The 54,488-nt window shown below is 62.4% G+C and carries 58 protein-coding genes and 2 pseudogenes (1 of these 60 running past the window's edge); 21 read left to right on the top strand and 39 right to left on the bottom strand.

Features of this window, described 5'->3' with window-relative positions; translation table 11 throughout:
- Positions 1–348 carry the 5' end (the start) of an aldo/keto reductase gene (locus K6M89_RS17275; RefSeq protein ID WP_222140280.1) on the bottom strand. It extends 648 nt beyond the left edge of the window, so 348 of the gene's 996 nt are visible here — the first part of the coding sequence; its start codon is at positions 346–348; its stop codon lies off the left edge, out of view.
- A 130-nt stretch (positions 349–478) separates the two neighbouring features.
- Here K6M89_RS17275 and K6M89_RS17270 point away from each other — a divergent pair, with 130 nt between their 5' ends.
- A complete protein-coding gene (locus K6M89_RS17270) occupies positions 479–1,387 on the top strand; it encodes a LysR family transcriptional regulator (RefSeq protein WP_222140279.1) in 909 nt (302 codons plus the stop codon).
- A gap of 27 nt (positions 1,388–1,414) precedes the next feature.
- On the opposite strand, the gene K6M89_RS17265 is transcribed toward K6M89_RS17270, so the two are convergent.
- Positions 1,415–1,912: a YciE/YciF ferroxidase family protein gene (locus K6M89_RS17265; protein WP_222140278.1), complete on the bottom strand. Its 498-nt coding sequence runs from the start codon at positions 1,910–1,912 to the stop codon at positions 1,415–1,417.
- A 147-nt stretch (positions 1,913–2,059) separates the two neighbouring features.
- Between K6M89_RS17265 and K6M89_RS17260 the strand changes: the two genes are divergently transcribed.
- A complete protein-coding gene (locus K6M89_RS17260; RefSeq protein WP_222140407.1) occupies positions 2,060–2,677 on the top strand; it encodes a hypothetical protein in 618 nt (205 codons plus the stop codon).
- Here the strand turns inward: K6M89_RS17260 and K6M89_RS17255 are convergent.
- The gene (locus K6M89_RS17255; RefSeq protein ID WP_222140277.1) at positions 2,667–3,110 is read right to left on the bottom strand and encodes a GNAT family N-acetyltransferase; all 444 of its coding nucleotides are present in this window, start codon (positions 3,108–3,110) and stop codon (positions 2,667–2,669) included. The genes K6M89_RS17260 and K6M89_RS17255 overlap by 11 nt on opposite strands.
- A gap of 12 nt (positions 3,111–3,122) precedes the next feature.
- On the bottom strand, positions 3,123–4,070 hold the full coding sequence (locus K6M89_RS17250) for an aldo/keto reductase (protein WP_222140276.1): 948 nt from the start codon (positions 4,068–4,070) through the stop codon (positions 3,123–3,125).
- A gap of 178 nt (positions 4,071–4,248) precedes the next feature.
- Here K6M89_RS17250 and K6M89_RS17245 point away from each other — a divergent pair, with 178 nt between their 5' ends.
- Complete coding sequence (locus K6M89_RS17245; protein WP_222140275.1) at positions 4,249–5,235, top strand: Gfo/Idh/MocA family protein; 987 nt, start codon at positions 4,249–4,251, stop codon at positions 5,233–5,235.
- Positions 5,236–5,238: 3 nt separating this feature from the next.
- Here K6M89_RS17245 and K6M89_RS17240 read toward each other — a convergent pair whose 3' ends face one another.
- Entirely contained in the window at positions 5,239–5,613 is a 375-nt protein-coding gene (locus tag K6M89_RS17240; RefSeq protein WP_222140274.1) for a GtrA family protein, read from the bottom strand.
- Positions 5,610–6,617, bottom strand: a complete 1,008-nt coding sequence (locus K6M89_RS17235; RefSeq protein ID WP_097579428.1) for a glycosyltransferase — start codon at positions 6,615–6,617, stop codon at positions 5,610–5,612. Before K6M89_RS17235 ends, K6M89_RS17240 begins: the two co-directional genes overlap by 4 nt.
- A gap of 161 nt (positions 6,618–6,778) precedes the next feature.
- Here K6M89_RS17235 and K6M89_RS17230 point away from each other — a divergent pair, with 161 nt between their 5' ends.
- A complete protein-coding gene (locus K6M89_RS17230) occupies positions 6,779–8,626 on the top strand; it encodes a hypothetical protein (protein ID WP_222140273.1) in 1,848 nt (615 codons plus the stop codon).
- Positions 8,627–8,645: 19 nt separating this feature from the next.
- On the opposite strand, the gene K6M89_RS17225 is transcribed toward K6M89_RS17230, so the two are convergent.
- Entirely contained in the window at positions 8,646–8,888 is a 243-nt protein-coding gene (locus tag K6M89_RS17225; RefSeq protein WP_038686303.1) for a hypothetical protein, read from the bottom strand.
- A 326-nt stretch (positions 8,889–9,214) separates the two neighbouring features.
- Here K6M89_RS17225 and xseA point away from each other — a divergent pair, with 326 nt between their 5' ends.
- Together xseA and K6M89_RS17215 are read left to right on the top strand one after the other, a co-directional pair.
- Positions 9,215–10,795: an exodeoxyribonuclease VII large subunit gene (gene xseA / locus K6M89_RS17220; protein ID WP_222140272.1), complete on the top strand. Its 1,581-nt coding sequence runs from the start codon at positions 9,215–9,217 to the stop codon at positions 10,793–10,795.
- Positions 10,796–10,797: 2 nt separating this feature from the next.
- Positions 10,798–11,388 (top strand): NAD(P)H-dependent oxidoreductase, encoded by a 591-nt coding sequence (locus K6M89_RS17215; RefSeq protein ID WP_222140271.1) that lies wholly within the window; start codon positions 10,798–10,800, stop codon positions 11,386–11,388.
- On the opposite strand, the gene K6M89_RS17210 is transcribed toward K6M89_RS17215, so the two are convergent.
- Positions 11,389–11,886, bottom strand: coding sequence for a MarR family winged helix-turn-helix transcriptional regulator (locus K6M89_RS17210; protein ID WP_222140270.1), 498 nt, complete (start codon positions 11,884–11,886; stop codon positions 11,389–11,391).
- An 81-nt stretch (positions 11,887–11,967) separates the two neighbouring features.
- On the opposite strand from K6M89_RS17210, the gene K6M89_RS17205 reads away from it, so the two are divergent.
- On the top strand, positions 11,968–12,879 hold the full coding sequence (locus K6M89_RS17205; protein WP_222140269.1) for an EamA family transporter: 912 nt from the start codon (positions 11,968–11,970) through the stop codon (positions 12,877–12,879).
- Here K6M89_RS17205 and K6M89_RS17200 read toward each other — a convergent pair.
- A complete protein-coding gene (locus K6M89_RS17200; protein ID WP_222140268.1) occupies positions 12,827–14,080 on the bottom strand; it encodes an aminopeptidase in 1,254 nt (417 codons plus the stop codon). The two genes, K6M89_RS17205 and K6M89_RS17200, sit on opposite strands and share 53 nt — an antisense overlap.
- Positions 14,081–14,202: 122 nt before the next feature.
- Positions 14,203–14,886, bottom strand: a complete 684-nt coding sequence (locus K6M89_RS17195) for a glutathione S-transferase family protein (protein ID WP_222140267.1) — start codon at positions 14,884–14,886, stop codon at positions 14,203–14,205.
- Between the two features lie 79 nt (positions 14,887–14,965).
- Between K6M89_RS17195 and K6M89_RS17190 the strand changes: the two genes are divergently transcribed.
- Positions 14,966–15,409 (top strand): MarR family winged helix-turn-helix transcriptional regulator, encoded by a 444-nt coding sequence (locus K6M89_RS17190; protein WP_222140266.1) that lies wholly within the window; start codon positions 14,966–14,968, stop codon positions 15,407–15,409.
- On the opposite strand, the gene ybaK is transcribed toward K6M89_RS17190, so the two are convergent.
- From ybaK to K6M89_RS17175, 3 genes are all read right to left on the bottom strand, one after another.
- Entirely contained in the window at positions 15,406–15,879 is a 474-nt protein-coding gene (gene ybaK, locus K6M89_RS17185; protein WP_222140265.1) for a Cys-tRNA(Pro) deacylase, read from the bottom strand. The two genes, K6M89_RS17190 and ybaK, sit on opposite strands and share 4 nt — an antisense overlap.
- Positions 15,880–15,889: 10 nt before the next feature.
- Positions 15,890–16,240 carry an ArsC family reductase gene (locus K6M89_RS17180; protein WP_222140264.1) on the bottom strand — a complete coding sequence of 117 codons (351 nt, stop codon included), beginning with the start codon at positions 16,238–16,240 and terminating at the stop codon, positions 15,890–15,892.
- A 90-nt stretch (positions 16,241–16,330) separates the two neighbouring features.
- Positions 16,331–17,392 carry a M14 family metallopeptidase gene (locus tag K6M89_RS17175; RefSeq protein WP_222140263.1) on the bottom strand — a complete coding sequence of 354 codons (1,062 nt, stop codon included), beginning with the start codon at positions 17,390–17,392 and terminating at the stop codon, positions 16,331–16,333.
- A 338-nt stretch (positions 17,393–17,730) separates the two neighbouring features.
- Between K6M89_RS17175 and K6M89_RS17170 the strand changes: the two genes are divergently transcribed.
- On the top strand, positions 17,731–18,294 hold the full coding sequence (locus tag K6M89_RS17170; protein ID WP_010034372.1) for a methylated-DNA--[protein]-cysteine S-methyltransferase: 564 nt from the start codon (positions 17,731–17,733) through the stop codon (positions 18,292–18,294).
- Between the two features lie 33 nt (positions 18,295–18,327).
- Here K6M89_RS17170 and K6M89_RS17165 read toward each other — a convergent pair whose 3' ends face one another.
- Genes K6M89_RS17165 through K6M89_RS17155 form a run of 3 tightly spaced genes read right to left on the bottom strand, consistent with a single transcriptional unit; the run spans position 18,328 to position 20,368 of the window.
- Entirely contained in the window at positions 18,328–19,062 is a 735-nt protein-coding gene (locus K6M89_RS17165; protein ID WP_222140262.1) for an SDR family oxidoreductase, read from the bottom strand.
- A 42-nt stretch (positions 19,063–19,104) separates the two neighbouring features.
- Positions 19,105–19,956 carry an oxidoreductase gene (locus K6M89_RS17160; protein WP_222140261.1) on the bottom strand — a complete coding sequence of 284 codons (852 nt, stop codon included), beginning with the start codon at positions 19,954–19,956 and terminating at the stop codon, positions 19,105–19,107.
- Between the two features lie 37 nt (positions 19,957–19,993).
- Positions 19,994–20,368: an Atu4866 domain-containing protein gene (locus tag K6M89_RS17155; RefSeq protein WP_222140260.1), complete on the bottom strand. Its 375-nt coding sequence runs from the start codon at positions 20,366–20,368 to the stop codon at positions 19,994–19,996.
- A gap of 116 nt (positions 20,369–20,484) precedes the next feature.
- On the opposite strand from K6M89_RS17155, the gene K6M89_RS17150 reads away from it, so the two are divergent.
- The 3 genes from K6M89_RS17150 to K6M89_RS17140 all read left to right on the top strand — a co-directional run bounded on the left by K6M89_RS17150 (position 20,485) and on the right by K6M89_RS17140 (position 23,002).
- A complete protein-coding gene (locus K6M89_RS17150) occupies positions 20,485–21,381 on the top strand; it encodes a LysR family transcriptional regulator (protein ID WP_222140259.1) in 897 nt (298 codons plus the stop codon).
- 183 nt (positions 21,382–21,564) lie between these two features.
- Positions 21,565–22,416: a helix-turn-helix domain-containing protein gene (locus K6M89_RS17145; protein ID WP_222140258.1), complete on the top strand. Its 852-nt coding sequence runs from the start codon at positions 21,565–21,567 to the stop codon at positions 22,414–22,416.
- 40 nt (positions 22,417–22,456) lie between these two features.
- Positions 22,457–23,002, top strand: a complete 546-nt coding sequence (locus K6M89_RS17140; protein WP_097606780.1) for a YbhB/YbcL family Raf kinase inhibitor-like protein — start codon at positions 22,457–22,459, stop codon at positions 23,000–23,002.
- A gap of 77 nt (positions 23,003–23,079) precedes the next feature.
- On the opposite strand, the gene K6M89_RS17135 is transcribed toward K6M89_RS17140, so the two are convergent.
- From K6M89_RS17135 to K6M89_RS17120, 5 genes and pseudogenes are all read right to left on the bottom strand, one after another.
- Entirely contained in the window at positions 23,080–23,610 is a 531-nt protein-coding gene (locus K6M89_RS17135) for a dihydrofolate reductase family protein (protein ID WP_222140257.1), read from the bottom strand.
- Between the two features lie 140 nt (positions 23,611–23,750).
- Positions 23,751–23,912: pseudogene (locus K6M89_RS31100) on the bottom strand (VOC family protein); the annotation flags it as partial.
- 110 nt (positions 23,913–24,022) lie between these two features.
- Positions 24,023–25,585, bottom strand: a complete 1,563-nt coding sequence (guaA, locus tag K6M89_RS17130; RefSeq protein ID WP_222140256.1) for a glutamine-hydrolyzing GMP synthase — start codon at positions 25,583–25,585, stop codon at positions 24,023–24,025.
- A gap of 112 nt (positions 25,586–25,697) precedes the next feature.
- Positions 25,698–26,336: a 5'-methylthioadenosine/S-adenosylhomocysteine nucleosidase gene (locus tag K6M89_RS17125; RefSeq protein WP_222140255.1), complete on the bottom strand. Its 639-nt coding sequence runs from the start codon at positions 26,334–26,336 to the stop codon at positions 25,698–25,700.
- Entirely contained in the window at positions 26,333–26,782 is a 450-nt protein-coding gene (locus tag K6M89_RS17120) for a PaaI family thioesterase (protein WP_010028223.1), read from the bottom strand. Before K6M89_RS17120 ends, K6M89_RS17125 begins: the two co-directional genes overlap by 4 nt.
- 220 nt (positions 26,783–27,002) lie before the next feature.
- On the opposite strand from K6M89_RS17120, the gene K6M89_RS17115 reads away from it, so the two are divergent.
- Positions 27,003–28,079 carry a DUF2252 family protein gene (locus tag K6M89_RS17115; protein WP_222140254.1) on the top strand — a complete coding sequence of 359 codons (1,077 nt, stop codon included), beginning with the start codon at positions 27,003–27,005 and terminating at the stop codon, positions 28,077–28,079.
- On the opposite strand, the gene K6M89_RS17110 is transcribed toward K6M89_RS17115, so the two are convergent.
- The 9 genes from K6M89_RS17110 to K6M89_RS17070 all read right to left on the bottom strand — a co-directional run bounded on the left by K6M89_RS17110 (position 28,061) and on the right by K6M89_RS17070 (position 38,539).
- A complete protein-coding gene (locus K6M89_RS17110; RefSeq protein WP_222140253.1) occupies positions 28,061–29,158 on the bottom strand; it encodes a DUF1513 domain-containing protein in 1,098 nt (365 codons plus the stop codon). The two genes, K6M89_RS17115 and K6M89_RS17110, sit on opposite strands and share 19 nt — an antisense overlap.
- Before the next feature lie 4 nt (positions 29,159–29,162).
- Positions 29,163–30,263 carry an imelysin family protein gene (locus K6M89_RS17105; RefSeq protein WP_222140252.1) on the bottom strand — a complete coding sequence of 367 codons (1,101 nt, stop codon included), beginning with the start codon at positions 30,261–30,263 and terminating at the stop codon, positions 29,163–29,165.
- Complete coding sequence (locus K6M89_RS17100; RefSeq protein ID WP_222140251.1) at positions 30,263–31,996, bottom strand: di-heme oxidoreductase family protein; 1,734 nt, start codon at positions 31,994–31,996, stop codon at positions 30,263–30,265. Before K6M89_RS17100 ends, K6M89_RS17105 begins: the two co-directional genes overlap by 1 nt.
- A gap of 47 nt (positions 31,997–32,043) precedes the next feature.
- A complete protein-coding gene (locus K6M89_RS17095) occupies positions 32,044–33,318 on the bottom strand; it encodes an imelysin family protein (RefSeq protein WP_222140250.1) in 1,275 nt (424 codons plus the stop codon).
- Positions 33,319–33,591: 273 nt separating this feature from the next.
- Entirely contained in the window at positions 33,592–34,881 is a 1,290-nt protein-coding gene (locus K6M89_RS17090) for an RsmB/NOP family class I SAM-dependent RNA methyltransferase (RefSeq protein WP_222140249.1), read from the bottom strand.
- Between the two features lie 172 nt (positions 34,882–35,053).
- A complete protein-coding gene (locus K6M89_RS17085) occupies positions 35,054–35,416 on the bottom strand; it encodes a septal ring lytic transglycosylase RlpA family protein (RefSeq protein ID WP_097579449.1) in 363 nt (120 codons plus the stop codon).
- A 397-nt stretch (positions 35,417–35,813) separates the two neighbouring features.
- On the bottom strand, positions 35,814–36,683 hold the full coding sequence (locus K6M89_RS17080) for an SDR family oxidoreductase (RefSeq protein WP_222140248.1): 870 nt from the start codon (positions 36,681–36,683) through the stop codon (positions 35,814–35,816).
- Entirely contained in the window at positions 36,674–37,834 is a 1,161-nt protein-coding gene (gene queG / locus K6M89_RS17075; protein WP_222140247.1) for a tRNA epoxyqueuosine(34) reductase QueG, read from the bottom strand. Before queG ends, K6M89_RS17080 begins: the two co-directional genes overlap by 10 nt.
- Before the next feature lie 12 nt (positions 37,835–37,846).
- Positions 37,847–38,539 (bottom strand): glutathione S-transferase family protein, encoded by a 693-nt coding sequence (locus K6M89_RS17070; protein ID WP_097579452.1) that lies wholly within the window; start codon positions 38,537–38,539, stop codon positions 37,847–37,849.
- 235 nt (positions 38,540–38,774) lie between these two features.
- Between K6M89_RS17070 and K6M89_RS17065 the strand changes: the two genes are divergently transcribed.
- On the top strand, positions 38,775–39,572 hold the full coding sequence (locus K6M89_RS17065; RefSeq protein WP_222140246.1) for an undecaprenyl-diphosphate phosphatase: 798 nt from the start codon (positions 38,775–38,777) through the stop codon (positions 39,570–39,572).
- Positions 39,573–39,805: 233 nt separating this feature from the next.
- On the opposite strand, the gene K6M89_RS17060 is transcribed toward K6M89_RS17065, so the two are convergent.
- The 8 genes from K6M89_RS17060 to dnaN all read right to left on the bottom strand — a co-directional run bounded on the left by K6M89_RS17060 (position 39,806) and on the right by dnaN (position 45,718).
- A complete protein-coding gene (locus K6M89_RS17060) occupies positions 39,806–39,958 on the bottom strand; it encodes a hypothetical protein (RefSeq protein WP_096771293.1) in 153 nt (50 codons plus the stop codon).
- A 281-nt stretch (positions 39,959–40,239) separates the two neighbouring features.
- Positions 40,240–41,220: a complex I NDUFA9 subunit family protein gene (locus tag K6M89_RS17055; RefSeq protein WP_097579456.1), complete on the bottom strand. Its 981-nt coding sequence runs from the start codon at positions 41,218–41,220 to the stop codon at positions 40,240–40,242.
- Positions 41,221–41,331: 111 nt separating this feature from the next.
- Complete coding sequence (locus K6M89_RS17050) at positions 41,332–41,619, bottom strand: DUF1330 domain-containing protein (protein WP_222140245.1); 288 nt, start codon at positions 41,617–41,619, stop codon at positions 41,332–41,334.
- A gap of 22 nt (positions 41,620–41,641) precedes the next feature.
- On the bottom strand, positions 41,642–42,349 hold the full coding sequence (pyrF, locus tag K6M89_RS17045; RefSeq protein WP_222140244.1) for an orotidine-5'-phosphate decarboxylase: 708 nt from the start codon (positions 42,347–42,349) through the stop codon (positions 41,642–41,644).
- Between the two features lie 6 nt (positions 42,350–42,355).
- Positions 42,356–42,937 carry a histidine phosphatase family protein gene (locus K6M89_RS17040; protein WP_222140243.1) on the bottom strand — a complete coding sequence of 194 codons (582 nt, stop codon included), beginning with the start codon at positions 42,935–42,937 and terminating at the stop codon, positions 42,356–42,358.
- Position 42,938: 1 nt separating this feature from the next.
- Positions 42,939–43,538 carry a phospholipid N-methyltransferase PmtA gene (gene pmtA / locus K6M89_RS17035; protein WP_097579460.1) on the bottom strand — a complete coding sequence of 200 codons (600 nt, stop codon included), beginning with the start codon at positions 43,536–43,538 and terminating at the stop codon, positions 42,939–42,941.
- A 95-nt stretch (positions 43,539–43,633) separates the two neighbouring features.
- Positions 43,634–44,545, bottom strand: coding sequence for a DUF72 domain-containing protein (locus K6M89_RS17030; RefSeq protein ID WP_222140406.1), 912 nt, complete (start codon positions 44,543–44,545; stop codon positions 43,634–43,636).
- A 54-nt stretch (positions 44,546–44,599) separates the two neighbouring features.
- Positions 44,600–45,718, bottom strand: a complete 1,119-nt coding sequence (dnaN, locus tag K6M89_RS17025) for a DNA polymerase III subunit beta (RefSeq protein ID WP_222140242.1) — start codon at positions 45,716–45,718, stop codon at positions 44,600–44,602.
- A 262-nt stretch (positions 45,719–45,980) separates the two neighbouring features.
- Here dnaN and rsmI point away from each other — a divergent pair, with 262 nt between their 5' ends.
- The 5 genes from rsmI (at position 45,981) to K6M89_RS17000 (ending at position 51,002) form a co-directional block, all read left to right on the top strand.
- A complete protein-coding gene (gene rsmI, locus K6M89_RS17020; RefSeq protein ID WP_222140241.1) occupies positions 45,981–46,898 on the top strand; it encodes a 16S rRNA (cytidine(1402)-2'-O)-methyltransferase in 918 nt (305 codons plus the stop codon).
- A complete protein-coding gene (locus K6M89_RS17015; RefSeq protein WP_097579465.1) occupies positions 46,888–47,256 on the top strand; it encodes a YraN family protein in 369 nt (122 codons plus the stop codon). Before rsmI ends, K6M89_RS17015 begins: the two co-directional genes overlap by 11 nt.
- A gap of 117 nt (positions 47,257–47,373) precedes the next feature.
- Positions 47,374–47,877: a cupin domain-containing protein gene (locus K6M89_RS17010; protein ID WP_097579466.1), complete on the top strand. Its 504-nt coding sequence runs from the start codon at positions 47,374–47,376 to the stop codon at positions 47,875–47,877.
- An 88-nt stretch (positions 47,878–47,965) separates the two neighbouring features.
- Positions 47,966–48,913: a glutathione synthase gene (gshB, locus tag K6M89_RS17005; protein WP_097579467.1), complete on the top strand. Its 948-nt coding sequence runs from the start codon at positions 47,966–47,968 to the stop codon at positions 48,911–48,913.
- Between the two features lie 265 nt (positions 48,914–49,178).
- Entirely contained in the window at positions 49,179–51,002 is a 1,824-nt protein-coding gene (locus K6M89_RS17000; protein ID WP_222140240.1) for a HAMP domain-containing methyl-accepting chemotaxis protein, read from the top strand.
- Between the two features lie 66 nt (positions 51,003–51,068).
- Here the strand turns inward: K6M89_RS17000 and K6M89_RS16995 are convergent.
- Positions 51,069–51,433: pseudogene (locus tag K6M89_RS16995) on the bottom strand (integrase); the annotation flags it as partial.
- A 347-nt stretch (positions 51,434–51,780) separates the two neighbouring features.
- On the opposite strand from K6M89_RS16995, the gene K6M89_RS16990 reads away from it, so the two are divergent.
- Both K6M89_RS16990 and K6M89_RS16985 read left to right on the top strand, forming a co-directional pair.
- Entirely contained in the window at positions 51,781–53,313 is a 1,533-nt protein-coding gene (locus K6M89_RS16990) for a YifB family Mg chelatase-like AAA ATPase (RefSeq protein ID WP_222140239.1), read from the top strand.
- Positions 53,314–53,566: 253 nt separating this feature from the next.
- Positions 53,567–54,364 (top strand): hypothetical protein, encoded by a 798-nt coding sequence (locus K6M89_RS16985; protein WP_222140238.1) that lies wholly within the window; start codon positions 53,567–53,569, stop codon positions 54,362–54,364.
- Positions 54,365–54,488: the final 124 nt, after the last annotated feature.

Below are 54,488 nucleotides of genomic sequence, written 5' to 3'. Positions count from 1 at the left end.
GAGACGTTTCAGCGAAGCCTCGGCAACCGCCCTGACATGTTCGGGGCGGCTGTCGACGCCGGCGATGGCGGCAGCGCCCGCCTTACTGGTATCGATCTTGAAGCCGAATTTGGTGGCGATCACCACGCGGTCGCGAAACGGCTTCAGCGCTTTTCCGAGGAGGACCTCGTTGGTGAAAGGACCGTAGACTTCGGCGGTGTCGACGAAGGTGACGCCGAGATCGACGGCGCGGTTGAGCGTCCGGATCGATTCCGCTTCATCGCTGGCGCCATAGGCAAAGCTCATGCCCATGCAGCCAAGGCCGACGGCTGAGACGGTGAGATCGTTTCCGAGTTTCCGGGTTTTCATGATGCGCTCCTTATTCTGAGCTGAATGTGAACCGCTGAGGATATCGTTGCGGTACGGGCAGATGATATCGGCGGTGCATCGATCAGAAAATGCATGCAGTTTCTAACGGCCTGTTCTATAATTTCGATCAATGAACAGAACTCAGCTCTCGCAACTCGCCGTTCTCGCCGCCGTTTCCGAGCATCGCAGCTTTCGTGCAGCGGCCAGGGAGCTCCTCGTCGCGCCGTCGGCCATCAGCCATGCGATCTCGAGCCTTGAGGAAAGCCTGGGCGTCAGACTGCTGGCGCGCACCACCCGCAGCGTCGCGCCGACGGAGGAGGGCCGCCTGCTCCTCGAAAGGCTCCGCCCGGCGCTGGAGGAGATCGATGTTGCCTTGGAGGCCGTCAGAGATACGCGCGGCAAGCCCGCGGGAGATCTGCGCATCACCGCGCCGCGCTTCGCCTCCGATATTTTGCTCGCCCCGCGCCTCGGCGATTTTCTCAATCTTTACCCAGACATCACTCTGGAGATCGCCAATGAGGACGGTTTCACCGATATTGTCAGGGAGGGTTTCGACGCCGGCATCCGGCTGGAGGAGAGCCTCGAGGCCGATATGATCGCCGTCAGGATCTCGCCCAAGCTGACGACCGTCATCGCGGCTTCCCCGGACTATTTCGAGCGCTACCCGAAGCCGGAGCATCCGCGCGATCTTGTCCATCACCGCTGCATCAAACGGCGCTTCACCAACGGCTCCATCTATCGCTGGGAATTCGAAAAGGACGGTCAGGAACTGATCGTTGCAGTCGATGGGCCGCTTGTTGTCAGCGAAGACCGGCTGGCCCTGCTTGCGGCGCTGAACGGTGCCGGCCTCGCCTATCTCTTCGACATGCGGGTTCATGCCGAACTGGCAGCCGGAAGACTGGTGCGGGTGTTGGAGGATTGGTGCGCGCCCTATCCCGGCCCATTCGTCTATTATCCGAGCCGGCGGCAGATGCGGCCGGCGCTGCGCGCCTTCATAGACTTCTTCAAATATGCGGAGACGGATAAGGGTGGCCGGTAGAAATGACGGCCACCCTTTCCATATCGGTCAGGCGGCCTTCGCCTTCTGGTTCGCCGCGGTGGTGGCGAGTTGTGAGAGTTTCTTGTCGGTGGCCGTCTCTTCCTGCAGCGTCTGATCGAGCAGGCTGACGGCATCCTTGAGGCCGAGCGTTGCAGCCCAGGTTTTCAGCGTACCGTAACGGGCGATTTCATAGTGTTCGACGGACTGCGCGGCCGAAATCAGACCGGCATCCAGCGCCGGCGTGCCCTTGAATTCTTCCATGATCTCTTCACCCTCGGCGATAATGCCCTGGATCGCCTCGCAGGTCTTGCCCTGGGCGCGCTTGCCGATCTTTTCGAACACCTGCTGCAGGCGCTCGACGTGGGCTTCGGTTTCCTCGAGATGCTTCTGGAAGCCCGCCTTCAGGTCGGAGGACTGGGCGGCGCGCGCCATCTTCGGCAGGGCGCGCAATATCTGCCGCTCGGCGAAGTAAATATCCTTGAGCGTGTCGTAGAAGAGATCTTCCAACGTCTTTTCCTTGGCCATTTTCTCGATCCTTGTTTTGGGAAAGGCCGCGAACGCGGCGACACATTAAGAAGCAAGGATTGCGCAAATTGTTCCCGATCGATTTCGGGTGGACTGGAAATCTCCGCCGGGCAATCATCCCGCCGTTGACGTCGGGGGAAAAAAATGATGCGGAAGCCGGGTTCGATGAAAGGTCTGGAGGATCTTGGCCGCGTGCGGCTGTCGCAAAACTTCTTCTTCCGCGATTTCCTGCATTCCGAAATCGCCGATTTCTACCGCATCCCCAACATTCCCGTGGATCCCGATCTGGCAATCGAGGCCGGCAAAAGGCTGTGCGAGGAATTGCTGGAGCCGCTGGAGGCAACCTTCGGGCGTCTGCACATCCGCTCCGGCTATCGCTCGCCTGACGTCAACAGGTTCGGCAACGAGAACAAGCTGAACTGCTCGACCAATGCCGCCACATCAGCCCATCACATCTGGGATATCAGGGATTTCGACGGCTGCATGGGCGCTGCCGTCTGTATTGCCGTGCCGTGGATGATCGACCGCTATCGCGATGAAAGCGACTGGCAGCGGCTCGCCTGGTGGATCCACGACCACCTGCCTTATGCTTCGCTCTGTTTCTTCCCCAAGCTCTGGGCCTTCAATATCCAGTGGCACGAACGGCCGAAGCGGGTGATCCAGAGCTATGTCAGCCCGCGCGGCATCCTCACCAAGCCGGGCATGGCGAACTGGGAGGGCGATCATGGCGCTTTCTACGAGGGATTTCCCGCGCTCAGAAGCTGATGCGATAGCGGATGTGGCCGTCGCTCTCGACATAGCTGTCATAGAGCGCCCGCGCGGTCTTGTTGTTTTCGCTCGTATGCCAATAAAGCCGCGACCAGCCCTTCGCCTTGCCGAGCGCGATGAGATCGTCCATCAGCGCCCGGCCGACGCCCTTGCCGCGCGCCTCGGGATCGACGAACAGATCTTCGAGATAGCAGTCGCTGCCGCGAATCCACGTGCCCTCATGGGTGAGATAGAGCGCAAAGCCGATGATCCTGCCGTCGATCTCGGCGACGCGCATGGCGATCGCCGAGGCCGGATCGAAGACCCGCCGCCAGGTCTGGTCGGTGATATCGGCGTCGACGGTCACCTGGTAAAAGGCGAGATAGGCCGCCCAGAGTTGGCGCCAGCGGGTTTCGTCTTCGGGGCGGGCATCGCGTATCGTCATGGTCATCGTCCTGTTCTCTCAGCGCCCGGCTTCGTCGAGCAACGCCATAGCGTCATCCGGAAGCGAAAGTGTCGCCGCTTTCACCAGGCTTTCGAGCTGCGAAAGGCTGGTGGCGCTGGCGATCGGCGCCGTCACGCCCTTCTTGCGCAAGAGCCAGGCAAGCGAGATTTCCGCGGGCTTGGCGCCGGTCTCCGCTGACACCTTGTCGAGGGCGGCGAGAATTCGCAGGCCCTTGTCGTTGAAATATGTCGAAACCCGGCCCTCGCGGGCGCGGCCCTGCGTATCGGCCTTGCTGCGGTATTTGCCGGTGAGGAAGCCGGCGGCGAGGCTGAAGTAGGTGATGACACCGATATCTTCCTTGACGCACAGCTCGGCGAGCGGCCGCTCGAAGCTCGCACGTGCGTAGAGATTATATTCCGGCTGCAGTACGTCGTAACGCGGCAGACCGGCCTTTTCGGCCGCGTCGAAAGAAGCCTGCAGCAGCCCCGCATCATAGTTCGAGCAGCCGATGGCACGGACCTTGCCCTGCGCTTTCAGCTTGGCATAGGCGCCGAGCGTTTCCTCGTGCGGCGTATCGGCGTCCGGCCAGTGCGAGAGATAGAGATCGATGTAGTCGGTCTGCAGCCGGCTGAGCGACGCTTCGACCGCCTGCAGAATATAGCTCGCCTTCAGCGTCTTTCCCCGCCCCATGTCCGAACCGACCTTGGTGATGATGACGGCTTGGTCGCGCGAAATCCTCGCCTGCTTCAGCCAGCGCCCGATGATCTCCTCGGAATCGCCGCCCTTGTTGCCCGGAACCCAGGCAGAATAGACATCCGCCGTATCGATTGCGTTCAGGCCCGCATCGAAAAAGGCGTCGAGAATGGCGAAGGATGTTTTCTCGTCGGCCGTCCAGCCGAAGACGTTGCCGCCGATGACGATCGGCGCGACCGAAAGACCTGTTTTTCCAAGCCGGCGCATTTCCATGACGCTCTCCAAAATCGTTAGGTGAGTGAAATCGCGGATACGGCAGAACGCCGCCCGAGGTAACGTAGCGCGATCCCGCCATCCGGGAAACCAAACTTCCGTGATTTCATGTCGCACCATTGCGCCGCAGCTAAGCCCTGAATATGGTTCGCGGACATCAGTTCCGGGAGGTTTGGACATGCTGCGTTTCGGTATCATTTCGACGGCGAAGATCGGTCGCGACAATGTCGTTCCCGCTATCCAGGACGCGGAAAATTGTGTCGTCACGGCGATTGCGAGCCGGGATCTGGCGCGCGCAAGGGAGATGGCCGACCGCTTCTCCGTGCCGCATGCCTTCGGCTCCTATGAGGAGATGCTGGCCTCCGATGTCATCGACGCCGTCTATGTCCCGCTGCCGACCTCGCAGCATATCGAATGGTCGATCAAAGCAGCCGATGCCGGCAAGCATGTGCTCTGCGAAAAACCCTTGGCGCTGAAGGCCGGCGATATCGACGCGGTGATCGCCGCTCGCGACCGCAATAAGGTGGTGGTCACGGAAGCCTATATGATCACCTATTCGCCGGTCTGGCAGAAGGTGCGCTCGCTGATCGCTGAGGGCGCGATCGGTTCGCTCCGGCATGTACAGGGCGCCTTCACCTATTTCAATCGCGATGCCGCCAACATGCGCAACATCCCCGAGCTCGGCGGCGGCGGCCTTCCCGATATCGGCGTCTATCCCGTCATGAGCACGCGATTTTCGACCGGCAAGGAGCCGCTCCGGATCCAGGCGATTACCGAGCGCGATCCGGATTTCGGCACCGATATCTATTCGAGCGTCAAGGCCGTCTTCGACGATTTCGAGCTGAGCTTCTATGTCTCGACGCAGATGGCGAACCGCCAGATCATGGTCTTCCACGGCACCGACGGTTACATCGAGGTCAAGTCGCCGTTCAACGCCAATCGCTGGGGGCCGGAAGAGATCGAACTTGCCGATCGCAGCCACAATGAATCGCGCATCTTCCGCTTCCAGGACAATCGCCAGTACAGGCGCGAGGTCGAGGCTTTCGCTCGGGCGGTAAAGAACGGCAAGGAAGAGATCGTCACGCTCGAAAATTCGAAGCTGAACCAGAAGGTGATCGATGCGATCTATCGCGCCAGCGAGAAGGACGGCTGGGAGGCGGTCTGATGATCACGCGCGGAAGACGAAGCGCGAATAGCCGAGGAAGCTGAAGACCATCGCGGCGACGCTGGCAACCACCATCGCCGCAAGCGGCTGAAGCCCGGGCAGCGAAAGCAGCAGCGCGGAATAAAGTCCGTAATTGACGAGCGCCGCCGTGACGCCGACCGAGCCGTAGCGGAAGCCTTCGGCGGCGAGCGAGCGGCCGGAGCGATCGAAGGTGAAGTTCCGGTTGAAAGCCCAGGTCGCCGCCATTGCGAGGGCGATCGCAATCAGCCGCGCCAGGAAGGGCCCGAGCGGCGTCAGATCGAGCAGCGCCGACAGCACACCTGCATCGACGAGAAAGCCGATGCCGCCGGCGATCGCGAAACGGATGAGCTTCTTCACGCTGCATCCGCCTTGCCGCGACCGGCGCGGAGCGCCGGCGCCGGCTCGCGATCAGGCAGCTTGGCAGCGCTCAGCGTTTCCAGGCTCATATAGTGGATACGCAGCTGCTCGGCGCGGGCGCGGGCGACCGAATCCAGGATGACGCCGGCGGTGAACAGCATGAAGGAGATCATCATCAGCGCCGTCGACAGAACCCAGGTCGGCATGCGGCTGACGAGACCCGTCTCGAAATATTCCGCCAGCACCGGCGTCATGAAGCCGAGGCTCGCCAGCATGAAGAGGCCGCTGATCGCGCTGAAGAAGGCGAAGGGCCGGGTTTCCTTCATCAGCATCGCAAACATCCAGAGGATCTTGGCGCCGTCGCGGAACGTCGAAAGCTTGGAGTGCGAGCCTTCCGGCCGGCGGCCATAATCGAGTTCAAGTTCGCTGACCGGCAGTTTCAATCGGGAGGCATGCACCGACATCTCGGTTTCGATCTCGAAGCCGGCCGATACGGCCGGGAAGCTCTTGACGAAACGGCGCGAGAAGGCGCGGTAGCCGGAAAAGATATCGGTGAAATCAGGACCGAAGATCGTCCGGTAGAGCAGGTTGAAAAGCCGGTTGCCGAGCGCATGGCCCTGACGGCCGGCATCGGCATGCACGCCGCGCCGGGTTCCGACAACCATGTCGGCCCGCTCCGTCAGAAGCGTGCGCACCAGCTCCTCGGCATCGCCTGGCGCATAAGTTCCGTCGCCGTCCGCGATGATGTAGATGTCGGCCTCGATGTCGGCGAACATCCGCCGCACGACGTGACCCTTGCCCTGCCGCCGCTCGCGCACGACATGCGCGCCGGCCAGCATCGCCTGCAGCGCGGTTCCGTCGGTGGAATTATTGTCGTAGACGTGGATCGCGGCATCCGGCAGCGTTGCCCGGAAGCCCTGCACCACAGAGCCGATCGTCGCGGCTTCATTATAACAGGGAAGCAGGACGACAATGTTCGGGTGGTGGGTACGCGATCGGGCCATGACTCTACTCGTTACACTGACAGCCGCCACCAGCCTAAATCATGCAGCGTTAATAGGACCCTATCACGCAGGCAAAATCGGCCGCGCCGGCAGCCGGCTTTACACTTTCTTGATCGGCGGCGGCTAAGGTTCGGCCATCCGGAAACGAACCGCTAACCACGATGAACGCCGTACAGCCGATCACCAACCCATCATCCGCGACCGATATCCCGAGCGGCGGCATCCGCGGCCTGCTGATGCGTCTGTGGCCGACCGTCATCGCCTATAGCGTCATTCTCGCTGCCGTCATCGTCGTCACCAAGCTCTGTGGCGCTACCGATTACGTCGGCCCCGACAATGACGATGGTATGCGCCTGGTCGAGGTGCGCGATTTTCTCGCCGGCCAGGGCTGGTTCGATCTGATGCAATATCGTCTCGGCCTCAATGGCGGCACGCTGATGCACTGGTCGCGGTTGATCGACCTGCCGATCGCCTCGCTGATCTGGTTCTTCGGCCTGTTTGTGCCGCGGGAAACGGCCGAGGCGCTGGCGCTCGGCATCTGGCCCGTATCGCTCATCCTGCCCGCCATGCTCGCCATGGCCGTTGCCGGCCGGCGCATCGGCGGCGTTGCCGGCATGCATATCAGTCTCGGGCTGACCGCGCTCGCGATCTATACCGGCAACCGGTTCGCGCCGGGCGCCATCGATCATCACAATGCGCAACTGGCGCTGGTCGCGACAATGACGGCGATGCTGCTGGATCCGAAGCGTCGCGGCTGGAGCTATGCGGTTGCCGGCATTGCGGCCGCCATCGCCATCGCCATCGGCGCCGAGACGACGCCCTTCGTTGCCGCCGTCTGCCTGACGGTCGCCGTTCTCTGGGCATGGGAGGGCAAAGATTTCGCCGCCGCCGCCCAGTCCTTCGGGCTTGCGCTGGCGATGATGATCAGCATCCTCTTCTTCGCAACGGTGCCGCCGCGGCTCTATTCGATGGTCACCTGCGACAATCTCTCGCTCGGTTATTACAGCCTGGCGGCGATCGGCGGCGGGCTTCTGCTGTTTTGCGCGGTGTTTGCGAGCGGACTCACCAAGCTGCTGCGCTTTGCGGCGCTCGCCGTCGTCGGCGCCGGCGTCCTCGGTTCGGCTGTCGTGATCGCGCCGCAGTGCCTGAGCGATCCGCTGGCCGGTCTAGATCCCATGCTGGTTGAACTCTGGCTGCGGAATGTTTCCGAGGCGAAGTCGATCTTCGCTTTGGCGCGCAGCGAACCCTTCGATATCGGCGCCTTCTATGCGGCCGGTCTTTTCGGCATCGCCGTCTGCTTCTTCCGCATCCTTCAGCGCGACCGCGTGCAGATTCACCTCGTTCTGCTGTTCCTGCTTGCAATCAGCTGGGCGATCGCGCTCGTCCAGGTGCGCGGCTCGACCTTCTCGAACCTCATCTCCATCCTGCCGCTTGCCCTGCTGATCATCGATATCAGGCGCATCTCCAACAGTGACAGCGAAAATATCGCCGTCGCCTTCGTCTATGTGGTGACCGTGCTTGCAGGCGTCCCCGCCGCCTGGGCCGTCGGCGGTGGGCTCATCTCGCTGCAGATGCAGAATGAGGCGCAGAAGAAGGCGTCGGAACCGGTAAAAGAAGAGGCCTGTGCATCGAGAGAGGCACTGGCGCCGCTTGCCGGGCTTCCTGTCGGTGTCGTCTCCGCGCCATCGGAAATGGGCGTCGCAATTCTCCGATTTACGCAAAACCGGGTTCTTTCGGCCCCCTATCACCGCAATCAGGGCGGCATGCTTACGGAGTTGCATATCGGCATGGCTGAGCCGCAGGAGGCGGAAGCTTTTCTGAAGGGGGCAGGCGTCACGACGCTTGCCTTCTGCCCTGGTGATCCGCAGACACGGCAGCTCGCGAAACTAAAGCCGGACGGCCTCTATGCGCAGCTCGGCAAAGGAAATTTTCCGCCCTATCTGGAGCCGGTTTCGAAAGCGGCGGATGCGGCTGTGCAGTTCTTTCGCTATCGGCCGGCGACGAATTGACGCCGGCGATCGCAAATCGTCAGTGGGAAACACGCGGCGCGCGAAAGCGTGCATGGGCATAGAGGCCGAGCACGTAAAGGATCAGGCCGCCATTGTAGCCGAGAATGGCATAGAGGAGCGCCAGGAGCGACACCGGCCCCGGCGAGGTTATCGCAGCCAGCGCGAAGGTGATTCCGATCAGCGCGGCGATCAATGCGATCGCTGCGGCCGAGCGCATTTGCGCGGCGCTGATGCCTAATGCTGCTGCTGTGAGAATAATCATTTCAGCACCTTCCCGAAGAGAACGAGGGGAAGCATAGGAAGCGCCACCTAACAAAGATTTACCGGTCATATCGGCCGAAAAGCCTTTGCATTGCGGTGGTTAGCAATCCCTTTCGACTGAAACGCACAGTCTAACTAAGCGTTCCCCCGCAAAACAGATTTACTCGATTTTGTTGCGTTTTTTCTGCGCTCAACGCACGCCTGTAGGAGAGAAGTAGATAAGCGTCCGACCTACCGAATCTTTTCACCGTCGGCTCGCCTACGGGGAAACCGGTCCGCAACGATCGTGACCTTCCTGTTTGCCGCCGATCGACATAGAAAGAAGGGATGAGCAACCTCTTCGACAGCGATTCGCCGACCAACCTTGCCGAATATTCGGTTTCTGAGCTTTCCGGCTCGATCAAGCGTACCGTAGAAACGGCCTTCGATCAGGTTCGCGTGCGTGGCGAAATATCAGGCTATCGTGGGCCGCACTCCTCGGGCCATGCCTATTTCGCGCTGAAGGACGATCGCGCCCGCATCGATGCAGTCATCTGGAAGACCACCTTTTCGCGGCTGAAATTCCGCCCGGAAGAGGGCATGGAGGTGATCGCCACCGGCAAGGTCACCACCTTTCCGGGCTCCTCGAAATATCAGATCGTCATCGAGACGCTGGAGCCGGCCGGCGCCGGCGCGCTGATGGCGCTGATCGAGGAGCGCAAACGCAAGCTCGGCGCCGAGGGCCTGTTCGATGCCGCCCGCAAGAAGCGGCTGCCCTTCATGCCCAAGGTGATCGGCGTCGTCACCTCGCCGACCGGCGCCGTGATCCGCGATATCCTGCACCGGATCTCCGACCGATTTCCCGTGCATGTCCTCGTCTGGCCGGTGAAGGTTCAGGGCGAGGGGTCAGGCGAGGAGGTGGCCAACGCCATCCGCGGCTTCAATGGGCTGGAGCCAGCGGGCGCCGTCCCGCGCCCTGATGTGCTGATCGTCGCGCGCGGCGGCGGCAGCCTGGAAGATCTCTGGAGTTTCAACGACGAGATCGTCGTGCGCGCGGCGGCCGAAAGCCGGATCCCGCTGATCTCGGCCGTCGGTCACGAAACCGATTGGACGCTGATCGATTATGCCGCCGATGTCCGCGCCCCGACGCCGACCGGAGCGGCGGAAATGGCCGTGCCCGTCAAGGCGGAGCTCGACGCGCAGCTTGCGGCCCTTGCTGCCCGCCTGCAAGGCTGCATGAGCCGGCAGATGGATCAGCGCCGCCAGTCCGTCCGTGGTTTGATGCGGGCATTGCCCTCGCTCGACCAGCTTCTCGCCTTGCCGCGTCGTCGTTTCGACGAGGCGGCGGCCGGCCTTGGCCGTGGGCTCGAACTCAACACCGTCAACAAGCGCCGCGGTTTCGAGCGTGTCGCGGCGCATCTGCGCCCTGATGTTCTGTCCAATCGTATCGCCGAGCGGCGGCAGAGGCTGAATGAACGGATGCTGCGGGCCGAGCGTATGGTCGAGCGGCTGATCGACCGCTCGACATCCCGTGTCCAGCGAGCCGAGGCGATCCTTGCCTCGCTGCCGGCACGGTTGAAGACGCAAACCGACCGCTCCCGCGAACGCCTCGGCAATCTTTCGCGTCATGCCGACACGGCAATTCGCCACCAGTTGACGCGTGCCCGGGCCGAGCTTTCCGCACAGGATCGGGTGCTGCAGTCGCTTTCCTATAAGAATGTGCTGAAGCGCGGCTACGCGGTCATCCGCGACGATGAGGACAAGCCGGTCTCGCAGGCGGCAGGTCTCTCGGCCGGTGCTGCGGTCTCGATCGAATTCGCCGACGGCCGCATCGGCGCCGTCACCACCGAAGGCGGCATGCCGCCCGCCAGCGCCAAGAAGCGCAGCGCAAAGCCCGCAGAGCCGACGAAACAGGGAAGTCTGTTCTGACGATGCAGATCCTGTTGGTGCTTGCCCATCCGCTGCCGGAAAGTTTTGCCGCCTCGGTGGCGCGCACGGCTCGCGAAGCCTTGGAAGGCTCCGGCCATGTCGTCGATCTGCTTGACCTCTACGCCGAGGATTTCGATCCGCGCCTGTCCGAGGCCGAACGCCGCACTTATTTCGACACGCCTTACGATACGTCGGCCGTCGCCGATATCGTTGCCCGGCTGCAGTCGGCCGACGGTCTCATCCTCGTCTTTCCGCAGTGGTGGTTCAATTTCCCGGCCATTCTGAAGGGGTTCTTCGATCGCATCTTCGCGCCAGGTGTGGCCTTCACGCATGATGCCGCCGGCGGCCGCATCGTGCCTGAGCTCACCAATATCAGGCTGCTTTATGCGCTGACGACGACGGGTTCGCCCTGGTGGCTGGTTCATCTCTATATGGGCAACCCCGTCCGCCGCCTGCTGAAGCGGGGCATTGCCAACTTATGTTCGAAGAAGCTCGTCTTCCGCATGCTGAGCCTGCACGACATGGACCGCGCCACGGAAGCCAGGCGCAAGGCGCATCTGGAGCGCGTCCGCAAGGCGCTCGCCGCCATCTGATTATTCGAAATCCGACAGAAACTTCTTGAGCAGCCGGTCGAACGCGGCCTTGTCCTCGGCGGTCAGATTGCGCGTCAGCCGCTGCTGGTTGGCGACATGGGCGCCGACCGCCTCTTCGAGGGTCGCGAACCCCTTATCCGTCAGTGCGATCAACACGCTGCGCCTGTCGTCCGGATTGACGATGCGTTCGACGAAACCCGCTTTCTCCAACTGATCGATGCGGTTCGTCATCGTGCCGGAGCTGACCATCGTCATCTCCAGAAGCTCGCCCGGTGAGAGGCGATGAGGCGCGCCGGAGCGGCGAAGGGTGGCCAGCACGTCGAAGGACGAGGTGGAAAGCCCGTGCTTCAGCAGCACCGCCTCCACTTCGCGGCCGAGATGCGTGCCGAGGCGCTTCAGGCGTCCGAGGATGCCCATCGGCTCGACGTCGAGGTCCGGGCGCTCGCGCCGCCATTGCGCCAGGATTCTGTCGACGTGGTCTAGCTTCTCTTCATCCATTCCACATCGATAACAGTAGATATCTTGACGTCAAGATAAAATCCGCTATCCTCAATTTATCTTGACATAGAGATTCTTGAGATGAAGACAAATTCTCGATATTTGACCGATGTGCTAATGACCGCGCTCGCACCCGCCATCTGGGGCAGCACCTATATCGTCACCACCTCCTTCCTTCCGGCAGGATATCCGCTGACAGTCGCGATGCTGAGAGCCCTGCCTGCCGGGCTGCTGCTTCTGCTCCTGGTAAGGAAGCTGCCTTTCGGCACCTGGTGGGGAAGGGCCTTCATTCTCGGCGCGCTGAACTTCTCCTTCTTCTGGGCGATGCTCTTCGTCTCGGCCTACAGGCTCCCGGGCGGCGTTGCCGCAACGGTGGGCGCGGTGCAGCCGCTGATCGTCATCGCCCTGTCGCGGCTTTTCCTCGGCAAGCCGGTTCGGTCGCTGGCCGTGCTGGCCGGTCTTGCCGGCATGGCCGGCGTCGGATTGCTGGTATTGACGCCGAAGGCGGCGCTGGATCCCGTCGGGATCGCTGCCGGTCTTGCCGGCGCCGTCTCGATGGCCTTCGGCACGGTGCTGACGCGGCGCTGGGCGCCGCCGGTGTCGAACCTCACCTTTACCGCTTGGCAACTGACGGCAGGTGGCATCCTGCTGGTGCCAACTGCGCTTTTCCTCGAGCCGGCGCTGCCGGCACTGAGCGCCGTAAACATTGCCGGGATCGCCTATCTCGGCCTGATCGGCGCGGCCTTCACCTATCTGCTCTGGTTCCGCGGCCTGTCGCGCATCGAACCCTCGGCGGTCGCCTCGCTCGGTTTTCTGAGCCCTGTCGTCGCGACCCTGCTCGGCTGGCTGACGCTCGGCCAGAGCCTGGCGCCGGCGCAGATCGCCGGCTTCGCCATGGTGCTCGCCGGCGTCTGGCTCAGTCAGCGCGCGACGATGCCGGTCAGGCCCATTCGCCCTGCCGCATCACCGCAACGCGCGAACCGTCCGGCCTGAGGCCGTCGATATCGACCTTGTCCGAGCCGATCATCCAGTCGATATGGATCAGGCTGGAATTGCCGCCCTGCGCCTTGATCTCCTCCTGGCTCAGCGTAGCGCCGTTCAGGAAGCATTTGGAATAGCACTGGCCGAGCGCGATATGGCAGGAGGCGTTTTCGTCGAACAGGGTATTGTAGAACAGGATGCCGCTCGCCGAGATCGGCGAGGAATGCGGGACCAGCGCCACTTCACCGAGCCGGCGCGCGCCCTCGTCGGTATCGAGCACCTTGTTCAACACCTCTTCGCCGCGCGACGCCTTTGCCTCGACGATCCGCCCGCCCTCGAAGCGCACCTGGATATTGTCGATCAGCGTGCCCTGGTGCGACAGCGGCTTGGTGCTCGAAACCTGGCCTTCGACGCGCAGCGCATGCGGCGTGGTGAACACCTCCTCGGTCGGAATGTTCGGATTGCAGGTAATGCCGTTCTTGGCGGTGGAGGCGCCGCCATGCCATTCATGCCCGTCGGCAAGGCCGACCGTCAGATCGGTGCCCGGCCCCTTGAAATGCAGCGAGGCGAAGCGCTCGCCGTTCAGCCAGGCGGAGCGTTTGGCGAGATTGGCATTGTGTTCCGTCCAGGCGGCGATGGGATCGTCCACATCGACGCGCGAGGCGGCAAAGATCGCCCTGGCGAGCTTGGCGATCGCGATCGGCTCAGGATCGTCGGGAAAGACCACCTTGGCCCAGGACGGATTGGGATAGGAAACGATGTTCCAGTTGATGTCGAAATTCGAAATCTTTTCCAGTGCCGGCTTGTAGGCCGTCGAGGTGGCGCGATTGGCGCGGCCGACCTTGCCGGCATCCTGCTCGGACAGCAGCAACGGGTTGTCGCCGGCAACCGCAAGACGGGCCGCTCCATTGGCATAGGCCTTGGCCATGCCCTCATAGAGCCAGTCGGAGGCGCGGTCGAAGCTCTCGTCGCTGCCGTACTGATAGCGCGAAAGCGTCGTTTCCTCGTCGGAATAGAAGGCGCTCACCAATCCGGCGCCGGCCTGATAGGCCTGTTTGGTGATCAGGCGCACGAGCGGCAGTGCCACGACCGGCGCGGTGACGACCAGGTCCTGACCTTTCTGCAGCTGAAGGCCGACCTTGACGGCGACTTCCGCAAGCTTCTCCAGCTTGACGGGATCAACAGCGTTCTGGCTTTGGGGCATGAAAGTCATGGTTCGACCTGCTTTCTGTCATCGATGGTGGAAAGCTGGAAGACTTAGACCCGTTTGCGGCGAAAATGAAGTGCCGCTGCCGAATTGAAGCGGCCGGTATTGTCCGGCCGCTTGCAAGGGCTTTACGCTGCGGCAGACTGCCTGAGCAGGATCGAGGAATGTTTTTCGAGGAATTCCATCAGCCGCTGCGGGTAATCAGGGCCGACAGCCGCCCGGACACTCGCCCGCGCGGAAAGAGCCTTGCGCCAGCGCTTCACCCGCTCCAACCCATCGAATATGCCACTGTCGCCGAGCGTGTCGAAGAGGTCGAAGTAACGAAAGACCGGCGCAAAGACGGCGTCGACGAGGCTGAAGCTGCTGCCCGCGAAATAAGGCCCGTCTGTCAGTGCGCTCTCGATCGTTGCAAATTTGGCGATGAGGGCTTTGCGTTTGGCTTCGAGCTGCAGCGCATCCTGCGCCGTTTCATAACTCCAGAGGTCGGAAAGCACGGACGAGCCGAATTCCATCCAGCCTCGGTGGCGGGCGCGGGTGAGCGGATCGGCCGGATGCAGGGCGGCGCCCGCCTGCGTTTCCTCCAGATATTCGCAGATGACGCTGCTTTCGAAGAGCACCGCCTCACTGCCGTCCTCTTCCTCGATCCGCAGCAGCGGCACCTTGCCGAGCGGCGAAATTTTCAGGAACCAATCCGGTTTGTTGGCGAGATCGATGTTGATGCGCTCGAATGGCACGCCCTTTTCAAGGAGCGTGATCGCGGCGCGCTGCACATAGGGGCAGAGATGGTGGCTGATGAGGGTAAGCCTGCTCATGGAATTCTCCTGGTCACAATCCATGCAAATGCATCTAATATCGCTTGCGGCGGAATTCAAGATAGATGTAATTGCATTTATGTCCGAGAACATGCCGAAACCGAGCGAGGCCACCACCCGTGCCTGGACGAGCATCATGCGCGCCCGCGAGCGCTTGCTTGCCGCCATCGAAGCCGAGCTGAAAGCTGCCGGCATGCCGCCGCTTGCCTGGTATGACGTGCTGTGGGAACTGGCGCGCGCCGATGATGGCAGGCTGCGCCCCTATGAGATCGAAGAGCGGACTTTGCTTGCGCAGTATAATCTTTCCCGCCTTATCGACCGGCTGGAAGGAGAGGGGCTCGTCCGGCGCGAAGTCTTCGCCGAGGACGGGCGCGGTCGCTGGGTTGTCATCACCGAAGCCGGCCGGCAGCTCCGCGAACGCATGTGGGCAGTCTATGCCAGATCAATCGAGAGCCATATCGGCTGCAGGCTTACCGAAAGCGAGGCGAAGACGCTTGCGGGCCTTCTCGATCGCTTCCTCTAGGCGATCAATGGCGCGCCGACGGCCTTCAACACCGTCAGCGCCTCCTTCGGGTCGAGCCGCACCTGCAGCCCGCGCTGCCCGCCATTGATATAGACGAGCGGTTCAACAAGGGCGGTCTCCTCGATCGCTGTCGGCACGGTCTTCTTCTGGCCGAACGGGCTGATGCCGCCGACATGATAGCCCGTCAGCCGCTCGGCATCGGCAGGCTTCATCATGTTGGCCGACTTGCCGCCAAAGGCGCTGGCGAGCTTCTTCATGCTGACTTCGCGGTCCGACGGCACCACGACGCAGACCGGTTTGCCGTCCAGCTCCGCCATCAGCGTCTTCAACACCCGATGCGGTGCTTCGCCCAAAGCCTCGGCCGCTTGCAGCCCGACGCGCTCGGCGCCAGGATCGTAATCGTAGGTGTGGACGGTGAAGGCGATGCCGGCCTTGGAAAGAATCTGTGTCGCGCGCGTGGTCTTGGACATCGGACGCCTGTCAGCCCCCAAATGTGCCGGCGTAAATTTCCGGCTTGAAGCCGATTACCAGCTTGTCCTTCGCCTCCAGCACCGGCCGCTTGATCATCGACGGCTGATCGAGCATCAGCGCGATGGCTTTCTCCCGGGTCAGGTTCTCGCGCTCGGCATCGGGCAGTTTGCGGAATGTCGTGCCGGCGCGGTTGAGCACCGTGTCGAGGCCGGCCTGGTCGATCCAGGCTTCGAGATGGGCGCGGTCGATGCCAATCCCCTTGTAATCGTGAAATTCATAGGCGACGTCGTGGTCTTCCAGCCAGCTGCGGGCCTTCTTCATCGTGTCGCAATTCTTGATGCCATAGATGGTAACGGCCATACCCGATCGATCTCCCTGTGATGGCAGCGGGATAGCATGCGCGAAGGCCGGCGCAAACGCCATGTGAGCTTTATCTCCGGCAGCGCCTCCTCAGCTCTCCAGCGTGCCGGCCTCGCGCGACGTCTTGCTAGGCCTGGCGCAGACGATCTTCATCAGGTCGCCGCGCCGCCGCACCAGCCGGTCCGACGTCCGGGTCAGGATCAGCCCGTCCTGCGGCGCCTGCAAGTCGATGCTGCCATCAACCTGCCCCGGCCGGGTGATGATCGTCGCCAGGCGCTCGCCCTCCACAACCCTCTCGCCGATCGCGCGATGGAAGAGCACGGCGCCGCCTTCGGGAGCCCGGATGATCTCGACATTGTCGAGTGGCACGGCGGGGCCGGCAAACGCGGCCGGCGCCACCGGTTCGTCGCTGACGATCCCGCGTGCCGCGAGGAAACGCCAGAGCCCCTCCGCATCCCGCTTCGCCAGCGCCGGATCGACATCGCGCTTGCCGCGCAGCTCGACCGTGACCGAAAGCTTGCCCGGCAGCATGGACCGTCGTTCGCCGGGGACTTCATATTTCCATGCAAAGCCGACAGCCTCCTCGAAGGCGGAGCTTTCGCCATCCGAAAGCAGCACGGCCTCCATGTCGAGCGCGGCGGCGAGATCGGCCGCCTCCGGCCAGAAAGCCTCGTCGACATAGGCATATTGCAGGGATTCGTCGTCGCAATGCAGGTCGAGGACGAGATCGGAGCCGAGCGCCATATGCAGGAGCTGCCGCTTCAACCTGTCGGTAGCCGGGTAATCGTCGAGCTCTTCGATCAGCGTCGCTCGATCGGCAATGGAGATCAGCGGGAAATCCCGGTTGAAATTGGTGCGCGAGCCAAGGTCGAAACGGCCCTGCAAATCACCGAAATGCGACTGCGCCGCACCGATCGGATTGGCCTGCGGCACGATGGTGATGCCGCCCAGGATGCCATCCTGGTCTTCCGCCCGCCGCAGCTGCTCGCAGAGGAAATGCAGCAGCGCCGTTCCCGGCAGTTCGCCGGCATGCAGTGCCGCCTGGATATAGATCTTCGGCGCGTTCGGATCGCGACCCTTGAAGCGCAGCACTGGCAGCCGCCATTCCGTTCCCGGGGTATCGCCCGGGATAATGATCTCTGAAACGTCCATGCTGTCGTGCTCCGCGTTTGCCGACCCAACGGTTCGTCCAGCTTTATGCGCGGATATCCGGCAAGCGCAAGCCTCACCGGGCACGGACCCTCAGCCGAAAAGCGGCCAGCGATCGATGATGTGGTATCCGGTTTTTCCGAGAACGCTGTGGATCAGCAGGAACTGGTTCATGGCCTGTCAGGTCGTCATGACCGCCTCGCGCTCCATACGGGGCGAAAGATACGCCTGCAAGGCAGAATAGCAAAGAACAAAAAAAGAACGAGATGCGCAAGAATCGGGTTGAAACAGCGGCCGTCCCGTACGATTTTGATGGTAATCGAAAAGGCGGAGGCTGTGTCATGGCCCAGACGATACCCCACTATCTCATCTTCGAAACCGCGGGTGGTTTCTGCGGCATTGCCTGGAGCGACGCCGGCATCGTCCGTTTCCAGCTGCCGACGAAAACTGCGGAGGCGACTGAGCGGCTCTTGCTGCGCCGGCTGCCGGATGCCGAAGCCGGCGCGCCGACGCCTGGTGTGCTCGAGACCGTGGCGGCAGTGAAGCGCTACTTCCAGGGTGAGGAGACGGATTTCTCCGGCGTCGAACTCGATCTTGCCGGCCAGGATGCTTTTTTCAGGGAGATTTATGCGGCGGCAAGGCGCATCGGCTGGGGCCGCACGACCACCTACGGCGCGCTGGCGAAAGAGCTGGGCGCCGGGCCGGAAGCTGCCCGAGACGTCGGCCAGGCGATGGCGAAGAACCCCGTCGCGCTGATCATTCCCTGCCACCGGGTGCTGGCGGCCGGCGGCAAGATCGGCGGCTTCTCCGCTCCCGGCGGTTCGACGTCGAAGACCCGCATGCTGGAGCTCGAAGGCGTCAACCTCGCCCCGCCGCCGCCCGCCCAGCAGTCGCTGGGGTTTTAGGCGGCGGGGCAATTTCAATTGGATATCGACTGCTCAATGCGGGCTGGCGGTCGGCCGGATGATGAGCTCGCTGACATCGACATCGTCAGGCTGGCTGACGGCATAGAGGATCGCATTGGCGATAGAATCGGGGCTGATCGTGATCGCCCTGAACGCCTTCATGGCGTCGCGCGCAGTCGGGTCGGTGATCGTGTCGGCCAGTTCCGATGTCGTCGTGCCGGGAGAGATGACGGTCACGCGGATGCGATCGGTCTCTTGCCGCAGCCCGTCCGAGATTGCACGGACTGCGAATTTCGTCGCGCAATAGACGGCGGCCGTTGGCGAGACGCTGTGGCCGCCGATCGAAGACAGGTTGATGATCTGCCCGGAACCCTGCGCCCTCATGATCGGCAGGGCTGCGGCGATGCCGTAGAGCACGCCCTTGATGTTGACGTCGATCATCCGGTCCCATTCATCGACCTTCAGGGCCTCGAGCGGCGAGAGCGGCATTAGACCGGCATTGTTAACAATGACATCAAGCCGGCCGAACTCGGATCTGGCAAAGCCTGCAAAGGCCTCGACCTCAGAGCGGTCGGTGACGTCAAGCTTTTGCAGCCGTACCGTTCCGCCCCTGGCTTCGATTTCGCCGGCGAGCCTCTCTAGGCGCTCAATGCGGCGGGCGCCGATCACGATGTGGGCGCCGGCCGCAGCCAGCACCTTTGCAGCAGCCTCGCCGATGCCGCTGCTGGCGCCGGTGATGGCAATGACTTTTCCTTCGATGTTCGACATTTCAAGCTCCATTTGTCTGTTGAGTGTTTTCTCGGGCGCGGCTCAGTCGGGGAAATCGGCGCTGAGCGTTGTCTGCGCCCAGCCGTCGAAATTTGCCCGCAGCGCATCGAGCCGTTCGCGGGCGATCTTCAGGGCGGGCGCTCCGAGCAGCAGGCGCAATGGCGACTCCTCCGCCTCGAACGCCGATATGATGGCAGCGGCGGCACGCGCCGGATCGCCCGGCTGTTTGCCGGAAACCGAACGGGTGGCCTGGCGCCGCTTGCCTGAGGTTTCGGCATAGTCGTCGATAACCGTCCTGGATTCGACCATCGACCGGCCGGCCCAATCCGTGCGGAAGGCACCGGGTTCGAGGATCGTCACCCTGATGCCGAGCGGCTTGACCTCATGGGAAAGCGATTCCGACAGGGCTTCGACCGCGAATTTGGTGGCGTGGTAGTAGCCGGTCGCGGCGAAGGCGACGAGCCCGCCGAGCGACGAGACGTTGAAGATATGCCCCCGCCGGCGCGCGCGCATGCCCGGCAGGACATGCTTGGTGACGGCGATCAGACCGAAGACATTGGTCTCGAACTGGGCGCGTATCTCTGCGTCCTCGCCCTCTTCAATCGCCGAGAGGTAACCGTAGCCGGCATTGTTGACGGCGACGTCGATCGCGCCGAAATGCGCCTCGGCGTCGTGAACCGCGCGGGCGACGGACCGGCTATCCGTCACATCGAGGGCGAGAGCAAGGGCGCGGTCGCCGTGTTGCGTTGCGAGATCCCGGAGGGTCTCGGGTCTGCGCGCCGTCATCGCGGCGCGCCAGCCACGGGCGAGAACCGCCTCGGCGAGCGACCGGCCGAGGCCGGACGATGCGCCTGTTATGAACCAGATGGGTGTGGTGGAAGACATGATCCTCATCCTTTCCGGCCGGATAGAGCCTTATTGAGCGAGCTTGTCATTTGCGGCGAAGCACCATGCCGCCGTGATGGAGGGTGTTACCGTCAACGAAATCACCGTCGGCCGTGAAGCCGGTATCGTCCCAGTATTCGATGTGGCTCCCGACCACTTCGTAACGGCCTCGATAGGCGCTCTCCCGGTTTCCTCGGGCCTCGTCATAGCGACCGTTGGACAGAAGCTGGTGGCGGACCCGGCCGTCGTCGGTCACCCACATGCCGACATAGGGATGTTGCTGCATCGTGTTCTCGCTTGCTTGTGGACGCGTGGATTGGCGGCCGCCGACGCTATCTCCGGCTGCCGGGCTGACCGCCGTGCCGGCTAAGGTGGCGGCGGCGCAGAAATGCAGGACGGATCTCATGGCAATGTTTTGCATCCTTCTTCCTTTCGAGGTCAGCACCGCTGTTTTGCGGGCTCGACAGAAAAGATAGGCGCACGAACTGAAGTGATTAAGTTGCCAATCCGCGATGGCTTGGTTAAATTTCCTAACCAATGGTCGACGATCTAGACGGCATCTCAGTCTTTCTCGCCGTGGCGGAGGCGCGGAGCTTTCGCCTTGCAGGCGAGCGTCTCGGCGTCACCCGCTCCGCCGTCAGTCAGTCCCTGCAGCGTCTGGAGGATCGTCTTGGCGTCGCGCTCGTCCAGCGCACTACGCGTAGCGTCAGCCTGACCGAAGCCGGCGAAGTGTTCTTCGCGGCGGTTCGTCCATCGGTCCGGCAGGTCAGGGATGCGATGCAGACGGTGCGGGACATGCAGGCGCGCCCGAGCGGCCTGCTGAGGCTCACGGTGTCCTCGATCGCCGAAAGCTTCCTATCCGGCACGTTGCTCGCCGGCTTCATCGAAGCCTGTCCCGAAATCAAACTCGATATCACCATCACCGATGAAGAATTCGATATCGTCGAGGCTGGTTTTGACGCCGGTGTCCGGCTCGGCGAGGTGATCGAACAGGACATGATCGCGGTATCCGTCTCCCAAGAGCAGCGCCAATGCCCCGCGGCTTCTCCTGCCTACATCAAGCGCCGCAGCCGTCCGCGCCATCCCCGCGACTTGCAAAACCATGCCTGCATCGGCTGGCGGCCTCGCCCGGATACGGCGCCCTACCGCTGGGAGTTCACTGAAAACAATCGCGATTTCGACGTCGCCGTCGACCCTGCCGTCACAACGAACGATATGGGCATGATGATCCGCCTGGCCTGTGCCGGGGCGGGGATCACCTTCGGCATGGTGGAAACCTTCCAGCCCTATTTCGATCGCGGAGAGCTCGTGCCGCTGCTGGAAGATTTCTGCCCGCCCTTTCCCGGCTTTTATCTCTATTATCCCAGGCGCGAGCGGCAGCCGCTGAAGCTGCGGGCGCTGGTTGAGCATATCAAGAGGTCTGCCCGGCGTTAGATACGGTCGAGCCCTTGCCGAACTTGCGGTCGATCCAAGCGAACTGAAGTCAGTCTTCCCGGCGAGGGATGCGGCGGCTCCTGCCGGCATACGCCCCGGCTCAAGGTTGCCCCTGTCACGTGGTTTTGCTATTTCCCCTCGCCAAGGATCAGGGGCGAGGGGCAGCCTGTTGCCGGAGAAGCCATGCTGGACGACGTCTTTCGCATTCCAACCAGGGCCCTGATCCGCCAGGGTGGGCGGGCCTGCTTTTTTCGTCTCGTCAATACGAGCCCCTTATTGATCCAGGTGCAATCGGGAACGAAGATCGTCATGGCGGATGACAAGGCTTTGCGCCTTGAGGCGGGCGCTTATGCCCTGCTGCCCGACTATCGGCCGTTGACGATGGAGAACATTCCAAAGGCGCCGCAGAAGTATCAGACCCTGGCGCTGCCTGTTCCAAGACAGCTGTTCGAGGATGCCTATATCGCCATGGGTTCGATCGCCGTCCCCGCGCGGACGCTCCCTGCAAGTACCTCGAACCTGCCGGAGGAAGCGGCGGCATTGTTTGCCTATTGCTGTCAGCCCGGCAATCTGACGAGGCTTCCCGGCGCCATTGCCAAGGCGCGTTTGATGGAGCTGATCACCTGGTTTGCGCTCTGCGGCGCGGTGCTCGGCCGATGCGAAAGTCCTCGGCTCGAGGACCGGCTGAGGCAGATGATTGAAAGTGATACGGCCTTTGATTGGACGGTGGGGCACGCGGCGCGCGCCTTCAACATGAGCGAAGCGACGCTCCGGCGTAAGCTCGCCGCCGAAAAGACAAGTTTCAGCGAGATATTGAGCGACACAAGGATGAATCGCGCCCTCGCCCTCATCCAAACCACAACCCTGCCGATGGCACAGGTGGCGCTCGAAGTCGGTTACGATTCGCCGTCGCAATTTTCGGCGCGCTTCAAAGAGCGGTTCGGCGTCAATCCGCGCCATGTGCGGGGCGGAACTGAGCGTTTTGAGCGGATCGGGGCAGAAGTTGAGCATAGCGGGGCAGATGCGCTGCCGTGACAACGGTAGTTTTCCCGCATCATCAACGCAGGAAAACAACATGCGTCTTATAACAGCAGCACTTCTGGCCGCGTCCGTCTTTGGCGCCACGGCCGCCCAAGCCGAAATGAAGCTCACTTCGAAAGACCTGACATCAGGCAAGACCATGGCCGATGCGCAGGTCTTCAACAGCTTCGGCTGCACGGGCAAGAACATCTCGCCGGAACTCACCTGGTCGGGTGCTCCAGAGGGAACCAAGAGCTTCGCCGTCATGGTCTACGACCCGGATGCTCCGACCGGTTCGGGCTGGTGGCATTGGTCGGTGTTCAACATTCCGGCAGACGCCTCAAAGATTGCGACCGGGGCCAGCGGTGACAAAAAGCTTCCGGCAGGGGCCGTGGAAGGCCGTACGGATTTCGGTACATCAGGCTATGGCGGCGCATGCCCGCCGGTCGGCGATGCGCCGCACCATTACCAGTTCACGGTCTACGCGCTCTCGGTCGACAAGCTGCCGCTTCCCGATACGGCGCCGGGCGCGATGGTCGGCTACTATGTCCGGGCGAATACGCTCGACAAGGCCTCGCTTGAAGTCACCTACGGCCGCTGACGCCGTCGTCACAGCCATTCTCCCTACCGAGCGCGGCCGGCCGAGGAAACCTTGGCCGGCTGCTGGGATTTGGGAAATCAAGCAGGAACGTAGACCAGCCGGATCACATCCTCGCCAATCCGGTCATTGGCCATAAGGCGGAGCGGCGGTCGGGGTCCGGCGAAATATGGCCTGCCGTGACCGAGCACGACGGGGTGCAGATAGATGACATATTCATCGATCAGGCCAAGATCGGTCAGGCTTCGCGCCAAATCCGGGCCGGCGACTTCGATCTCTCCGTCGCGTTCGGCCTTCAGCTTACGGATCGCGCCCTCGAGATCGCCGTCAACAAGGCTGGCGTTTGGACCGACCGATTTCAACGAGCGCGAGGCGACCCATTTCGGCTGGTTCCGCCAGGCGGCCGCGAAGGCGCGTCTGTCCGCGTCCCATTCAGGATGGTCGTCATCCCAGTAACGCATGATCTCGTACATATGGCGACCGTACACACTGCCCGCCTGCCGCTGCGTCGCTTCGATGAAGTGACGGAAGAGTATCGGATCTGGCGCAAACGCGGTATGATCGACGTAGCCGTCCAGCGATTGGTTCATTCCGAACACGAGCTTGGCCATGCTCACTCCTTTCCTTCAAGGGTCCATCCGCATGAGGTCAGATTGCGTCCGCCCAATCGGTCAGAAGTTAGATCGACTGATTGTAATTTGCAATTGGTTTTTCGGAGGCGAACCACTTGGCTGCGCGTTGTGTGACGCGCCTATCGTGATGCAAAGCGCTTCTTTGCCGTATCGGTGAACGGCATGAACAGCGCGACAAGCGTGCCTTCCGGATCTCGGAACTGCACCGACCGGTTGCCCCACGGCATCAGCTTAGGCTCATGAACAAGGTCGACTTTATCCTTCAGCCGGGCATATTCGGCTGCGTCGCCGCTGGGAACGATGGCGCGAGGAGCACCGCTCCCGGTCCGACCACTGATCACCGGGCGGCGGCAATAATCGCGAAAACGACGCTATTGCCGCCTTGTATTCCTCATTCCCACTCGATCGTGCCGGGTGGCTTCGAGGTGACGTCATAGACCACGCGGTTGATGCCGCGCACCTCGTTGATGATGCGAGTGGCGGCGCGGCCGAGGAATTCCATGTCGTAATGGTAGAAATCGGCGGTCATGCCGTCGACCGAAGTGACGGCGCGCAACGCGCAGACGAATTCATAGGTGCGCCCGTCGCCCATGACGCCGACGGTCTGGACGGGAAGCAGCACGGCGAAGGCCTGCCAGATGGCGTCGTAGAGGCCGGCCTTGCGGATTTCGTCGAGATAGATCGCGTCGGCCTCGCGCAGGATCTCCAGCTTTTCGCGGCTGATGCCGCCGGGGCAGCGGATCGCAAGGCCGGGGCCTGGGAAGGGGTGGCGGCCGATGAAGCTGTCGGGCAGGCCGAGTTCGCGGCCGAGCGCGCGCACCTCGTCCTTGAAGAGTTCGCGCAGCGGCTCGACGAGCTGCATCTTCATGCGCTCCGGCAGGCCGCCGACATTGTGGTGCGATTTGATCGTCACCGACGGGCCGCCGGTGAAGGAAACGCTCTCGATCACGTCGGGATAGAGCGTGCCCTGGCCCAGGAAATCGGCGCCGCCGAGTTTCTTCGCCTCTTCCTCGAAGGTTTCGATGAACAGCCGGCCGATGATCTTGCGCTTGGTTTCCGGGTCGCTGACGCCTTCGAGCTCGCCGATGAAGCGGTCGGAGGCGTCGACGTGCAGCAGATGCAGATTGTAGTGTTCGCGGAACATGGCGACGACGTTTGCCGCCTCGTCCTTGCGCATCAGCCCGTGGTCGACGAGGATGCAGGTTAGCTGGTCGCCGACCGCCTCGTGAATCAGCAGTGCTGCGACCGAACTGTCGACGCCGCCGGAAAGGGCGCAGATGACGCGCTTGTCGCCCACCTGCTTGCGGATCTCGTCGACCGCCTTTTGGCGATAGGCCGACATCGACCAGTCGCCCTTGATGCCGGCGATGTTGTGAATGAAGTTGCCGATCAGCTTGGCGCCGTCGGGCGTGTGCACGACCTCGGGGTGGAACTGCACGCCGTAATATTTGCGCTTCTCGTCGGCGATGAAGGCATAGGGCGCGTTGGAGGAGGTGGCGACCACCTCGAAACCATCGGGCAGCGCCGTGACGCGATCGCCGTGGCTCATCCAGACCTGATGGCGCGAGCCGGAGGACCAGAGGCCCTCGAACAGCTGGCAGTCCTTGTCGACATCGAGGAAGGCGCGGCCGAATTCGCGGTGATGGCCGCTTTCGACCTTGCCGCCGAGCTGCATGCACATCGTCTGCTGGCCGTAGCAGATGCCGAAGACCGGCAGGCCGCTGTCGAAGATGATCTGGGGCGCCCGCGGCGATCCCTCGTCCACCGTCGATGCCGGGCTGCCGGACAGGATCACGGCTTTTGGCTGAAGGCGCTTGAAGCCCTCTTCGGCCGATTGGAAGGGAACGATTTCGCAATAGACGCCGGCCTCGCGCACGCGTCGTGCGATGAGCTGGGTCACCTGGCTGCCGAAATCGACGATGAGAACGGAGTCGGGATGTGCTGTCTGGGCCATGTCGAGGCTTTAATGAAAAGCGCTTCGCCTGGCAATCGGGGAAATCGGCGGCATCGGGTTTTTATTGTTCCGATTGTCCCCGCGTCCGATAAGACGCGCAGCACTTGCCCGCTTAGAACCAGAAAACCCCGTCTTCCAGCGCCGTGAACAGGCTGTCGACGCCGTAGGAGAGCTTGCGGTCGACGATATGCAGATATTCGGTCCAGCCGGAGATGTGCTGCAGCTCGACGGCGCCGTCGGAAATGCCGCGCAGGCCGATCAGCGGCAGCTTGTAGCCCTGGCAGGCGCGCAGCACCGCATAGGTCTCCATATCGACCATGTCGGCGTCAATGTCGGTATAGGCAGCACCCGAGATGACATTGCCGCCCGTGGAAAGGCTCGCTTCGGCAATGCCCGGAATGCGCAGCGGCAGCTCGAGCGTCGCCGGCAGGTCGAGGAAGGGCGTCCTGCCCTTTTCGAAGCCGAGCGGCGAGGCGTCCATGTCGCGGTAGGAAACTGAGGTTACCTGATAAATTTCAGTCTGTTCCAGTTTCGCCGAGCCGGCCGAGCCGAGGGAAACGACGAGATCCGGCAGCTCGTCGGCCGCATCGAGCCGCGCCAGCGTCTTGGTCAGCGCGACCGCCGCCTCGACCGGACCGACGCCGGTCATCAAGGGTTCGATGCGCGAGCGCAGGAAGGGGCCGTATTCGGCCTCTGCCGCCATGACGAACAGCATGGATTTTCCCGCGACCGATTTCAGTTCGAACTTCATCCTGTAATTCCTTCTCTGCCGCGGATCACCATCATCGTTCCGGTCATGGAGGCGATGAGTTTCGCCGGGCCGTCGCTGATCGCGTAGCCTCGCCCGTCGGCGACGATGATGGTGGAGCCCGGCTTGGTGATTTCGCCGCGAAACAGGAAGCGCTCGCCGCGTCCCGGCGACATGAGATTGACCTTGAACTCGATCGTCAGGATCGAGGCTTCCGGGTCGATCACGCTGTAGGCGGCAAAGCCACAGGCCGAATCGAGCGCGGCGGAAATGATGCCAGCATGCAGGATGCCGTGCTGCTGCGTCAGTTTAATGTCGAAGGGAAGCTCGATTTCGACGACGCCGTGCTCGACGCGCGTCAACTCCGCGCCGATCGTCTGCATCGCCGCCTGGCGCGCAAAGTTGCGGCGGATTCGCGCGCGGAAATCGCCCCTGTCAGTCTCGCTCATTGCTACCCCTCTCGAAGCCGGGAAAGTGGCATGGCGGGCCGGATTCGACAAGCTGGACATTGCTGAAATCGATCCGGACGGCGATGGAAACGTCAAGGCGTGTCGCCAGCGCAACCTTTCGCCGTGCTATTGCCCCGCATGCCCTGCGAAGACGATTGCAGCTTCGCGCTGAGCGGGTATTCTCCGGCATCCTATCTCGAAATGAGGGAGCGCCGGCGCCATGACGACGATATCGCAATCGGTTCGGAATTTCGAGACCTGGCTGGCCGGCGAGCTCGGGGGCGATCTCGTCAAGGACGATCTTAAGGAAAAGCACGGGAGGATGCGGAGCGACGATTTCGGCTTCCTGCGCGCCACCTATTGGCGCTGGTGCGAGGTCATCCTCGATATCTGCCCGGAGCTCGGCCGGGCCCCCGAAGTGCTGGCGATCGGCGATATGCATCTGGAGAATTTCGGCACCTGGCGCGATAGCGAGGGCAGGCTCGTCTGGGGCGTCAATGATTTCGACGATGCGGCGGTTATGCCCTATGCGCTGGATCTCGTTCGCCTTGCGGCAAGCGCCATCCTGGCGGGCAACGGCAACGGTCCCTCGGTTCGGATGATCGGCGAGCTGATCCTCGGCGGTTATCGCAGAGGCCTTGAAAATCCGCTGCCGGTCATCCTCGAACGCGATCACAAATGGCTGCGCAAGGCGCTGATGCTGCCGAATTCCGAACGCCGGGAATTCTGGGAAAAATACGAAATGCTGCCTGCGGGCAAGAAGAAGGCGCCGTCAGCCTATACCGAGGCGCTTGCGGGTGCATTGCCGCCCGGGGCAGGCTCCTTCACGGCCAAGCCGCGCAACGCCGGTACCGGCAGCCTCGGTCGCCCGCGTTTCGTCGCCTATGCCGAATGGCAGGGCGGGCCGGTCTTGCGCGAGGCGAAGGCGCTGGTGCCGTCGGCCTGGTCGCTTCACCACAGGCCGCTTGATGTGGCGATCCGTGCGGGCGAAATCGCCGCCGGGCGGGCGCGCTCGGCCGATCCTCATTATCGCGTCTGCGGGCGCATCCTCGTGCGCCGGCTTTCGCCAAACAGCCGCAAGATCGAGATCGACAAGCATGCGGAGATCCTGCTTTCGCCGACAATCCTCGACTTGATGGGCTTCGAGATCGCCAATTGCCATTCCGATGATGCGGCGGCGGTCGCAGCGATCCTGCAGGATTTGCAGGCCCGGGGACCTGAATGGCTGCATGAGGCGGCGCGGGCCGCGGCATCGAGCGTCAGCGCCGAGCAGAAGGCCTATGCGCGCACCCGCTGAGAGACCCGGACGATGTGCTGATCCCAGGCGACATCGCTGCGCCTCGAAAGGAAATCGCCGTCATAGGAGGAGACGGCAAAGCCATCTCTTGCTGGCGCGATGCCGGCGGCCTCTGGAACGGCGGTCTCGACCAGCACCTTGCCCGTTTTTGCGTCGATGGTCACCGAGGCGCCGCCCTTCGGCGAGGTGATGCCGACGAGACCTTCGCTGCGGTTGACGGCGATCGCCCCGACATAGTTGGCAAGCCTGCGCGTCGTCTCCTCCGGCAGCGCGACGAAGGAAAGATCCTCCCCCTTGGCGAAATGGCCGACGAGCGGCGGCAATTCCTTGCGGTGGCCTTCGTACTGGCAGGCGAACCAGATGCGGCCGTCGCCGTCGAGGTCGACATGGCGGGTCGACAGCTGCGACCATTCGGCCGGCAGCACGTGTTTTTCGATCAACGCGCCGGTTGCCGCATCGATCAGCGCCAGCGACGGCTGCATCGCCTCGAGATTGAGCTTGGCGCGGCCGAAATCCGGATGCGTCTCGATGCCGCCATTGGCGACGATGAGAAGGCGGCCGTCATCGGAAACCGTCATATCGTGCGGACCGATGCCATAGGTCTCGTATTCGCCGATGCGGGTGAAGCGATCGGTTGCGTCGTAGAGACCGATCATGCCGCGATTGCCGTCGAAATCATTCTCGCTGGCATAGAGGATCCGGCCATCGGGCGAGAAGGCGCCGTGCCCGTAGAAATGGCGGTCTTCGCGGGAATTGATGACGATCGGCTCGCCCTTATCTCGTGGATCGAAGATCATCGCATAGGTGCCCGGCCGGCGCGCAAAGGCGACGGTCTTCCCGGTGACGGCGCTGAAGGCCATGCCGTGGGCGCGGGCGGGAAGCGCCACCTGATCGATGATCTCGCCGCGCTCCGTCACGGTCGCGATGGCAAAGGAACTGTTTGCCGTGCGAATGCCCGAGGCATACACCGCATCGGCCCGTTCGAGCGCCATCAGCGACCTTGGCGCCAAGCTCGCCAGGAAGCCTATTCCTGCCGCCTTGACGAAACTGCGTCGGTTGATCGGGGCGCTTTGCATCATCGCATCAGTCTCCGTCGGAAAAGGAAAAGCCGGCCGAAAGGCCGATGGCCGCGCCATATTCGTCGCTGATCCGGGTGATCAGATCACGGCTTTCGGCCAAAAGCGTGTCGAGCTTGGCCTTCTCGGCATCGCTGACGGCGGCGTCGATGTCGGGATTGAGCTTCGGCACGCTGTCGAGCAGTGATTTGAAGTCCTCGTCGATCGAGGCGGCGATCGCCTTTTTGTCCGGCGGCAGGAGTTCGGCCATGCCGGCCTTCTGCCACAACGTGCGCAGGCCGTCGATATTGGCCGCCATCGATTTCCAGGTGTTCTTGGAGCGCCAGTAGATCGCCATGCGCGGCCGCGGCGAGGTGTCCTTGCCTTTGTAGAACTGCTCCAGCCGCTGATCGCGGACGTTCTCCGCGCCGTGGACGAGAATGCCGAGCAGCGCGGTCACCGCCTCCTTGTTGTCCATGAAATCATTGCTCTGCGGGCCGGGATGTTTCCAGCTCGCCTGCACCCCGTCCGGCTTTTCCCAGGCGGCGACGACTTCGCCGGCCTCGCGCTGGATATTGCCGGCGACGGCGGCCCCGTATAGGCAGCGGAAGCCGCCCTTCTGCCCGACGAGATTTTCCGAGCCATTGCCGTAGAGCACGTATTCCAGCGCCGTCAGGCCCTGCAGCGCCACGCTCTTGCCGGCGATCGCATCGACCGTCGCGTCCTTCGGATCGGCCTTGGCGATCAGCGCCTGCACCTGCTTCAGGCCGACGCCCTTGCGGTCGGGATAAAACAGGATGTGCTCGAAGAGATTGTCCTGGATCACGGGTCCGGTCTGGACGATCTCGATGATCGACCAATAGCGGATCGTATCGTCGAAGGCCGATTTCGCCTTGTCGAGCGTCTGCTGCGTGCCGCCGTCGCAGAGATCCTTCATCGCCGTCGTCAGCCGGGCGGCCGATTGCTGCATGTTGCGATAGCCCGGCCGGATCACCTCGTCGACAGCGCGCTGCATGACGGCGGGAACGGCATCCTCGTTCAGCCCTGCCAGAGGAGCGGCGGTCTGGGCGGCGGCCGAAGTGGCAAGGCCGATCAGAGTGAGGCAGAGCAGGGGGTGCCAAAGGCGCATCAAAGTGACTCCAGGAATGTAATCAGGGCCGCTCTGTCGTCTCTCGACAGAGCGGAGAAAGCATTGCGGGCCTTTTCAGCTTCGCCGCCGTGCCAGAGGATCGCCTCGGTGAGATCCCGCGCGCGGCCGTCATGCAGGAAAAAGCTGTGTCCGCTGACAGTCCGGGTCAGTCCTATACCCCATAGCGGTGGCGTGCGCCATTCACGTCCGCTTGCAAGGCCGACCTGCTGCCCGTCGGCAAGCCCCTCGCCCATATCGTGCAGAAGAAAGTCGGAATAGGGCCAGATCAGTTGGAAGGACTGTGCCTTGTCGGGCGAATCCCGGCGGGTGACGAATTTCGGCACATGGCAGGAAATGCAGCCGCTTTCGTAGAAAATCCGTTTGCCCTTCAGTGTCTCGGCGAAGCTCGCCTTGCGGCGCGCCGGAACGGCAAGATTTTCGGAATAGAAGGTCACGAAGTCGAGAATAGGGCCCGGCGCTTCTTCCGCGCCCAGCCGTTTCTGCACGCCGGTCGGCTTTTCGAGGCATTTCTCCTCCGCCTTGGTGCAATCGCCATGCGCGTCCGGGTGGTCGGGCGTGGAGATGCCGATATCGTTGGCGAAGGCGTCGGCATTCTGGTCGCGCACCGTGGCGTTCTGCGCCTTCCAGCCGAACCGGCCGAGCGCGATCTCGCCGCTGCGATGATGGCGGACGATCGCCGCCTTGCCGGAGATGCCGTCGCCATCGGCATCGTCAGGGTCGGCATGGGCAAGGAGATCGGCCTCGGGGATCGCCTCGATCAGCCCGAGGCCGATCATGGCGGGGGCGGCGCGCGCCGAGATCGTCGTCGCAGCATCGAGCGGTCCATAGGCCAGGTCGGTCGCCGCATAATGCGGCCGGCGCAGCGACACGGTTTCGCCGTCACCAAGCGTTACCGTCTCCTCATCATAGTGGATCGCCATCCGGCCTTCGGCGGCAAGGCCGGGAACGGCAAGATCCTGCAGCTGATGGCCATAGATCGGATCGGGGAAGTTGAGGATGTGAGCGCCCGCGATCGCCTTTTCCTCTTCCGGCGTCCTGGCTGCGCGGGAAAGCCGCAAGAACATGGACACGGCGCTCGGACCGCCCTCCGGCGGTTTGCCGCGGCCGTCATTGACATGGCAGCTCATGCAGGAGCGAGCGTTGAAGAGCGGCCCGAGGCCATCGGAGGCCTGCGTCGAGGAGGGCGAGGAAACCCAGAGCTTGCGGAAGAGCGCATTGCCGAGCTTGAAATTCTGCTCTTCCTCGAAGGGGATATTGGCCGAAATATGCGAGAAGCTGTCTTCGTTGACGGGCTCGATCGAGGTCGCGCCACCCGCCTGCATCGCCTCATATTGTTCGGCCTTGGAAAAATCCCTGGTCGGCCGAGTGACGTCGGCGACGCGTTTCAGGTCGGCTTCGGAGAGGTCGGTGCGTTTCGCCGGCAGGTCGAAACCGGCGGCAAGAGCCACAGGCGCGCCTGCAAGCGCGGCGAAGGCAGCGATGCGGAGGGAGATGCGGAGTTTCGAGAAGAGGCGACTTTTCCGAGTGGCAAGCTCGACGGTGCTGGCGCGAGCTTCCTTTTCCACTCCCTCATTCCTGTGCTCGTCACAGGAATCCAGTGCGCCCAAGTCCTTGGGCGCGGAAGACTCCCCTTTGAGCAAGTCATTCACGACGCGGACGCGCCGTGGCTGGATTCCTGAGGGCACAGGAATGAGGGAGGCGATAAAGGGCATTTCAGAGTTCGGACCGCCTCAAAAGCCGAAGCGGCCCGCCTTTTTGCTTATTTGAAGACGGCGTTAGGATTATCCAAGCTGTCGGAACCTTCAAGCTGAACCGTGCCGAGATCGAGTGCGGCAATAACGCGCTGGATCGACTTCGTCTGGTCGATCAGGCCGTCGATGGCGGCCTGGACAACGGCGTTGCCTTCCTTGTTGCCCTCACCGATCATCTGGTCGTACTTCTCGACCGTCTCACCGCGCTTGGCCATGGCGTTCATCGCATCGAGCGTCTTGTTGAGCTTGCCTTCCATCTCGGCATCGAGCGCTTTGTCCTTGGCGGCGACAAGGTCGTGCAGCGAGGGGCCCTTGAGCTTGGTGCCGTCGACGCGGGTATAGTTGCCAGTATAGGCAGCGGCGATGCCGATCGCGTCGTTGAGATGCGAGTTGTAGGTATTGTCGGAGAAGCAATCATGCTCTTCCTCAGGATCGTGTAGCAGCAGGCCGAGCTTCATGCGCTCGCCGGCAAGCTCGCCGTAGGAGAGCGAACCCATGCCCGTCAGGATCGCGACGAGTCCGGCCTTCGGATCGGCTTCGACGTTCTTCGTCGCAGCCCCGTCCGGCTTCCAGTTGTCGGTCATTTCCTGCAGGTAGGAAACCAGCAGCGTAGAGGCGGATTTCAGATACTCGGCGCGGCGGTCGCAATTGCCATGCGTGCAGTTCTTCAGGTCGTAATCGGTGGCCGGGCGGTTGCCGGCGCCCGGTCCCGTGCCGTTCAGATCCTGGCCCCAGAGCAGGAATTCGATGGCGTGGTAGCCGGTGGCGACATTGGCTTCGATGCCGCCGGCCTCGGCAAGCGTGCCGGAGAGGAATTCCGGCGTCAGCTTCGAGGCGTCCACATCCTTGCCGTCGATCTTGATCGTCTTGTTGGCGACGACATTGGCCACATAGAGGGAGTTTTCGTCGCTCTCGGTGCCGTAGGAGGGATCGACATAGTCGATCAGGCCTTCATCGAGCGGCCACGCGTTGACCTTGCCTTCCCACTCGTCGACAACAGGATTGCCGAAGCGATAGACTTCCGTCTGCTGGTAGGGGACGCGGGCCTTGATCCAGGCCTCCCGGGCCGCCTTGAGCGTCGCATCGTTCGGCGCCTTCAGAAAGGCGTCGATCGCGGCATCGAGCGCCTTCGCCGTCGTCAGCGAGTCTTCGTATTTCGCATGCGCCACGTCGGCATAATGTTTCACCACGGCCGCCGCATCGGTCGCGGCATGCGCGGGAAGGGCGAGCAAGGCTGCGGGGGCGATCGCCAGCACGGCTGCGCGAAGTTTGTTGAGCTTCATGATCCTCTCCTGTGACGGATCTTCCGTCGAGCGCATCGGCCCGAAATCGTAATCGATTTCGGAAAGCACGATGCGTCAATCCAAAAATGTTACAGCGTCCTTTGCGCGTCTGATAAGACGCGCGGCGCTGTAATCGGCTCCGTCTCTTCGCGCAAAAGTAAACTGGTGTCAAACGCTCTAGTTTGGAATGATTTTAAGATAAGCGATTGCTGCAAAATCGGCTTTTTGCAGCATGTTTGCCTGAAAAGCAGCCTGTGTACGGGAGCGGCCGCGTCAGCCCTTCCGCTGCATGCGGGAGAAGAAGAAGCCGTCCGTGTCGGTGGAAGCAGGCGTCAGCGTCACCGTCAAGCCGTCGGAGGAATGCGGCCGCGGCGCATCTCTTCCAAAGAGCGCGTCCCAGGCGGGCAAGGCGCCGACAATCTGAAAATCGGGATTGTCAGCCGCGAAGCGGCGCACTTGTTCCTCGTTTTCCTGAGGTAGAACCGAGCAGGTGACATAGATCAGCTCGCCGCCCGGCTTGACGAAGCCGCTCGCCTGCGCCAGCGCGTCCTGTTGCTGGGCGGTGCGCTCGTCGAGGTTCTTCGCCGTCAGCCGCCACTTCGTATCGGGGCGGCGGCGCCATGTGCCGGTGCCGGTGCAGGGCGCGTCGACCAGCACCTTGTCGCAGCGCCCGGCAAGGCCGGAAAGGCCCCTGGGGTCATCGTGCACCTGGACATTGCGCGTGCCCGCCCGCTTCAGCCGTTCGATGATCGGCGCCAGCCGTTTGCGGTCGGCGTCGTAGGCGTGAACCTGTCCCTTGTTCTGCATGGCGGCCGCCATGGCGAGCGTCTTGCCGCCGCCGCCAGCACAATAGTCGAGAATCTGTTCGCCGTCCTTGGCGAGCACCAGATCGGCGACGATCTGCGAACCCTCGTCCTGAACTTCGAACCAGCCTTTCTGGAACGAAAGCTCGGCTGTCACGTTGGGAAGCCGCGAGGCGCCTTCGCCGGCGGCAATCCGGATGCCGTAGCGGGCGATCTTCGCAGCATGTGCCCCGGCGCGTTCGAGCGCCTTGACGGCCTTGTCGCGGGAGGCCTTCAGGATATTGGCGCGCAGATCGAGTGTCGGGCGCGCCGCGAGCGCCTGCGCCTCGGCAAGCCAGCCGGCGCCGAAGGCCCGTTCGAAGGAGGGTTGGATCCATTCGGGAATATCGCCGCGAATATGCGGCGGCGCATCGTCGAGCGAGCGGCTTGCGAAGGCGGCGACGGCGTCTGCCGAAAGCGGCGGCGGTGCAAACTTATCGTCGGCCAGTTCGGCGGCGAGACGATCGGGGGTGAAGCCCCATTGGCGGAACATGACGGCATGGGCGATGGCTGCAGCGCTGTCGTCATCCATCAGCCAGGCATGGGAAAGCAGCATGCGCAAGGCGTCGTAGACGATGTTGCCGATCGCCGCACGATCGCCGGAACCGGCAAAGCGGTGCGCGAGGCCCCAGTCCTTGAGCGCGTCGGCGACTGGCCGCTTGCGGGCGTCGATATCCGCGAGCACAGAAATCGCCCCTTCGAGGCGGCCGCCCAGACGCATTCACATATCTCCTGTTGCCATGACGTGTGAACGATCCGCGCACAGGCCGGGCGGATTGTTGACAAGTTTCAACCGCGTGGTAACCGCGATTGGCGGCAAGAGCAAGCGCCGGTCAGGGCGCAGCCGGTTGTACGGCGCTGTCAGCCCCAGCTGATCACTTCGGGTGTCAGCCTCAGCTGATCACCTGGTAGCAGACCTTCGCGGTGCCCGAGCTCACCATGCCGATATTCTGGGCGGCGGCGCGCGACAGATCGAGGACGCGTCCACGAATGAACGGCCCGCGATCATTGATGCGGACGACGACGGTGCGGCCATTGTTGCGGTTGGTGACCTTCACCTTGGTGCCGAACGCGAGCGAACGATGTGCGGCAGTCAAGATGGCGGGGTTCATACGTTCCCCGGAAGCAGTTTTGGAGCGAAGCGCGTACCATGAAGCACCGCCGCAGCCATTGCCAGCAAAACTCTCCGCCGGAAGCAGGCAAGAGCAGGCTGCGATAGTTACGGCAGCGATAATAGAACGACGTATGTTCTTCAAAACAGAGTATCCCTCAACTATTGAACTCACGCCCTTGCAGGCGGCGGGGCTTAAATCTGTTAAAAAGTGGCGAAAAAGTGCCGCCTGAGTTCACGGAATGTTACAGACCGTAACATTTGTGAGCTCATTGATATAATGACGGAAATCGATGGCGGCCGTCATGTGTGGAAAAAACATAATGAAATCAGTTAAAATCCGAATGAATTTTCCGGAGCAGCGGTCGCCGTCCCGCCGTTCACAAAAATCGCGAAAATTTTTTTCTGACTTTGCCATATTTACTGCCACATTTGGGCAAATTCAAAGGCCGTTAACCATAATATAGGGCGAAATTTTCCCGTGCGCTGGCGGAAAGTAGGAATTTCCTACTCCTTTTGGGTGAGTGCACGCACCGCCGGCGCTAGCCGCGCCAGTGTCCGTTCTGCCACAATTGCGCAAGCGACATCGGATAGGCCGGGAAGGAAAATGCGAAGCCGGCCGCCTTCAGTTTCGCGTTCGAAACACGTTTGTTCTCGCCATAGAAGGTACGTGCCATCGGCGTCAGTTCTGCGGTCTCAAATGCCTGCTCCGGCGGCGGTTCGACGCCCATCAGCCGCGCTGCCTCGACGATCACGTCTTGCGGCGGGCCGGGCCGGTCGTCGGTGAGATTATAGATGCCGCCGAGACCGCGTTCCGACAGGAAGCGGGTCGCTGCACCGATATCTTCGACGCGGATGCGGTTGAAAACCTGGTCCTTCTTGATCAGGCGCCGCGCCGTGCCCTTGTCCAGATTGCAGAAGGCGTTGCGCCCAGGCCCGTAAATGCCGGAAAGACGCAGCACCGCCGCCGGCACACCGCGCTCCCGGCCCATCGCCAGCCAGCCCTGTTCGGCCTCGAGCCGCTCCTTCGACCGCCCGGAAACCGGCACGCAGGGCGTTTCCTCGCTCACCCACGCGCCCTTGTGATCGCCATAGACGCCGACGGTGGAGAGATAGCCGATCCATTCGAGCCGGGGCAGAAGACGGGCGCTGTCTTCGCCCAACAGTCGCAGCAGCGGGTCGGCCTTTCCGGGCGCGATCGACTGCACGAGATGGGTGACGCTCTCCAGCGCGCGGCGCAAGTCCTCGTCCATGGTCTCGCCGTCGAACAGGAACGCGTCGATGCCGTTGGCTCCCAGCGCCTCGACCTTGTCGGCCGAACGCGTGGTGCCGGACACGCGCACTTTTTCGCCCGCAAAGGCCTTTGCGATCGCCGCGCCGGAATAGCCGCAGCCAAAGATCATCACATGCATCGGTCCACTCCTGCCAGCCGCCATTCGGTCAATACGTCGTCGTCGCTCTCATCGACCCTTTGTGCGGCAAAGGCCGAGAATTCGCCAGCCTCCATCAGCCGGGAAAGTGCCCAGACCGCCATGCCGCGCACCACCGGCGAGGGATCGCCGGCGAGAACGCGGCATTGCGCGATGAGCGCCCTCTCGCCGGAATTGCCGGCGGCGATCAGCACGTTGCGGATGAAGCGGTCGCGGCCGATCCGCTTCACCGGCGAACCGCTGAAGAAGGTGCGGAAGGCGGCATCGTCGAGCGTCAGCAGAAAGCTGATCGACGGTTCCTTAAGATCGTCCCGCGCCTTCAGTTTCATTTCGGAGGCGGAGGCCGCGAACTTGTTCCAGGGACAGGCGGCAAGACAGTCGTCACAGCCATAGATGCGATTGCCGATCAGCGGCCTGAGATCGGGGTCGATCGGCCCCTTGTGCTCGATGGTGAGATAGGAGATGCAGCGCCGCGCATCGATCTGGTAAGGCGCCGGGAAGGCAGCCGTCGGGCAGACATCGAGGCAGGCGCGGCAGGAGCCGCAATGATCGGCCTCCGGCGCGTCGACGGCAAGATCGGCCGTGGTGAACATGCTGCCGAGAAACAGCCAGGACCCATGCGTGCGGCTGACGAGATTGGTATGTTTGCCCTGCCAGCCGAGGCCGGCGGCCGCCGCCAACGGTTTTTCCATAACCGGCGCGGTATCGACGAACACTTTCACGTCGACGCCGGCCCGCGCCGCAAAGCGCGTGGCGATCTCCTTCAGCCGGCCCTTGATGATGTCGTGATAGTCGCGGTTGCGGGCATAGACTGAAATCGCCGCCTTGTCCGGTTTGCCGAGGATGCCGCGCGGATCTTCCTCGGGCGCGTAGTTGAGGCCGAAGACGACGACGGACCGCACCTCGCTCCAGAGCGTCAGCGGATCGCCGCGCCGCTCGCGCGTCTCCGCCATCCACTCCATCGTCCCGTGGCGCCCGGCATCGATGAACTGGCCGAGGCGCTCTTTCGCTTCGGGGATCGCGTCCGGGCGGGTGATGCGGCAGAGATCGAAGCCCTTGGCGGCGGATTCCGCCCGGACGAACTCGGTCAAATTGTCGCGGCGGCGTCGCTCTTTGTCATCATTTTCGGGCATGAAAAGCCCTCGTCAGAAATCCAGATCGGCATAGTGCGAAACCGGGGTCAGGCCGCGCACGCGCTCGGTCAGCATCGGCCGGAAGGAGGGGCGCGACTTTAGCCGCTGATACCATTCCTTGACGACAGGGGCATCGGCCCAGTCGATTTCGCCGAGATAATCGAGGATCGAGATCGAGGCGGCGGCAGCGAGATCGGCATAGCTCATCCGTTCGCCTGCCAACCATTGGCGCGACCCGGCGAGCCAGGTCAGATAACGCATATGCTGGCGGATATTCGCGCGGGCCGTGCGCAAAATCTTCGAATCCGGTGCTCCGCCGCCCTGATCGGCGGTCATCTGCAACTTGTAGACACGCTCGCGCGCGAGCGGCTTGGTCACGTCGTTTTCCATTTTCTGCATGAACCATTCGGCCAGCCGGCGAATTTCCGCCCGCTGGAAAGGGTCCTCGGCAAGGAGCCGCCGGTCGCGCTTCAACACGCCGTGCGTCTCGTCCAGATATTCGGAAATGACGCTTGCGCCGCAGAGCGCGCGCATGCTGTCGTCGACATAGACCGGCAGCGTGCCGGCCGGATTGAGCGCCAGAAAATCCCGGCGCTTCTCCCACGTCTGCTCCTCGATCAGATCCGCCTGATAGCCGTATTCCGCCAGGATTAGCCGGACGAAGCGAGATGCGGATGACATGGGATGATGATAAAGCGTGGGCATCGATACTCGGGCTTTATGATTGCTGTTACAGGACTTTGCGGCAGCTCGTTTATAGCGCCCTAGTCATGACTCATTGGTTGAAGCTATAGGAGCTTGGCCCGGCCAATACAAGCGAATCGGCTTTCACGCCATCTGACAAGGGACAAACAACCGTCTTGCGAATGAGGATAGATGCAGCGCCTGATCGGCTCAAGCGCAGTTCAAGTCCGACTGACCTTTAAACCGGAGACAATTTATGGACTATATCAATGCCGCCATTCTTGGGGTCGTCGAGGGGATCACCGAGTTTCTGCCGATCTCGAGCACCGGCCATCTCATCATTGTGGAGCAATGGCTTGGCCACCGGTCGGACATGTTCAACATCGTCATCCAGGCGGGCGCCATCCTGGCCGTCACCATCATTTACTGGCGCCGCCTGCTGGATCTGGTGCTGGGCTGGCGCGAGCCGCAGAACCGCGACTATGCCGCCAAGCTGATCGTCGCCTTTCTCATCACCGCAATCCTCGGCTTCGTCGTCAAGAGACTCGGCTATGAATTGCCGGAGACCGCGACGCCGATCGCCTGGGCGTTGATCATCGGCGGCATCTGGATGATTTTTGCCGAATGGGCCGCTGCCCGTAAGCCGCCCCATAAAGAGGTCACCTGGCTCGTCGCCATCCTGGTCGGCATCGCCCAGATCGTTGCCGGCGTCTTCCCGGGAACGTCACGCTCCGGCGCCACGATTTTCGTCGCCATGCTGGCCGGCACCGGCAATCGCGCCGCGGCGACCGAATTCGCCTTTCTCGTCGGCATTCCGACCATGTATGCGGCGAGCGGTTATGAACTGCTGAAAACCTTCAAGGACGGGGGCGCGGCAGGCGAAGACTGGACGGCGCTCGCCATCGCCTTCGTTGTTTCCACGATCGTCGCCTTCATCGCCGTCAAATGGCTGCTCGCCTATATCAGGAGCAACCGTTTCACCCTGTTCGCGATCTACCGCATCATTCTCGGCGTGCTGCTGCTCGGCATGGCCGCCACCGGCCTGATCGGCTGAGCCATTTCCACCGCATTGCATTCGCGCATCTCCCAGGCGCGAATGCAATCGCCTGCCGGGTGTCGCGAACTGAATTGAGGTCGGGGCGCAAACTGCCTGCTGGCAATATCTGAGAGAGTGGCGTCCGCTGCTTTTCAAGCGGGTAAGACGGGGCGGTCATTGGAAGCGTCCTGATTCAGACGCTCCGGCCGCTGTTTGTCTTTATGAGACCGGCGCCGAGGCCCGGCCTTTCGTCAATGGTTGATCGAAGCCGTCGAGCAAGGATCGACGCCGTAGGCCGGCGAGCAGCCGCCTTTTACCGCTGCGACCGAACCGGACGCGACGAAGGAGCCTGCAAGGATAACCAGCGCCGCACACGCAAACAGGAGCGCGATTGACTTGCCCATCGAGTATTGCCTTTCACAGTGATTTCCGCACGCTTTCGCAGGCGTCGAGTCCATTGGAGACGCGCGGGGTTTGGTAGTCAGTGGAATGGCAAATAGCAATAAACGTTCCTGCTAAATTTGGCGTTAATTCCACAAAATTTCCGCTGCGTCTTTTATGCAACTGCACTTGATGTGATCGGCACAACAACATTTCAAACTTGCGCCGGCTTTGCTTCAAACAAACACGAAAAAACGCCGTCCGCGGGATACGCGAACGGCGTTGCGTCGAAGGCTCGAATTGCTCAGGCGGCCTTGCCGGAGCCGGTATATTGGCCGTGCGGGCGATACTGCACCAGATAGGAATCGAGCACGGACGCCGGCATGGTGGGTGCGATGCCGAGACCCTTCAGGGTGCGGCCTTCCGCTTCGGCTTCTGCCGAAACAACGTTGTCGCGCTTCAGCAGGCGCACTTGATCCGGCGTGATCGGTGGCGTCACGAAGGGGACCAGGGAAGCGATGCTGCCGATTAGCGACGCCACGCCGAAGGGCAGGGAGATGAACGAGTTCTTGCGGCGCGTCGCCTTCAGCATCATCTCGAGACATTCGCGGAAGCTCAGCACCTCCGGCCCGCCAAGCTCATAGACCTTGCCGCCGGCGACCTTGCCGTCGACGGCGCGGGCGACGGCCTCGGCGACATCCTCGACATACACAGGCTGGAATTTCGTCTTGCCGCCGCCGACCAGCGGCAGGACCGGCGACATGCGGGCCATGTCGGCAAACTTGTTGAAGAAGCTGTCTTCCGGCCCGAAGACGATCGAGGGACGGAAGATCACCGCATCGGGCTTGATGGAAAGGATGGCGGTTTCGGCGCGGCCCTTGGTGCGGCCATAGTCCGAATCGGAATTGGCATTGGCGCCGATCGCCGAAATATGGGCGAGGCTCGCGCCGGCATTGCGCGCCGCCTCGGCGACTGCGCGGCCGCCGAATTCCTGCACCGCGTCGAAGGTATTGCGGCCGGTCTCGTGCAGAATGCCGACGCAGTTGACGACGTGGCTTGCACCGTCGACTGCGCGGTCGATCGAGTTGCGATAACGCAGGTTCGCCTGAACGACGGAGATCTGGCCGACATTGCCGAGCGGCTGCAGGAAACCGGCGAGATCCGGGCGGCGCACGGCGACACGGATGCGATAACCGCGCTTGGCCAGCGCCCCAACAACGTGCCTGCCCACGAAGCCGGACCCTCCGAACACGGTGACGAGCGGCGGCAGGTTGGCAAGGGTCATGGCAGGCTCCTCGAAAGGCTGTGCGGGATGCTGTATCGGCTCCGTCTTAGCTCAATCCCGGCGTGACGGGAAGGCCCATCGCGCCCGTGAGTTTTGCGGGTGCGAAGTCGTTCAGACGCCTTCAACGACGACCATTTCCGCATCCGCCGCTTCCTGGCGAATTTTGGCGGCGATCTGGTATTCCGGCGAGTTGTAGCAGTCGACGGCATGCTGCATCGACGGGAATTCGATCACGACATTGCGGGCGCGGGACCTTCCTTCGAGCTCGGTGATCGCGCCGCCGCGCGCCAGGAAATTCGCGCCGTATTTTTCGAAGGCGGGCTTGGCCGCCGCCACATAATCCTTGTAGCGCTCGGCATCGCGAACATCGACGCGGGCGATCCAATATCCCTTGGCCATGATCTTCTCCCTTTGGTTCTCGTCAGCGGTTTGCCGGCCAGAGCGCGCCCACCATTTCGTTGAGGACGGCGCGGGCGGCCTTTCTGGGATCGGGCGCCTTGACGATCGGACGGGCAACGACGAGGTGGGTCGCCCCCGCCTTCAATGCGTCGAAAGGCGTCATCACCCGCTTCTGATCGCCATGGTCGCTACCATCAGGGCGAATGCCGGGGGTGACGATTGCCATGTCGGAGCCGACGATCTCGCGCACTTCGGCCGCTTCCGCCGCCGAGCAGACGATGCCGCCCATGCCGGCGGCGCGCGCCTGTGCGGCGCGGCGCAGCACCAGGCTGTGCGGATCCTGGCTATAGCCGGCCTCGGCAAGGTCCTCGGCATCCATCGACGTCAGTACCGTCACGCCGAGCAGACAGAGGCCGGAGCCGGCCGCGGCCTCGACCGCCGCCCGCATCGCTTTGGGATAAGCATGCAGCGTCAGCATCGACATGCCCATCCTAGCGATGTTTTCGACGCCCGAGGCGACAGTGTTGTCGATGTCGAGCAGCTTCATGTCGAGAAAGATCTTCTTGCCGCTTGCGGCAAGGTCACGGGCGAATTCCAGCCCGCCGGCAAAAACCAGCTGATAGCCGATCTTGTAGAAGAGAATGTCGTCGCCGAGCGTGGAAACCAGTTTTTCCGCCTCACCGACCGTCGGAACATCCAGGCCGACGATCAACCGCTCGCGTGCGTCCATTTCTGCTCACCCCCGCCAGTCTTCGATGGGTGTCCAGTCGCATGATAAGCGGCGATCCGCAAGGCCGAAAGCATAGAGATTGCCGCCGCCGCCCGGCTGGTCGCGGTCGCGAGAAATCGGCCTGCCGGCCAGATGACATTTGAGCAGCGTGCCGACGCCGCCATGGCCGACGAAGGCGATCGGCGCTGCCGCATCATGCGTGGCAAGAACAGCGTCGACCGCCTCGACGATGCGAGCCTGCGCGTCGACGGCGCGCTCCCAGCCCTTGAAGCTTGCTTCCGGGTGAGCAAAGAACCAGTCGGCCGCCTCTTCGAATTGCGGCGGCGGCAGGAAGCCGGTGGCCGAACGGTCGTTCTCATGCATGCCGTCGACGATCTCGATCGTCACGCCGGAGGCTTCCGCCAGGATTTCGGCCGTCTCGATCGCCTTGGTCTCGTCGCTGGAGACGATGCGCCGCAATTGCCTGGCCCAGCCCCTCTCGGCCGCTTTGCGGGCACGCGCCGCGCCGACCTCGGAAAGCCCCCATTTCGGCACCGGCACGTTCGGATCGATCCTGACCTGCGGATGGGTGATATAGAGCCCGAACATCTCAGCCGCGCTTATAGATCCAGAGCTGCGCCGGCGGAATGTTGCGCATGACGAAGTCGAAATGCTGAATATGGTAGCGATCGGGATTGGCGGCGATCGGCGAGATCGCGCCGTAGGAGATCTGCACCACCGGCCGGCCGGGCGGCAGGCGGTCGAGCAGGCTTTCCAGCAGCGCGACGCGCATCGCCATCGGGAAGTTCAGCAGCGGAATGCAGGAGATGACGCAATCGAAGGTCTGGTCGGCGAAGGCGCCAAGCGTCGTCTGGAGATCGAAGGCGTCGCCGTTGATGAAGTGCACGCCGGGATAGGTTCGCAGCAGGTGCTGGTGGAAATCAGTCGAATATTCGATCGCCACCAGATTGTCCGGCTTCACGCCGCGGCCGAGGATCGCTTTGGTGATGGCGCCCGTGCCGGGGCCGAGTTCGAGGACCGGCAAACCCGAATGCATATCGATGACGCTGGCCATGCGCTTGGCGGTGATCGACGAGGTCGGCACGATCGAGCCCACCGTCTTCGGTCCCTGCATCATGCCGCGGAAGAAGCGGATTTCCTCATCGAATCTCTTCCCGAAATGTTCCTTCACCTTGACCCTTAAGCGCATTCTCCACCCATCCGCACGTTAATCGACTGTGTTAATATGCTGCTTGTCGCTCCCGCGACAAGGATTTTCGCAAAGAGGACATCGGCATCAACAGCTCATGCAGCCGGTCGGTCGGAACGAGGCATGAGATCGGCAAGCCTTTCGATAAGGTGAGCGGCGTCGACGGGCGCGCGCAGCTTCTTGTCGGTGTTGTCGAAATAGAGATAGACGTCGCGGCCCTTCTTGCGCGACGGCAGGGGCGCAAGCACCCGCGTCGCATTCTCAGGTTCTCCGCCCTGTGCCCAGGCGCGGACGCGCTCCGCCCACAGATCGAGTGCCTCATCCTCATAGCCACTGACATAGAGTTGCTCGGAACCATGCAGGCGGCAATAGAGGAAGTCGGCGGTGATGTCCATCAACAGCGGCCATTCCACCGTGTCAGCGCAGACGAGGGCGGCATTATGGCGCCTGAGCATGTCGATGAAGGCGGGCGAGCGGAAGCTGTCGTGGCGAATCTCGAGCGCGTGGCGGATCGGCTGGCACTCATCGCTCTTGAGCCAGGCGCGTCCCTTGACGTGCCCGTCATGACGCTTGGCGAGCGCTGTCGCTGCTTCCCCGTCGCGCGGCAGCAGCGACAGGAAATTTTCGAACAGATCGGGATCGAAGGCCATGTTCGGCGGGAACTGCCAGAGGATCGGCCCGAGCTTGGGGCCGAGCCGCAGCAGGCCGGAGGCGAGAAAATTGGCGAGCGCCGTTTCGATATCCCTGAGCCGCAGCATGTGGGTGATGAAGCGCGGACCCTTGACCGCGAAGACGAAATCCTCCGGCGTCTCGTCGCGCCAGCGGCCGAAGCTTTCGGACCTCTGCAGACTGTAGAAGGTGCCATTGATCTCGATCGACGGGAAGTGGCGGGCGGCGTAAGAAAGCTCCTGCTTCTGCGGCAGATCTTCCGGGTAGAACTGCCCGCGCCAGGGCGCATAGGTCCAGCCGGATATGCCGATGCGCACAGTTCCCGTCTTTTTCATCAGGAGATCCTCCCGTTTTGACAGGAGGAAAACAATGGCAGGCGGCCTTCGTTCCCGTCAGACGCGCATCGGCATCAGCACGTAAAGCGCATCGTCGCCGGCCGTATCGCGGATCAGCGTCGGCGAGCCGGCATCGGCCAGCAGGAAGATCGCTTCCTCGCCGGAAAGCTGCGCGGTGATGTCGAGCAAGTATTTGGCATTGAAGCCGATTTCCATCGCATCCGTGTCGTAGCCGACGGCGACTTCTTCCGTGGCGCTGCCGGAATCGGGATTGTTGACGGTCAGCATCAGCTGTCCATCGGAGAGCGCCAGCTTCACGGCGCGGCCGCGCTCGGATGAGATGGTCGAGACGCGGTCGACGGCCTGGGCGAAGCTGGTGCAGTCGACGCGCATTTCCTTGTCGTTGCCGGTCGGGATGACGCGCTGATAGTCAGGGAAGGTGCCGTCGATCAGCTTCGAGGTCAGCACGATCGAGCCGATCGTCATGCGGATCTTGGCGTCGGAAACTTCGACCGTGACGATCGCTTCCGGGTTGTCGACCAGCTTCTGCAGTTCGCCGACCGTCTTGCGCGGAATGATGATGCCGGGCATGCCCTCGGAGCCCGAGGGCGCATCGACATCGGCGCGCGCCAGCCGGTGGCCGTCGGTCGCGACCGCCCTGAGCTTCAGCTCGCCGTTGCTCTCGATCGTGTGGAAGAAGATGCCGTTAAGGTAATACCGCGTCTCTTCCGTCGAAATCGCGAACTGCGTGCGGTCGATCAGCATCTTCAGATCGGTCGCCTTCAGCTTGAAGGAATGGGTGAAGGTGCCGGCGGTCAGATCCGGGAAATCGGATTCCGGCAGGCACTGCAGCGAGAATTTCGAGCGGCCGGACTGCACCGTCATCGAGCCGCCGTCGGTGCTGGTCGCCAGCAGCACTTCCGAGCCGTCGGACAGCTTGCGCACGATATCGTAGAGAAGATGGGCCGGCACGGTCGTGGCGCCCGCCTGTTCGACGCTGGCTGGCGTCGCCTCGGTGATCTCGAGGTCGAGGTCGGTCGCCTTCATGTCGAGGTTCTGGCCGTCGGCCTTGAGCAGTACGTTGGACAGGATCGGGATCGTATTGCGACGTTCGACCACGCGATGGACGTGGTTCAGCGATTTCAACAGGTTTGACCGCTCAATAGTAATACGCATGGGATGCTACCGCTTTCGACCGTGACTGTCCGGGCGCATCGAGCACCCGAAGAATGCTTTCCCGGCCTGACACCGGGGGAGTGGACGGGCAAAATGGCAGACTTCAGCACCGGTTTGCAAGAGGCATGGGCGGTGGGAGGCCCGCATTTCAGGTTTTCCGGAGCAATCCTCACAGAAATCCGAACCCTTGCCGAAGCGGTGCGGCTCGCCCATAAAGGTTCCCGCATAAGGGTTCGACGACGGCGGGACGAAAGCAAACGGCATGAACGAGGAAACGACGGCGGAGGTGGCGACGCGGCGAAGCTTCCGCCTGCATAATATGGCGGTGCCGGCGCGCCCGCTGGAGCCGGCGCTCTATCTCGTCGCCACCCCGATCGGCAATCTCGGCGACATCACGCTGCGCGCGCTGGAAACGCTGGCCGGCGCCGACGTTCTCGCCTGCGAGGATACGCGCGTCACCCGCGTTCTGCTCGACCGCTACGGCATCCAGAATCGTCCTTTCGCCTATCACGAGCACAATGCCGATGAGGCCGGACCGCGCCTCATCCAGGCGCTGGAGGCCGGCCGCTCGGTGGCGCTGGTGTCGGATGCCGGCACGCCTTTGGTTTCCGACCCCGGCTATCGGCTGGCGCAGCAGGCGATCGCAGCCGGTTATCGTGTCGTCCCCATCCCCGGCGCCTCGGCGCCGCTTGCAGCCCTTGTCGGCTCCGGCCTGCCGAACGACGCCTTCCTCTTCGCCGGTTTTCTGCCGGCCAAGGATAAGGCCCGTCGCGACCGCCTCGGCGAACTTGCCGCAGCCCCCGCGACGCTGATCTTCTTTGAATCGCCGCATCGCATCGGCGCCACGCTTCTCGCTGCCGCCGATGTACTGGGCGGCACGCGGCCGGCCTCCGTCTGCCGCGAGCTGACCAAGACCTATGAGGAGTTCCGCCGTGGCACGCTGGCCGAGCTCGCCGCCCATTACCGGGAGGTGGACAACGTCAAGGGCGAGATCGTTCTCGTCGTCGCTCCGCCGCAGCCGGTGGAAACGCCGGAGGCCGACGTCGAGGCCGTGCTGGCCGATCTCTCGAAGACGATGCCGACCGCAAAGGCCGCCACCGAGGCCGCCCGTCTCACCGGCCTGCCGCGCAAGGCGCTCTATCAGCGCCTGCTGGAAATGAAGGGCGCCGATGGGCGATAACGACCTCACCGCCATCAGAAGAAAGGCGCTGCGCCGCGGCCTGATGTCGGAATATGTCGCCGCCGTCTTCCTGATGTTGAAAGGCTACCGCATCCTGGCGCTGCGCCACCGCACCCGGCTCGGCGAGATCGATATCGTCGCCCGCAAGGGCGATCTCGCCGTCTTCGTCGAGGTCAAGGCCCGCCATGGCGAGGCGGCGGCCGTCGACGCCGTCTCCGCCGCCGCGCAGAAGCGGATACGGGCGGCAAGCGATCTCTGGCTCGCCCGCCAGGCCGATCAGGCCCGTCTCTCCCAGCGCTACGATATCGTCGCGGTCACGCCCGGCCGGCTGCCGCGCCACTTTCCGGACGCCTTTTAGCGCTTTCTGGTTTTGCCGGGCTTTCGGATCGCTAAAATTTTAGCTCCGGTTTGAACCGGCTTCTTACGACTCTCTGCTATCGCAATCGCCGTAGGGGTAACGATTGGGGGTTGTTTCATGGCCTGGAAGCTGATGTTTGCAAGTGCGGTCGCCATGGCCGTGCGTTCGGTGCCTTATGCCGTGGCGAAGCCGGCCGGCAAATCCTTCATCGCCCATGCAAGCGACCTGCTGCCGCTCAAATCGACGCCGATCAATCCGGACTGGATTATCAGCGGCAATCCTGAGGCGCGCACCGCCGAACATTCGCGCGGCCATGACGAGGCCTCGCTGACGGCGATCTGGGACTGCACATCAGGCGAATTCCGCTGGTTTTTCGGCTGGGACGAGACGGTGATGATCCTCGAAGGCGAGGTCCATATCACCGCCGAGGACGGCACCGAACGAACCTTGTGCGCCGGCGACGTCGCCTTCTTCGCCGGCGGAACCTGGGCAAGCTGGCGCGTCGACAATTACGTCCGCAAGGTCGCCTTCCTGCGCAAGCCCTTCCCGAAGCCCCTGGCGATCGCCTATCGTCTGCGCAACCTGCTGCGCAACAACGGCAACCAGGGGATCGCCGCCTGACCACCGGTGGCGGCGGCAAGGCTTGATTGACCGTTGCGTTTGATACCGGGCCAACCTACATCTGTCCGGCATTCAGCGAGGGACGGAAATGGCCAAAATCACCAATGTAGCGGTCCAGATGGATCATGTCGCCGGCATCAATATCGCAGGTGACTCCACCTTCGCCATGAGCCTGGAAGCCCAGGCGCGCGGCTACCGGCTGTTCCATTACACTCCCGACCGGCTGAGCTTCCGCGACGGCAAGCTCTTTGCCAGCGTCGAGCCGATGCTGCTGCGCGACGTCAAGGGCGATCATTTCGAGCTCGGCGCGCCCGAGCGCGTCGATCTCTCCACCATGGATGTCGTGCTGCTGCGCCAGGATCCGCCCTTCGACATGGCCTATATCACCTCGACGCATCTGCTCGAGCGCATCCACCCGAAGACGCTCGTCGTCAACGATCCGGCCTGGGTGCGCAATTCGCCGGAGAAGATCTTCGTCACCGAATTTTCCGACCTGATGCCCAAGACGCTGATCACCAAGGACCCGGCCGAAATCCGCCGCTTCCGCGACGAGATGGGCGACATCATCCTGAAGCCGCTCTACGGCAATGGCGGCGCCGGCGTCTTCCATTCGACCCGCGACGACCGCAATCTCTCCTCGCTGCTCGAAATGTTCGGCCAGATGTTCCGCGAGCCCTTCATCGCCCAGCAATATCTGCCCGACGTGCGCAAGGGCGACAAGCGCATCATCCTGGTCGACGGCCAATTCGCCGGCGCCATCAACCGCGTCCCGGCCGAGCATGACAGCCGCTCCAACATGCATGTCGGCGGCCGCGCCGAGGCGACCGAGCTGACGCCGCGCGAAAAGGAAATCTGCGAGCGCATCGGCCCGGCATTGCGTGAGCGCGGCTTCCTGCTCGTCGGCATCGACGTGATCGGCGATTACATGACCGAGATCAACGTCACCTCGCCGACCGGCATCCGCGAGGTCAGGAAGTTCGGCGGCGCCGACATAGCAAGCCTGCTTTGGGATGCGATTGAGCGCAAGCGCGGATGAGGCCGGCTACAACCAATGCTTAACGCTCGTCGATCTCGAGCCGAGGAGCCGGGGCCGGGCCAGTTTAATGGCCTGAGAATCTGAGCGCTCGCTCGCCTTCGCTGGAGATCGCAGCGAACGCCGGCGGCCGGCGGCGCGGTTGGTGTGACGCTTGAATTCCAACGTTCATTATTAGTTAAACAGCACGTACTAAATTTAGGAACTCACTTACCATATCCCGAGGTTCATCGCCTGCCCTGAAAATAATTGCCATGGAGCGAAATACATGCGCAGGCCCACCGTCAGAACTTCGTTGATCGTCATCAACTTGGCGTTCGCGCTCATTTTTCTTACCTTTGCATCGTTTTCGCTCAGCAGTATTCGGCAGGTAAATCAGGACACGACTGCTATTGCCAAGAACTGGCTGCCGAGTGTTTTCGTGGTCCGCAACATGCAATATCAACTTCAGAAGATGAAGTTCGCCTATGCCAACCACATCATGTCGATCAGCGACGAAGCGATCGCCTCTGCTGAAAAGCAGGTTTCCTTCCAGAAGCAAGAACTCGGGAACGCGATCGAAGCCTACCGGGCGCTCATATCGTCTTCACGAGAAAAACAGTTGTTGGATCTGATCCAAAAAGGGGCGGCAGAGTACGCAAAGGCTGCCGAACCGATGCTGGAAAGGTCCCGCCGAAACGACAATGACGCGGCGAAAGTCATCTTCTACCAGAACATGGAGCCGATCGTAGAGAATGTCGAAAAGGAAGCGGGCGAGCTGTTGAGCATCAACGTAAGCGGATCCGATGCCTCTTACGAGAGTAGCAAGTCTACCTATTCGACAATTCTCTGGAGCACATGGGCTTTGGTCGCATTGGTGCTCACAGTCGTCGTCGGGGCGATCGCATATGTAGCCATTCAAATCTCTCGTCCTATCAAGACCATTACCAGTTCGATGACTGGGCTGGCTGCAGGTGACACGGATTCAGCTATTCCCTATGCCGACCGCAGGGACGAAATTGGCTCCATGGCGGGTGCTGTCGAGGTATTCCGGCAGACAGCGCTTGCCAAGATCAAGGCCGATGAGGATATGGAGAATAATCGCTCGCTGACGGAGACCGAACGGCAGAGGCGGGAGCAAATAGATCACGCCAGGGCTGCGGCCATGGCCAAGGCTACTCACGGGTTGGCGGCGAGCCTGAAGAGGGTCGCAAGTGGCGATCTTACGATCCAGATCAGCGAACCATTCGATGCGGATTTTGAGGCACTGCGAAACGATTTCAACAGCGCTGTCGCACAACTTTGCCGCACGCTTGGTAAAGTGGCGGGATCAACAGTCAATATCGATGCCGGATCGAGCGAGATCGCCAACAGTGCAAACGATCTCGCCAAGCGCACTGAACAGCAGGCTGCGGCATTGGAACAGACTGCCGCTGCACTGGATGAGATCACCGCGAACGTCGCATCGTCGTCCAAGCGCGCCGATGAAGCGCGCAATGTTGCGACCCAAGCAAACGCCAGTGCCACCAATTCCAGCGAGATCGTCCGTCAGACGGTACAGGCGATGAGCCGGATCGAGCAATCATCCAACCAAATATCGAGCATCATCGGTGTCATCGATGAGATTGCCTTCCAGACAAACCTCCTTGCCCTCAACGCTGGGGTCGAGGCGGCCCGAGCTGGCGAGGCAGGCAAGGGATTCGCCGTCGTTGCCCAGGAAGTCCGCGAACTGGCCCAGCGCTCTGCGCAAGCCGCCAAGGAGATCAAGGCGCTCATTCAAACTTCGAGTGGCGAAGTGGCGACGGGTGTCGACCTCGTATCGAAAACCGGTGACGCCTTGAGGCAGATCGGCGAACTGGTGGTTGCAATGAACCAGCACGTCGATGCGATTGCAGTGTCATCACGCGAGCAGTCCCTCGGTCTCGCTGAGATCAACACCGCCGTCAACAGCCTCGACCAAACGACCCAACAGAACGCAGCCATGGTCGAGGAGGCCAGCGCGGCGTCAGCGGCGCTTGCCAATGAAAGCGCCGCATTGCAAGAGTTGATCAGCCAGTTCAATGTGAGCGCTCCAGCAACTGAACGCGCCTACGCGTTACGAAAGACGGGCTGAACCGTCGGCTTTTTGGCTCCGCGGATGAGGCGAGACAGCCCGCACGAGTGACTGAAATTTGAAAGCACGTTCGGCCCCGAGGTCGAGACCGACAATCTCTGAACGCCGCCCACCGGCATAGCCGACCAGCAGCATCGCGCGGTCCCGTAGACCGCCCAGGGAGCCGCGATCGAATGTTTCGATCTTGGCGATGATGTCCTCGGCCATCACCGCTTCCTTTGGACGGGAGGGCGGGCGTGGCTGTTGCGGATGCCTGCCATCACTGTAGCGATATGGTGGTCGAGCGGCATGCCGCGTTGGGTATAGTTCCGTGAAAGCGACGAGGACGGGCGACGTTCGACGGGGGACACAGAATTCGGCCTTGCGCTGCGTTCTACCGCTCCGGAGGCGCAGGCGGTAATCTAGAGGCCGAGCGTCCGCGGATGCGTGGGAGGCGAGTGTGAGGTTTGAAGGCCGGCGCCCGCAGCGTCTCGACATCCCGGTCGGTGAGCAGCTCGGCCAACTCGGCGCCGCTCGAAGGCGGTCAGCGATCTCTTGGGTTTGGCCACGGACGCTCCAGATGGCGGGTTTCGGCGGCCGTGTCGGCCATGCTTTGCTGTGATCCTTGCTGATTTGCGGCTCGAAATCAATTTACCATCGATAACCGCACTTGCCGCTGATTATCTGCCTGCGTTCTTTTATCGTTCTTGTTTTATTCCGGGTTCCATGCCAGATTGCAACCGCTGGCTTTCAACGGCCACAGGGGCGTCTATAAGAGTTTGCAGGACAAGGTGGGCATATGGTCGCGCGTATCAGCACGGTGGCATTTCAGGGCATAGAAGGCGTGCCGGTGGAGGTTCAGGTCATGGTCGCGCCGGGCAAGCTCGGCATGCAGATCGTCGGCCTGCCCGACAAGGCGGTGGCCGAAAGCCGCGAGCGGGTGCAGGCCGCCCTTCACGCCTCCGGTCTGGCGCTGCCGGCAAAGCGCGTCACCGTCAATCTGGCGCCGGCCGATCTGCCGAAAGAGGGCTCGCATTTCGACCTGCCGATCGCACTCGCGTTGATGGCGGCGCTTGGCGCCATTCCCGCCGATGCGCTGTCGGATTATGTCGTCGTCGGCGAACTCAATCTCGACGGCACGATCGCCGCGATCGCAGGTGCGCTGCCGGCCGCCATCGGCGCCAATGCGCTCGGCAAGGGGCTTGTCTGCCCGGCCGAAAGCGGCGCCGAAGCCGCCTGGGCCGGCGCCGAGGTCAATATTCTGGCACCCCGCAGCCTGATCGCCCTTGCCAATCATTTCCGCGGCACCCAGGTCCTGTCGCGGCCGGAGGCGTCGATCCGCGCCAATGCCGCCAACCTGCCGGATCTTGCCGAGATCAAGGGCCAGGAAAGCGCCAAGCGCGCCCTCGAAGTGGCGGCCGCCGGCGGCCATAATCTCCTGATGGTCGGTCCTCCCGGCTCCGGCAAGTCGATGCTGGCGGCAAGGCTGCCGTCGATCCTGCCGCCGCTTTCGGCCGCCGAACTGCTTGAAGTCTCGATGGTCCATTCGATCGCCGGTGAGCTTTCCGGTGGCAAGCTGTCCGATCGCCGCCCCTTCCGCACGCCGCATCATTCCGCCACCATGGCCGCCCTCGTCGGCGGCGGCCTGCGCGCCCGTCCCGGCGAAGCCTCGCTTGCCCATCACGGCGTGCTTTTTCTCGACGAATTTCCCGAATTCACGCCGCAGGCGCTCGATGCGCTGCGCCAGCCGCTCGAAGGCGGCGAATGCGTCATTGCCCGTGCCAATCACCGCGTTTCCTATCCGGCGAAATTCCAGCTGATAGCCGCGATGAACCCCTGCCGCTGCGGCATGGCCGGCGAGCCCGGCCACACCTGCGCCCGCGGCCCGCGCTGCATGAGCGATTACCAGGCCCGCATCTCCGGCCCGCTGATGGACCGCATCGATATCCGCATCGACGTGCCGGCCGTCTCCGCCGCCGATCTCATCCGGCCGATGGCGGCTGAGGCCAGCGCCGACGTCGCCCGCCGCGTCGCCCGCGCCCGCGAACGCCAGCAAGAGCGGTTCGAGACCGCCGGCGCCAAGGGCATCGGCACCAATGCCCGCTGCTCCACCGCGATGATTGAGAAACTCGCCGAACCCGACGCCAGCGGCTTGCAGCTCTTACGCGACGCCGCCGAAAAAATGAAATTCTCCGCCCGCGGCTACCACCGCGTCCTCAAGGTCGCCCGCACGCTGGCCGATCTCGATGACAAACCGACCGTCGGCCGCCTGCATCTGGCTGAGGCGATTTCCTACCGGATCGTTGGCGAGAGGCTGACGGCGGCGGCGTAGGAAGGGGGACAGTCGAGCGCCCTGACAAGCGGGTTCCGAAAGCCGCGAGCGCGTGCGGACGGCCGTTCACGCCTTCGGTCTGGCGCTGCAGGGGCAAGCGTTTCGAGCAAAGGACTCCACATGGGAACACCTAACATTCCGATCTCGTTGATAGCAGTTGCGAAAGAAGTGTGCGCACCTTGCGCTCGCGCTTCTCCGTTCCGACCACATCTGATAGACGTTTTCGACGCCATGAAATGTGAAAGACCGCACTATGGAAATAATTAGAGGATCGGCGAAAAAGCCAGTTTCTGCGGAGCGACTCATTGAGGTCATTGAGCAAAATTTCCGGAATTCCGAGGGCGTGCTCTACATCGGCTATCCGATACTCTCGACCGTCGATGAAGCGGTATCAGTGGACGCTTTGCTAATTTCTCCCCAACACGGCGTGGTCGCGATTCAATTGGTCGAGGGCAAGGATGCTGGTAACTACGCCGACGTCCAGGATGAAATTGCCAGCCTTTTGGACGCCAAGTTCCGTCAACACAAAGCTCTACGAAGTGCGAGAAGATTGCTCGTTGAGCCATATACTCTTACTTTCGCCCCTCTGCTAGGTGCGGCTGAAGATGATAATGGTTACATCATAGCAAACGAAGGGTCGTTTGTTGATGATGTAAGCCAATTCAAGTGGGAAAATCCGGAGCTATATACAACTGTACTATCAATAATACAGTCCATTTCCAGCATTCGCCGAAATCGTCGCCGCCGTTCACCCTCGCGCGAAAATACTCACGGTGCAGCACTTCAAGCCTTGGAAGACTCAATTGCGAACCTCGACCAACGTCAGAGCAAAGCGGTTATCGAAACCGTAAAGGGAGTGCAGCGTATCCGAGGTCTAGCTGGTTCTGGTAAGACCATCATCCTTGCACTCAAGGCTGCTTACCTCCACTCTCAGAATCCGGATTGGAAGATCGCCGTTACGTTTAATACCCGGTCACTTAAGGACCAGTTCAACCGGTTGATCGAGACGTTTGTGGTGGAGCAAACCGGAGAGCGCCCGAACGAAAATTGACCTGCCACTGAACTTTCATCCGGCGACGATTAGAGCCTCGGCAGTTTTGGATACGCCAAATGGCGCGGTGTGAGCAACCGGCGGAAACGCGAAGCTTTCATCATGCGCAGCGTTGGAGCCGGTT

The sequence above is a fragment of the Rhizobium croatiense genome, from assembly GCF_019793465.1.
Classification (GTDB): Bacteria; Pseudomonadota; Alphaproteobacteria; order Rhizobiales; family Rhizobiaceae; genus Rhizobium; species Rhizobium croatiense.
Note: the sequence above shows the minus strand (reverse complement) of the source record. Positions and strands in the feature narration are given on the sequence as shown.

Bases quoted from the DNA above. Each gene is read 5' to 3' on its own strand.
- K6M89_RS17270 (WP_222140279.1), top strand. From the start codon at position 479: ATGAACAGAACTCAGCTCTCGCAACTCGCCGTTCTCGCCGCCGTTTCC.
- K6M89_RS17265 (WP_222140278.1), bottom strand. From the start codon at position 1,912: ATGGCCAAGGAAAAGACGTTGGAAGATCTCTTCTACGACACGCTCAAG.
- K6M89_RS17260 (WP_222140407.1), top strand. From the start codon at position 2,060: ATGCGGAAGCCGGGTTCGATGAAAGGTCTGGAGGATCTTGGCCGCGTG.
- K6M89_RS17255 (WP_222140277.1), bottom strand. From the start codon at position 3,110: ATGACCATGACGATACGCGATGCCCGCCCCGAAGACGAAACCCGCTGG.
- K6M89_RS17250 (WP_222140276.1), bottom strand. From the start codon at position 4,070: ATGGAAATGCGCCGGCTTGGAAAAACAGGTCTTTCGGTCGCGCCGATC.
- K6M89_RS17245 (WP_222140275.1), top strand. From the start codon at position 4,249: ATGCTGCGTTTCGGTATCATTTCGACGGCGAAGATCGGTCGCGACAAT.
- K6M89_RS17235 (WP_097579428.1), bottom strand. From the start codon at position 6,617: ATGGCCCGATCGCGTACCCACCACCCGAACATTGTCGTCCTGCTTCCC.
- K6M89_RS17230 (WP_222140273.1), top strand. From the start codon at position 6,779: ATGAACGCCGTACAGCCGATCACCAACCCATCATCCGCGACCGATATC.
- K6M89_RS17225 (WP_038686303.1), bottom strand. From the start codon at position 8,888: ATGATTATTCTCACAGCAGCAGCATTAGGCATCAGCGCCGCGCAAATG.
- xseA (WP_222140272.1), top strand. From the start codon at position 9,215: ATGAGCAACCTCTTCGACAGCGATTCGCCGACCAACCTTGCCGAATAT.
- K6M89_RS17215 (WP_222140271.1), top strand. From the start codon at position 10,798: ATGCAGATCCTGTTGGTGCTTGCCCATCCGCTGCCGGAAAGTTTTGCC.
- K6M89_RS17210 (WP_222140270.1), bottom strand. From the start codon at position 11,886: ATGGATGAAGAGAAGCTAGACCACGTCGACAGAATCCTGGCGCAATGG.
- K6M89_RS17205 (WP_222140269.1), top strand. From the start codon at position 11,968: ATGAAGACAAATTCTCGATATTTGACCGATGTGCTAATGACCGCGCTC.
- K6M89_RS17200 (WP_222140268.1), bottom strand. From the start codon at position 14,080: ATGACTTTCATGCCCCAAAGCCAGAACGCTGTTGATCCCGTCAAGCTG.
- K6M89_RS17195 (WP_222140267.1), bottom strand. From the start codon at position 14,886: ATGAGCAGGCTTACCCTCATCAGCCACCATCTCTGCCCCTATGTGCAG.
- K6M89_RS17190 (WP_222140266.1), top strand. From the start codon at position 14,966: ATGTCCGAGAACATGCCGAAACCGAGCGAGGCCACCACCCGTGCCTGG.
- ybaK (WP_222140265.1), bottom strand. From the start codon at position 15,879: ATGTCCAAGACCACGCGCGCGACACAGATTCTTTCCAAGGCCGGCATC.
- K6M89_RS17180 (WP_222140264.1), bottom strand. From the start codon at position 16,240: ATGGCCGTTACCATCTATGGCATCAAGAATTGCGACACGATGAAGAAG.
- K6M89_RS17175 (WP_222140263.1), bottom strand. From the start codon at position 17,392: ATGGACGTTTCAGAGATCATTATCCCGGGCGATACCCCGGGAACGGAA.
- K6M89_RS17170 (WP_010034372.1), top strand. From the start codon at position 17,731: ATGGCCCAGACGATACCCCACTATCTCATCTTCGAAACCGCGGGTGGT.
- K6M89_RS17165 (WP_222140262.1), bottom strand. From the start codon at position 19,062: ATGTCGAACATCGAAGGAAAAGTCATTGCCATCACCGGCGCCAGCAGC.
- K6M89_RS17160 (WP_222140261.1), bottom strand. From the start codon at position 19,956: ATGAGGATCATGTCTTCCACCACACCCATCTGGTTCATAACAGGCGCA.
- K6M89_RS17155 (WP_222140260.1), bottom strand. From the start codon at position 20,368: ATGCAAAACATTGCCATGAGATCCGTCCTGCATTTCTGCGCCGCCGCC.
- K6M89_RS17150 (WP_222140259.1), top strand. From the start codon at position 20,485: ATGGTCGACGATCTAGACGGCATCTCAGTCTTTCTCGCCGTGGCGGAG.
- K6M89_RS17145 (WP_222140258.1), top strand. From the start codon at position 21,565: ATGCTGGACGACGTCTTTCGCATTCCAACCAGGGCCCTGATCCGCCAG.
- K6M89_RS17140 (WP_097606780.1), top strand. From the start codon at position 22,457: ATGCGTCTTATAACAGCAGCACTTCTGGCCGCGTCCGTCTTTGGCGCC.
- K6M89_RS17135 (WP_222140257.1), bottom strand. From the start codon at position 23,610: ATGGCCAAGCTCGTGTTCGGAATGAACCAATCGCTGGACGGCTACGTC.
- guaA (WP_222140256.1), bottom strand. From the start codon at position 25,585: ATGGCCCAGACAGCACATCCCGACTCCGTTCTCATCGTCGATTTCGGC.
- K6M89_RS17125 (WP_222140255.1), bottom strand. From the start codon at position 26,336: ATGAAGTTCGAACTGAAATCGGTCGCGGGAAAATCCATGCTGTTCGTC.
- K6M89_RS17120 (WP_010028223.1), bottom strand. From the start codon at position 26,782: ATGAGCGAGACTGACAGGGGCGATTTCCGCGCGCGAATCCGCCGCAAC.
- K6M89_RS17115 (WP_222140254.1), top strand. From the start codon at position 27,003: ATGACGACGATATCGCAATCGGTTCGGAATTTCGAGACCTGGCTGGCC.
- K6M89_RS17110 (WP_222140253.1), bottom strand. From the start codon at position 29,158: ATGATGCAAAGCGCCCCGATCAACCGACGCAGTTTCGTCAAGGCGGCA.
- K6M89_RS17105 (WP_222140252.1), bottom strand. From the start codon at position 30,263: ATGCGCCTTTGGCACCCCCTGCTCTGCCTCACTCTGATCGGCCTTGCC.
- K6M89_RS17100 (WP_222140251.1), bottom strand. From the start codon at position 31,996: ATGCCCTTTATCGCCTCCCTCATTCCTGTGCCCTCAGGAATCCAGCCA.
- K6M89_RS17095 (WP_222140250.1), bottom strand. From the start codon at position 33,318: ATGAAGCTCAACAAACTTCGCGCAGCCGTGCTGGCGATCGCCCCCGCA.
- K6M89_RS17090 (WP_222140249.1), bottom strand. From the start codon at position 34,881: ATGCGTCTGGGCGGCCGCCTCGAAGGGGCGATTTCTGTGCTCGCGGAT.
- K6M89_RS17080 (WP_222140248.1), bottom strand. From the start codon at position 36,683: ATGCATGTGATGATCTTTGGCTGCGGCTATTCCGGCGCGGCGATCGCA.
- queG (WP_222140247.1), bottom strand. From the start codon at position 37,834: ATGCCCGAAAATGATGACAAAGAGCGACGCCGCCGCGACAATTTGACC.
- K6M89_RS17070 (WP_097579452.1), bottom strand. From the start codon at position 38,539: ATGCCCACGCTTTATCATCATCCCATGTCATCCGCATCTCGCTTCGTC.
- K6M89_RS17065 (WP_222140246.1), top strand. From the start codon at position 38,775: ATGGACTATATCAATGCCGCCATTCTTGGGGTCGTCGAGGGGATCACC.
- K6M89_RS17060 (WP_096771293.1), bottom strand. From the start codon at position 39,958: ATGGGCAAGTCAATCGCGCTCCTGTTTGCGTGTGCGGCGCTGGTTATC.
- K6M89_RS17055 (WP_097579456.1), bottom strand. From the start codon at position 41,220: ATGACCCTTGCCAACCTGCCGCCGCTCGTCACCGTGTTCGGAGGGTCC.
- K6M89_RS17050 (WP_222140245.1), bottom strand. From the start codon at position 41,619: ATGGCCAAGGGATATTGGATCGCCCGCGTCGATGTTCGCGATGCCGAG.
- pyrF (WP_222140244.1), bottom strand. From the start codon at position 42,349: ATGGACGCACGCGAGCGGTTGATCGTCGGCCTGGATGTTCCGACGGTC.
- K6M89_RS17040 (WP_222140243.1), bottom strand. From the start codon at position 42,937: ATGTTCGGGCTCTATATCACCCATCCGCAGGTCAGGATCGATCCGAAC.
- pmtA (WP_097579460.1), bottom strand. From the start codon at position 43,538: ATGCGCTTAAGGGTCAAGGTGAAGGAACATTTCGGGAAGAGATTCGAT.
- dnaN (WP_222140242.1), bottom strand. From the start codon at position 45,718: ATGCGTATTACTATTGAGCGGTCAAACCTGTTGAAATCGCTGAACCAC.
- rsmI (WP_222140241.1), top strand. From the start codon at position 45,981: ATGAACGAGGAAACGACGGCGGAGGTGGCGACGCGGCGAAGCTTCCGC.
- K6M89_RS17015 (WP_097579465.1), top strand. From the start codon at position 46,888: ATGGGCGATAACGACCTCACCGCCATCAGAAGAAAGGCGCTGCGCCGC.
- K6M89_RS17010 (WP_097579466.1), top strand. From the start codon at position 47,374: ATGGCCTGGAAGCTGATGTTTGCAAGTGCGGTCGCCATGGCCGTGCGT.
- gshB (WP_097579467.1), top strand. From the start codon at position 47,966: ATGGCCAAAATCACCAATGTAGCGGTCCAGATGGATCATGTCGCCGGC.
- K6M89_RS17000 (WP_222140240.1), top strand. From the start codon at position 49,179: ATGCGCAGGCCCACCGTCAGAACTTCGTTGATCGTCATCAACTTGGCG.
- K6M89_RS16990 (WP_222140239.1), top strand. From the start codon at position 51,781: ATGGTCGCGCGTATCAGCACGGTGGCATTTCAGGGCATAGAAGGCGTG.
- K6M89_RS16985 (WP_222140238.1), top strand. From the start codon at position 53,567: ATGGAAATAATTAGAGGATCGGCGAAAAAGCCAGTTTCTGCGGAGCGA.